The 57,671-nt window shown below is 64.0% G+C and carries 47 protein-coding genes, 1 other RNA gene and 1 pseudogene (2 of these 49 only partly in view); 26 read left to right on the forward strand and 23 right to left on the reverse strand.

Annotated elements, in window-relative coordinates; translation table 11 throughout:
• The 7 genes from ccoO to ccoS form a co-directional block, all read left to right on the forward strand.
• Positions 1-531: the 3' portion of a cytochrome-c oxidase, cbb3-type subunit II gene (gene ccoO, locus F3Y30_RS16195; RefSeq protein ID WP_203423742.1), read on the forward strand. 201 nt of this gene lie to the left of the window's left edge; only the last 531 of its 732 coding nucleotides appear in the window; the start codon falls outside the window, past its left edge; it ends in the stop codon at positions 529-531.
• A gap of 4 nt (positions 532-535) precedes the next feature.
• Positions 536-709, forward strand: coding sequence for a cbb3-type cytochrome c oxidase subunit 3 (locus F3Y30_RS16200; protein WP_203423743.1), 174 nt, complete (start codon positions 536-538; stop codon positions 707-709).
• Positions 700-1,599 (forward strand): cytochrome-c oxidase, cbb3-type subunit III, encoded by a 900-nt coding sequence (ccoP, locus tag F3Y30_RS16205; RefSeq protein ID WP_203423744.1) that lies wholly within the window; start codon positions 700-702, stop codon positions 1,597-1,599. Before F3Y30_RS16200 ends, ccoP begins: the two co-directional genes overlap by 10 nt.
• The gene (locus F3Y30_RS16210; protein ID WP_203423745.1) at positions 1,596-1,784 is read left to right on the forward strand and encodes a hypothetical protein; all 189 of its coding nucleotides are present in this window, start codon (positions 1,596-1,598) and stop codon (positions 1,782-1,784) included. The genes ccoP and F3Y30_RS16210 overlap by 4 nt, the downstream gene beginning before the upstream one ends.
• Positions 1,785-1,824: 40 nt before the next feature.
• Positions 1,825-2,613 (forward strand): DUF2189 domain-containing protein, encoded by a 789-nt coding sequence (locus F3Y30_RS16215; protein WP_203423746.1) that lies wholly within the window; start codon positions 1,825-1,827, stop codon positions 2,611-2,613.
• A gap of 111 nt (positions 2,614-2,724) precedes the next feature.
• Positions 2,725-4,890, forward strand: a complete 2,166-nt coding sequence (locus F3Y30_RS16220) for a heavy metal translocating P-type ATPase (RefSeq protein ID WP_203423747.1) — start codon at positions 2,725-2,727, stop codon at positions 4,888-4,890.
• A 1-nt stretch (position 4,891) separates the two neighbouring features.
• Complete coding sequence (gene ccoS / locus F3Y30_RS16225; RefSeq protein WP_203423748.1) at positions 4,892-5,125, forward strand: cbb3-type cytochrome oxidase assembly protein CcoS; 234 nt, start codon at positions 4,892-4,894, stop codon at positions 5,123-5,125.
• Positions 5,126-5,276: 151 nt separating this feature from the next.
• Here the strand turns inward: ccoS and ilvN are convergent, their stop codons facing one another.
• Positions 5,277-5,849, reverse strand: a complete 573-nt coding sequence (ilvN, locus tag F3Y30_RS16230; protein ID WP_203423749.1) for an acetolactate synthase small subunit — start codon at positions 5,847-5,849, stop codon at positions 5,277-5,279.
• 20 nt (positions 5,850-5,869) lie between these two features.
• Entirely contained in the window at positions 5,870-7,648 is a 1,779-nt protein-coding gene (locus tag F3Y30_RS16235; protein WP_203423750.1) for an acetolactate synthase 3 large subunit, read from the reverse strand.
• A 415-nt stretch (positions 7,649-8,063) separates the two neighbouring features.
• Here F3Y30_RS16235 and F3Y30_RS16240 point away from each other — a divergent pair, with 415 nt between their 5' ends.
• Positions 8,064-10,136, forward strand: a complete 2,073-nt coding sequence (locus tag F3Y30_RS16240) for an ATP-binding protein (protein WP_203423751.1) — start codon at positions 8,064-8,066, stop codon at positions 10,134-10,136.
• A 62-nt stretch (positions 10,137-10,198) separates the two neighbouring features.
• On the opposite strand, the gene miaA is transcribed toward F3Y30_RS16240, so the two are convergent.
• Positions 10,199-11,110 (reverse strand): tRNA (adenosine(37)-N6)-dimethylallyltransferase MiaA, encoded by a 912-nt coding sequence (miaA, locus tag F3Y30_RS16245; RefSeq protein WP_203426646.1) that lies wholly within the window; start codon positions 11,108-11,110, stop codon positions 10,199-10,201.
• On the opposite strand from miaA, the gene serB reads away from it, so the two are divergent.
• Both serB and F3Y30_RS16255 read left to right on the forward strand, forming a co-directional pair.
• The gene (serB, locus tag F3Y30_RS16250; protein ID WP_203423752.1) at positions 11,109-11,999 is read left to right on the forward strand and encodes a phosphoserine phosphatase SerB; all 891 of its coding nucleotides are present in this window, start codon (positions 11,109-11,111) and stop codon (positions 11,997-11,999) included. The two genes, miaA and serB, sit on opposite strands and share 2 nt — an antisense overlap.
• A complete protein-coding gene (locus tag F3Y30_RS16255) occupies positions 11,996-12,562 on the forward strand; it encodes a GNAT family N-acetyltransferase (protein WP_203423753.1) in 567 nt (188 codons plus the stop codon). The genes serB and F3Y30_RS16255 overlap by 4 nt, the downstream gene beginning before the upstream one ends.
• 115 nt (positions 12,563-12,677) lie before the next feature.
• Here F3Y30_RS16255 and F3Y30_RS16260 read toward each other — a convergent pair whose 3' ends face one another.
• The 7 genes from F3Y30_RS16260 to F3Y30_RS16290 form a co-directional block, all read right to left on the reverse strand.
• Positions 12,678-14,207: a DegQ family serine endoprotease gene (locus tag F3Y30_RS16260; protein ID WP_203423754.1), complete on the reverse strand. Its 1,530-nt coding sequence runs from the start codon at positions 14,205-14,207 to the stop codon at positions 12,678-12,680.
• Between the two features lie 327 nt (positions 14,208-14,534).
• Complete coding sequence (locus tag F3Y30_RS16265; protein WP_203423755.1) at positions 14,535-15,449, reverse strand: protease modulator HflC; 915 nt, start codon at positions 15,447-15,449, stop codon at positions 14,535-14,537.
• The gene (gene hflK, locus F3Y30_RS16270) at positions 15,449-16,552 is read right to left on the reverse strand and encodes an FtsH protease activity modulator HflK (protein ID WP_203423756.1); all 1,104 of its coding nucleotides are present in this window, start codon (positions 16,550-16,552) and stop codon (positions 15,449-15,451) included. The genes F3Y30_RS16265 and hflK overlap by 1 nt, the downstream gene beginning before the upstream one ends.
• A gap of 155 nt (positions 16,553-16,707) precedes the next feature.
• Complete coding sequence (locus F3Y30_RS16275; protein ID WP_203423757.1) at positions 16,708-17,220, reverse strand: dihydrofolate reductase; 513 nt, start codon at positions 17,218-17,220, stop codon at positions 16,708-16,710.
• Complete coding sequence (locus F3Y30_RS16280) at positions 17,221-17,835, reverse strand: glutathione S-transferase (protein WP_203423758.1); 615 nt, start codon at positions 17,833-17,835, stop codon at positions 17,221-17,223. It lies immediately after the preceding gene.
• Positions 17,836-17,880: 45 nt separating this feature from the next.
• Entirely contained in the window at positions 17,881-18,675 is a 795-nt protein-coding gene (locus F3Y30_RS16285) for a thymidylate synthase (protein ID WP_203423759.1), read from the reverse strand.
• A gap of 200 nt (positions 18,676-18,875) precedes the next feature.
• Positions 18,876-19,187, reverse strand: coding sequence for a DUF2853 family protein (locus F3Y30_RS16290; protein ID WP_203423760.1), 312 nt, complete (start codon positions 19,185-19,187; stop codon positions 18,876-18,878).
• Positions 19,188-19,339: 152 nt separating this feature from the next.
• Between F3Y30_RS16290 and ssrA the strand changes: the two genes are divergently transcribed.
• The 4 genes from ssrA (at position 19,340) to F3Y30_RS16310 (ending at position 20,953) form a co-directional block, all read left to right on the forward strand.
• Positions 19,340-19,698: a transfer-messenger RNA gene (gene ssrA / locus F3Y30_RS16295) on the forward strand.
• Between the two features lie 192 nt (positions 19,699-19,890).
• Entirely contained in the window at positions 19,891-20,412 is a 522-nt protein-coding gene (locus F3Y30_RS16300; protein ID WP_203426647.1) for an SspB family protein, read from the forward strand.
• Positions 20,413-20,427: 15 nt separating this feature from the next.
• The gene (locus F3Y30_RS16305; protein ID WP_203423761.1) at positions 20,428-20,625 is read left to right on the forward strand and encodes a DUF4169 family protein; all 198 of its coding nucleotides are present in this window, start codon (positions 20,428-20,430) and stop codon (positions 20,623-20,625) included.
• A 103-nt stretch (positions 20,626-20,728) separates the two neighbouring features.
• A complete protein-coding gene (locus tag F3Y30_RS16310) occupies positions 20,729-20,953 on the forward strand; it encodes a ribbon-helix-helix domain-containing protein (protein ID WP_203423762.1) in 225 nt (74 codons plus the stop codon).
• A gap of 41 nt (positions 20,954-20,994) precedes the next feature.
• Here the strand turns inward: F3Y30_RS16310 and F3Y30_RS16315 are convergent, their stop codons facing one another.
• Positions 20,995-24,765 carry an AsmA family protein gene (locus F3Y30_RS16315; protein WP_203423763.1) on the reverse strand — a complete coding sequence of 1,257 codons (3,771 nt, stop codon included), beginning with the start codon at positions 24,763-24,765 and terminating at the stop codon, positions 20,995-20,997.
• 57 nt (positions 24,766-24,822) lie between these two features.
• A complete protein-coding gene (locus F3Y30_RS16320) occupies positions 24,823-26,235 on the reverse strand; it encodes an FAD-linked oxidase C-terminal domain-containing protein (RefSeq protein WP_203423764.1) in 1,413 nt (470 codons plus the stop codon).
• A 182-nt stretch (positions 26,236-26,417) separates the two neighbouring features.
• Between F3Y30_RS16320 and F3Y30_RS16325 the strand changes: the two genes are divergently transcribed.
• Positions 26,418-26,777 (forward strand): hypothetical protein, encoded by a 360-nt coding sequence (locus tag F3Y30_RS16325; protein WP_203423765.1) that lies wholly within the window; start codon positions 26,418-26,420, stop codon positions 26,775-26,777.
• A gap of 139 nt (positions 26,778-26,916) precedes the next feature.
• Here the strand turns inward: F3Y30_RS16325 and F3Y30_RS16330 are convergent, their stop codons facing one another.
• Together F3Y30_RS16330 and F3Y30_RS16335 are read right to left on the reverse strand one after the other, a co-directional pair.
• Positions 26,917-30,051, reverse strand: a complete 3,135-nt coding sequence (locus F3Y30_RS16330; protein WP_203423766.1) for an efflux RND transporter permease subunit — start codon at positions 30,049-30,051, stop codon at positions 26,917-26,919.
• On the reverse strand, positions 30,051-31,220 hold the full coding sequence (locus F3Y30_RS16335; RefSeq protein ID WP_203423767.1) for an efflux RND transporter periplasmic adaptor subunit: 1,170 nt from the start codon (positions 31,218-31,220) through the stop codon (positions 30,051-30,053). The genes F3Y30_RS16330 and F3Y30_RS16335 overlap by 1 nt, the downstream gene beginning before the upstream one ends.
• Before the next feature lie 251 nt (positions 31,221-31,471).
• Here F3Y30_RS16335 and F3Y30_RS16340 point away from each other — a divergent pair, with 251 nt between their 5' ends.
• The 3 genes from F3Y30_RS16340 (at position 31,472) to F3Y30_RS16350 (ending at position 35,332) form a co-directional block, all read left to right on the forward strand.
• On the forward strand, positions 31,472-32,290 hold the full coding sequence (locus tag F3Y30_RS16340) for a cyclase family protein (RefSeq protein ID WP_203423768.1): 819 nt from the start codon (positions 31,472-31,474) through the stop codon (positions 32,288-32,290).
• Positions 32,291-32,350: 60 nt separating this feature from the next.
• Entirely contained in the window at positions 32,351-32,758 is a 408-nt protein-coding gene (locus F3Y30_RS16345) for a carboxymuconolactone decarboxylase family protein (protein ID WP_203423769.1), read from the forward strand.
• 117 nt (positions 32,759-32,875) lie between these two features.
• Complete coding sequence (locus F3Y30_RS16350; protein WP_203426648.1) at positions 32,876-35,332, forward strand: UvrD-helicase domain-containing protein; 2,457 nt, start codon at positions 32,876-32,878, stop codon at positions 35,330-35,332.
• A 105-nt stretch (positions 35,333-35,437) separates the two neighbouring features.
• On the opposite strand, the gene F3Y30_RS16355 is transcribed toward F3Y30_RS16350, so the two are convergent.
• Both F3Y30_RS16355 and F3Y30_RS16360 read right to left on the reverse strand, forming a co-directional pair.
• Complete coding sequence (locus F3Y30_RS16355) at positions 35,438-36,724, reverse strand: dicarboxylate/amino acid:cation symporter (protein WP_203423770.1); 1,287 nt, start codon at positions 36,722-36,724, stop codon at positions 35,438-35,440.
• A complete protein-coding gene (locus F3Y30_RS16360) occupies positions 36,717-37,604 on the reverse strand; it encodes an ABC transporter substrate-binding protein (RefSeq protein ID WP_203423771.1) in 888 nt (295 codons plus the stop codon). Before F3Y30_RS16360 ends, F3Y30_RS16355 begins: the two co-directional genes overlap by 8 nt.
• Positions 37,605-38,113: 509 nt before the next feature.
• On the opposite strand from F3Y30_RS16360, the gene F3Y30_RS16365 reads away from it, so the two are divergent.
• The 4 genes and pseudogenes from F3Y30_RS16365 to F3Y30_RS16380 all read left to right on the forward strand — a co-directional run bounded on the left by F3Y30_RS16365 (position 38,114) and on the right by F3Y30_RS16380 (position 45,526).
• Positions 38,114-40,441, forward strand: a complete 2,328-nt coding sequence (locus F3Y30_RS16365; protein ID WP_203423772.1) for a rhodanese-like domain-containing protein — start codon at positions 38,114-38,116, stop codon at positions 40,439-40,441.
• Positions 40,442-40,582: 141 nt separating this feature from the next.
• Positions 40,583-41,739: pseudogene (locus F3Y30_RS16370) on the forward strand (extracellular solute-binding protein).
• Positions 41,740-41,989: 250 nt separating this feature from the next.
• Entirely contained in the window at positions 41,990-44,506 is a 2,517-nt protein-coding gene (locus F3Y30_RS16375) for an arylsulfatase (RefSeq protein WP_203423773.1), read from the forward strand.
• A 225-nt stretch (positions 44,507-44,731) separates the two neighbouring features.
• Complete coding sequence (locus F3Y30_RS16380) at positions 44,732-45,526, forward strand: GNAT family N-acetyltransferase (protein WP_203423774.1); 795 nt, start codon at positions 44,732-44,734, stop codon at positions 45,524-45,526.
• 79 nt (positions 45,527-45,605) lie between these two features.
• On the opposite strand, the gene F3Y30_RS16385 is transcribed toward F3Y30_RS16380, so the two are convergent.
• Both F3Y30_RS16385 and F3Y30_RS16390 read right to left on the reverse strand, forming a co-directional pair.
• Positions 45,606-46,814: a DUF2778 domain-containing protein gene (locus tag F3Y30_RS16385; RefSeq protein ID WP_203423775.1), complete on the reverse strand. Its 1,209-nt coding sequence runs from the start codon at positions 46,812-46,814 to the stop codon at positions 45,606-45,608.
• 381 nt (positions 46,815-47,195) lie between these two features.
• The gene (locus F3Y30_RS16390; RefSeq protein WP_203423776.1) at positions 47,196-48,536 is read right to left on the reverse strand and encodes an FAD-binding oxidoreductase; all 1,341 of its coding nucleotides are present in this window, start codon (positions 48,534-48,536) and stop codon (positions 47,196-47,198) included.
• A 270-nt stretch (positions 48,537-48,806) separates the two neighbouring features.
• On the opposite strand from F3Y30_RS16390, the gene F3Y30_RS16395 reads away from it, so the two are divergent.
• From F3Y30_RS16395 to F3Y30_RS16405, 3 genes are all read left to right on the forward strand, one after another.
• Positions 48,807-49,841: a GH25 family lysozyme gene (locus F3Y30_RS16395; protein ID WP_203423777.1), complete on the forward strand. Its 1,035-nt coding sequence runs from the start codon at positions 48,807-48,809 to the stop codon at positions 49,839-49,841.
• A gap of 217 nt (positions 49,842-50,058) precedes the next feature.
• Positions 50,059-50,883: a Hint domain-containing protein gene (locus F3Y30_RS16400; protein WP_203423778.1), complete on the forward strand. Its 825-nt coding sequence runs from the start codon at positions 50,059-50,061 to the stop codon at positions 50,881-50,883.
• A gap of 183 nt (positions 50,884-51,066) precedes the next feature.
• A complete protein-coding gene (locus F3Y30_RS16405; RefSeq protein ID WP_203423779.1) occupies positions 51,067-51,936 on the forward strand; it encodes a PhzF family phenazine biosynthesis protein in 870 nt (289 codons plus the stop codon).
• Positions 51,937-52,398: 462 nt separating this feature from the next.
• Here F3Y30_RS16405 and F3Y30_RS16410 read toward each other — a convergent pair whose 3' ends face one another.
• From F3Y30_RS16410 to F3Y30_RS16425, 5 genes are all read right to left on the reverse strand, one after another.
• The gene (locus tag F3Y30_RS16410; RefSeq protein WP_203423780.1) at positions 52,399-52,830 is read right to left on the reverse strand and encodes a hypothetical protein; all 432 of its coding nucleotides are present in this window, start codon (positions 52,828-52,830) and stop codon (positions 52,399-52,401) included.
• A gap of 323 nt (positions 52,831-53,153) precedes the next feature.
• Positions 53,154-53,867: a dihydrofolate reductase family protein gene (locus F3Y30_RS16415; RefSeq protein ID WP_246752765.1), complete on the reverse strand. Its 714-nt coding sequence runs from the start codon at positions 53,865-53,867 to the stop codon at positions 53,154-53,156.
• Positions 53,868-54,819: 952 nt separating this feature from the next.
• The gene (locus F3Y30_RS26735; RefSeq protein WP_348649847.1) at positions 54,820-55,224 is read right to left on the reverse strand and encodes an amidase family protein; all 405 of its coding nucleotides are present in this window, start codon (positions 55,222-55,224) and stop codon (positions 54,820-54,822) included.
• A gap of 40 nt (positions 55,225-55,264) precedes the next feature.
• Positions 55,265-56,239 (reverse strand): amidase family protein, encoded by a 975-nt coding sequence (locus F3Y30_RS16420; RefSeq protein ID WP_348649848.1) that lies wholly within the window; start codon positions 56,237-56,239, stop codon positions 55,265-55,267.
• A gap of 61 nt (positions 56,240-56,300) precedes the next feature.
• Positions 56,301-56,792 (reverse strand): anthrone oxygenase family protein, encoded by a 492-nt coding sequence (locus F3Y30_RS16425; RefSeq protein WP_203423781.1) that lies wholly within the window; start codon positions 56,790-56,792, stop codon positions 56,301-56,303.
• Positions 56,793-57,071: 279 nt separating this feature from the next.
• Here F3Y30_RS16425 and F3Y30_RS16430 point away from each other — a divergent pair, with 279 nt between their 5' ends.
• A protein-coding gene (locus F3Y30_RS16430; protein WP_203423782.1) for a DUF1194 domain-containing protein crosses the window boundary here: on the forward strand, positions 57,072-57,671 show its 5' portion. The gene runs 198 nt beyond the window's last position; 600 of the gene's 798 nt are visible here — the first part of the coding sequence; it begins with the start codon at positions 57,072-57,074; its stop codon lies off the right edge, out of view.

Consider the following 57,671-nt stretch of genomic DNA (forward strand, 5'->3'; position numbering starts at 1 on the left):
GCCTGTCATTCGCAGATGATCCGCACCCTGCGTGATGAAGTGGAGCGCTATGGCCCCTATTCGCTCGCGGTCGAGTCGAAATACGATCATCCGATGCTTTGGGGGTCGAAACGGACGGGGCCGGACCTCGCCCGCGTCGGCGGCAAGTATTCCAACGAGTGGCATGCCGCCCATCTCACCAACCCGCGCGACGTGGTCCCGGAATCGAACATGCCCGCCTATCGCTGGCTTCGGGATAATACGCTGAAGATCAACGACCTCGGGAAGCACCTTACCGCGCTCAGGGCGGTCGGGGTCCCCTATACCGACGAGATGATCGAGAACGCCACAGCGGACGCATTCGGACAGGCCAATCCGGACAGCCCCGCCGCGGCTGGCGTCACCGAGCGCTACGGCGAGAAGACGAATATGGGCCTCTTCGACGGAAACAGCACGGGGTTGACGGAAATGGACGCCGTCGTCGCCTATCTGCAGATCCTCGGACACCTCACGGATGCCGCCGGGCAGTCCACCCAGGCCAATGTGGAGTAGGACGATGCCGTTCGATCACGACACAGTCACGGGCTTCTCCAAATCCTTCGGGCTCTTCTACCTCATCGCCCTGTCGGTTGGGGTGCTCATCTATGCCTACTGGCCGTCGAACCGCAAAAGGTTCGAAAAGGCGGCCTCTTCCATCGTGTCTGACGACGAGGACCGGCCATGGCAGTAGGAGAGCGCGATCCCTTCACCGGTCACATGACCACCGGCCATGAATGGAATGGCATCAAGGAACTGAACACGCCGGTTCCCAAGGTGGTTTATTTCTTCCTGATCGCCTTCACCCTGTTCGGTATCGTCTGGTCCGTGCTCATGCCTAGCTTTCCCTATGGCAGTGGCTACTTCAAGGGCTGGCTCGGCGTCGACCAGAAGAACACGGTCAACAAGCGCCTCGAAGAAGGCGTCAGCGACCGTGCCGCCTGGACGGCGCGGATCGAGAAGGAGGATTTCGCCGCGATAAAGGCCGATCCTGATCTCATGGCGGTCGTGCGCGAGACCGGCCACACCCTGTTCGGCGACAATTGCGCCGCCTGCCATGGTATCGGCGGCGCCGGCAACACGGGTTTCCCCAACATCGCAGCCGCACCGATGCTCTGGGGCGACGAGCCCGAGACCATCGCTGAAACCATCCGCGTCGGCATCAACGGCGCCTCGCCCGATACCCGGGTCTCGGAGATGCTGGCCTTTGGACGCGACGGCGTCATCGAGCGGCCCGCGATCCTTCAGCTGGTCACCTATGTCCGTTCGCTCTCGGGGCTCGAGGAGCGGACCGAGGCGAACGCCGCCGCGATCGATGCCGGGGCTGAGCTCTTCAAGGCGAACTGCGTCAGCTGCCATGGCGACGACGCCAAGGGCAAGAAGGACATGGGCGCACCGGATCTGACGGACCATTTCTGGATCTACGGCTCCGGCCCCGATACCATTTATCATACGGTCTTCAACGGCAGGAAAGGGCAGATGCCCAGCTGGGGCCTGCGTCTGTCACCCGTATCGATCAAGATCCTCGCACTCTATGTGGACGACCTGAGAGCGCAGCATGCTGCGGCCGGAGGCGGTTCATGACCGGGGTGTCGATGCGACCGCGCAATGTCGCTTTCTTGCTGGTGGCGGCGGGGGTGGCGCTCCTGGCCTTCGCCAATGCCCATCTGGTCTATGTGGCGGTCAAATCGCAGCCTGAGTGCGTGGCGCACACGAAACAGGGAACCGGCACGCCGGGGACCTATAGCGCCGCCAGGTCCGCGTGCTGACGATGGCCGTCGAACCAACGGGTTACAGGGGGAATTTGAGATGAAAGTTCCGGAAACCGTCCCCCCGCTGCCAAGGGCAGTCGATCGCAACAGGCGCCTGCCGGCAAGCGAGGCCTTCGTTTGGCTCGCCAAGGGATGGCGGGATCTTTGGAACGTCCCCCTGCCAAGCCTCCTCTACGGTGCTGGCGTGGCGCTGGTATCCATCCTCATCGTCGCGGGGCTCTACTATCTGCGGATGGATTACGCCCTTTTCCCCGCACTTGCGGGCTTTCTCGTCGTCGGGCCTGCACTGGCCACGGGCCTCTACGAAAAGAGCCGCCGCCTCGAGGCTGGACTGCCGGTGACGCTCGCCTCCATGATCCGGCCGGAACCCGGCACGGGCCAGCATGTGCTTTTCGTGGGCGCGATCCTGTGCACGCTGATGCTCGCCTGGATGCGCGCGGCCGTTCTGCTCTACGCGCTCTTTGCCGGCTGGCAGCCCTTCCGGGGCCTCGACCAGATCGTCCCGATGCTTTTCGGCACGCCGATGGGCTGGGCCCTTCTGAGCGTCGGGACAGTGGTCGGCGCTCTCTTTTCCGCCTTCGCTTTTGCCATCAGCGTCTTCGCCATTCCCATGGTCGTCGCCACCAAGAGCGATGCCTTCACGGCGATGGGCACCAGCATTTCGCTGGCCTGGAACAACCTTCCGGTGATGCTCACCTGGGGAGCGATCGTTCTTGTGCTGACGATCGCGAGCCTGGTTACGGGGATGGTCGGATTCGTCATCTCGTTCCCGCTCCTCGGGCACGCGACATGGCACGCCTACCAGACGATCCGGGACCGGGACTGAGGCGATGAGCTGCTGTGCCCCGGGGCCGGAACCTCCGCGATCGGCACCGGCCCGCCGTCCCCGTCGCAGGACGAGACTAGGCTCTCGAGCCGGGATATCGGCAATGGGCTCATGCAGACCGATCTTTCCGTCCCCGGCATTCACTGCGGCGGCTGCATTCACGCGATCGAGGAGGCTCTCTGCGCCGTTCCGGGCGTCGTCCACGCGAGGGCGAACCTGTCCAGCCGTTCCGTCGCAGTGCAGTGGCGGGCCGACGGTGCGGTGCCGGATGCCTTCCCCGCCCTCGCGGCACTCGGATACGACGCCCACATAGCGGAGGCAGACCGGACAGAGAGTGACGGAAGCCTTTCGTCCGTTCTGAAGGCACTGGCGGTCGCCGCCTTTGCCTCGATGAACATCATGACGCTTTCCATCTCCGTCTGGTCCGGCGCGGATGGCTCTTCCCGCGTCCTGCTCCACTGGGTCTCGGCTGCGATCGCGTTGCCCGCCCTGCTCTATTCGGGCCGCATCTTCTATCTTTCGGCCTGGCACAGCCTGCGGCACGGTCGCACGAACATGGACGTCCCGATCACGGTGGGCATCGTCGCGGCCTTCCTTCTCAGCCTCTACGACACCGTCAGGGGCAACGACCATGCCTATTTCGATGCGGCGACGTCGCTCATCTTCTTCCTGCTCATCGGCCGGGCGCTCGATCATGTGATGCGCGAAAGGACGCGCACCGCGGTGCGGGGGCTCGCAAGGCTTTCGCCCCGCGGCGCACTCGCCGTCGCGCCCGATGGGACGCGGCAATACGTGGCCCTCGCAGCCATCGAGCCCGGCCGCCGCCTTCTCATCGCAGCCGGAGAGCGCGTACCTGTCGACTGCACGGTGGAGGCAGGAACCTCGGACCTCGACTTCTCGCTGGTGACAGGGGAAAGCCTGCCCCGGCCTGCGAGACCCGGCATGCGGCTGCAGGCGGGAATGCTCAATGTGTCCGGCCCCTTGACCGTTGTTTCTGATGCAAAGGCGGAAGACTCGTTTCTTGCCGAAATGACCCGCATGATGGAAGCGGCCGAATCCGGGCGGTCCGCCTATCGCCGCCTCGCCGACCGCGTCTCCCGACACTATGCGCCTGTCGTTCACCTCGCCGCGCTGTCGACCTTCCTCGCCTGGATCGTGATCGGCGGCGACCTCCATCAGGCGGCGACCTACGCGATTGCCGTCCTGATCATCACCTGCCCCTGCGCACTCGGCCTTGCCGTGCCGATGGTCCAGGTCATCGCCGCCCGAAGACTTTTCGAGAACGGTATCATGGTCAAGGACGGATCCGCCCTGGAGCGCATGATCGAGATAGACCACGTCGTCTTCGACAAGACGGGCACGCTGACGTCGGGTCGCCTTCACCTGGCGAACACCGACGAGATAGATCCGAAGTGGCTGGCGCTGGCAGGCATGATCGCCGCCCATTCGCGTCATCCGAATGCACAGGCGCTGTCGATCGCCTCCGGCCCACTTCCGGCGGCATCGTTCCGCTTCGACACGGTTCGCGAGGAACCGGGCCACGGCATCGAGGCGCGCGCGGGTCACGATATCTTCCGGCTTGGGAGAGCCTCGTGGGCTAGCCCGATGCCAGCAGGGACGAGAGGCGCCCCCGAGGGAACCGCGCTTGCCGTCAACGGCGAGCTCGTCGCATCCTTCGCATTCCGGGGAAGCCTTCGTTCGGGCGCCGCAAAAGCCGTGGCTGCCCTCGCCGACCGCGGTCTGCCGCTGGAAATTCTTTCCGGCGACGATCCTCCCGAGGTCGGCAAGGTCGCCCGCCAGACCTCTATCCCTTGCTTCCAGGGTGGCATGCTGCCGGGCGACAAACTGGCACGCATAAGCGCGCTCGCGCGCGATGGCCGAAAGGTCCTCATGGTGGGCGACGGTCTCAACGACGGGCCGGCACTCATGGGCGCGCATGTCTCCATGGCGCCTTCGACTGCGGCCGATATCGGCAGGAACGCAGCCGACTTCGTGTTCCTGAAGGACGATCTCTCGGCAGTCCCCCTCGCCCATGCCGTGGCGCGTGCCGCCCATCGGCTGATACGCCAGAACATCTGGATCGCCATCGGGTACAACGCGATCGCATTGCCGATCGCCATTGCCGGCTATGCGACCCCGCTGATTGCCGCCGTGGCGATGTCGGTATCGTCAATCATCGTCGTTGCCAATGCCACGCGGCTGCGGGACGGCGGTCGAAGCGAGGATGAGCGTCAAAGGACCCTGCCGAGCGTCCACACCCTGCTGAGGGGGACGTGACATGCGCGACTTCTTTTTCCTCATTCCCGTTTCGATCGCACTCGGCGTCGCGGGCCTGATGGCATTTCTCTGGTCGCTGAGGCGCGGGCAATACGACGATCTCGACGGTGCTGCCGAGCGCATTCTCTATGGGGAGGACGTGCCCCTGCAGCCGCCGTTGAGCACGGCCGGCAAGGACGAAGACCGCTACGGACGCGATCCCGCCGGGCAGCCCCGGTCGAAGCATTCCCGTTGAAGGCGGGTGCGCCGACGTACGAGAGCGTCGGCCATCCAGATGCGCGGACCGGCCCCGTGCCCCTGCGGCCTGCGCGTAAATGACAATGCCGCGGCAAGCCGCGGCATCAAGTTGCTTCAGGTCTGTCGTTATCGTGCGGGCAAAAACCCCGTCACATCCCCTGGGGGCCGCGGTTCATCGCGGCAATCCCGGTTCGGCAGACCTCGATGAGGCCGAGCGGCTTCATGATCGCGATGAACTGGTCGATCTTGGAAACCTTGCCGGTAATCTCGAAGACGAAGTGCTCCGTATTGGCGTCGATGACAGAAGCGCGGAAGGCATCGGCCAGGCGAAGCGCCTCGACGCGATGATCCCCCGTGCCGCTCACCTTGACGAGCGCCAGTTCGCGCTCCAGCGGACGTTCGTGGCCGAGGTCCTTGGCGCGGACCGTCAGGTCGACGACGCGGTGGACCGGCACGATCCGCTCGAGCTGTGCCTTGATCTGCTCCAGCACGTGCGGCGTACCGCGCGTCACGATCGTGATGCGGGAAAGGTGCGCCTGGTGCTCCGTCTCGGAGACCGTAAGGCTTTCGATGTTGTAGCCACGGCCGGAAAATAGGCCGATGACGCGGGCGAGCACGCCCGGCTCGTTGTCGACGAGAACCGAAAGCGTGTGGCTTTCGGCAAGCGCCGTTTCCTTCGAGATGAAATAGGCCGAACCCGTCGGCTGAAGATGCGCGTTCATGTCGTGTTTCTACCTTTTCATCAAACCAGCTGGCGGCCCTTGGCGTCGATCGCGTTCGCGACTGCCTCGTCGGTCGCCTCGTCCGGCAGGAGCATCTCGTTGTGCGCCTTGCCCGACGGGATCATCGGGAAGCAGTTGGCGAGGTTCGCGACGCGGCAATCGAAGATCACCGGCCGCTTGACGTCGACCATCTCCTTGATTGCGGCATCGAGGTCGCCCGGCTTATCGCAGGACATGCCGACGCCGCCATAGGCTTCGGCGAGCTTGACGAAGTCCGGCATCGCCTCGGTGTAGGAGTTGGACAGCCGGTTGCCGTGCAACAGCTGCTGCCACTGGCGCACCATCCCCATGTACTGGTTGTTCAGGATGAAGATCTTGACCGGCAGGTTGTACTGAACGGCGCAGGCCATTTCCTGGATGCACATCTGGATGGAGGCATCGCCAGCGATGTCGATGACGAGGCTCTCGGGGTGCGCAACCTGGACACCGATCGCCGCCGGGAAGCCGTAGCCCATGGTGCCGAGCCCGCCCGAGGTCATCCAGCGGTTCGGCTTCTCGAAGCCATAGAACTGTGCCGCCCACATCTGGTGCTGGCCGACTTCCGTCGTGATGAAGGTGTCGCGATCCTTCGTCAGCTCATAGAGCCGCTGGATCGCATACTGCGGCATGATGACGTCCTCGTTCGGCTTGTAGGCGAGCGAGTTGCGCGCCCTCCACCGTGTGATCTCGGTCCACCAGTCCTCGAGCAGCGCCTTGTCGCCGGTTTTCGCCGATGCCCGCCACAGGCGGACGATGTCTTCCAGCGCCGTCCCGACGTCGCCGAGGATCGGCACGTCGACATGGACGTTCTTGTTGATCGACGAAGGATCGATGTCGATGTGGATCTTCTTGGAATTCGGCGAGAATGCATTGAGCCGGCCGGTAATGCGGTCGTCGAAGCGCGCACCGACACAGAGCATGACGTCGCAGTCGTGCATCGCCATGTTCGCTTCGTAGGTGCCGTGCATGCCGAGCATGCCGAGCCAGTTCTTTCCGGATGCCGGATAGGCGCCGAGCCCCATCAGGGTGGACGTGATCGGGAAGCCGGAGATCTCGACCAGCTCGCGCAGCAGCCGCGAGGCTTCCGGTCCGGAATTGATGACGCCGCCGCCGCTGTAGATGATCGGACGGCGCGCGCCCTTCAGCAGGCGAACGGCTTCCTCGATCCGGCGCGGATCGGCCTGGGTCTGCGGGTGATAGCTTTTCTGGGCGGGCGACGTCGCTGGCGGGGTATAGGTGCCGGTGGCGAACTGGACGTCCTTCGGAATATCGACGACGACGGGACCCGGACGGCCGGACTGCGCGACCCGGAACGCCTCGTGGATGACGCGCGCCAGCTCGTTGACGTCCTTGACCAGCCAGTTGTGCTTGGTGCAGGGCCGGGTGATGCCGACCGTGTCGCATTCCTGGAAGGCATCCGACCCGATGAGCGTCGTCGGAACCTGGCCGGAAATGCACACGAGCGGGATCGAGTCCATCAGTGCGTCCTGCAGCGGGGTAACCGCGTTCGTGGCGCCCGGGCCTGACGTGACCAGCATGACGCCGACCTTGCCGGTCGAGCGGGCATAGCCTTCCGCCATGTGGCCGGCGCCCTGTTCATGGCGCACCAGGATGTGCTGGATATCGTCCTGCTGGAAGATCTCGTCGTAGATCGGCAGGACAGCCCCGCCCGGATAGCCGAATATATGTTCGACTCCGTTGTCCCTCAGTGCCTGCAGAACGATTTCCGCGCCGGTCATCTGGTTGTCTTGATCGCTCATCGGAGTGTTTCCGTCCGTTTTTCGTTTAGAAGTGTGCTTATCGAATTCGAGGGCATAAAAAAAGGCCCCGAGAGGAGCCTGCTTACCGCGCATGGGTGCTTTCGCCGGGTGGTTACACCACCCTGCCCATGCGCCGTCCCACCACAAGAATGATCGCGATATTTTTCATGGGGCGAATTGATAGCCACAATAATGACGTGCGTCAACGCAGGCGGCGGCAAAAAACGCGTGAGCCTGCGGACCTCGATTTCGCCTGTATCCAATGGGATCGAGCCTCTCGCCTACGGGTATCGTCCCGTTTCGGCACATCCGGCGGTTTGCGGAACTCGGTACAGCGCTCGAGCCGTCCCGACGCGAAACGGGTTGTTAAGCGGTCCCTTGTATACTGCCCGTTGAATGGCGAGGAGTATCCGCGTTGCTGAACAATGACCTCCAGACTTCGATCGCCGCTGGCGAACAGGATCGCAGAGATGACATGGCAGCAGGAAACCGGCTTCTTGGCCGGGTCGTGGCTTGCAGCGGTTCCCGCGCCACGATCAGCGCGGTGGCCGAAAGCGGCTCCACGTCGCTGACCGAACTCTGGTCCGTCGGACGCCTCATCTCCATCTCCGTCGCCGGCAACCGTGTCGTTGCGCTCGTCTATGCGATGCAGACTGATCATGAGAGCTGGTCCGAGAACGGTGATACCGTGTTTCGCGTCGAGGTCGAGCTCCTCGGTGAAGTCCATGTCGGACGGGACGGTCGCGAGGAGTTCTCCGCCGGCATCACGCAATATCCCTATCTCGGCTCGATCGCCCACCGCATCCGTGCTTCCGACCTCGCCAAGGTCTATGACACCGGTCTCAGCGATGTGTGCTCGATCGGCAAGCTGACGCAGGACGAGAGCCTGGACGCGACGATCCACGTCCCCTCGATGCTCGAGAAGCATTTCGCGATCGTCGGCACCACCGGCGTCGGCAAGTCGACCGCCGTGACGCTTCTGCTCCATAAGGCCATCAAGTCCGACCCGAAGCTCAGGGTGCTGATTCTCGATCCGCACAACGAGTTCGCCGCGGCCTTCGGCGACCTTGCCGTCACCATCGACACGGATACGCTGGATCTTCCGTTCTGGCTGTTCCGGCTCGAGGAATTCGCGGAAGTCATCTTTCGCGGGCGTCCGCCGGTCGCGGAGGAGATGGACATCCTGCGCGACCTCATACCGGAAGCCAAGAAGGCGTTCCGCGGCTCGAACGATTCGGGCCTGATGCGCCGCGCGACGGAAAAGAGCTCCATCACCGCGGATACGCCCGTTCCCTTCCGCGTTGCCGATCTTCTCGCCCTGGTCGACGAGCGCATCGGTCGCCTTGAGGGGCGGACCGAAAAGCCGCATCTCAGATCGCTGAAGGTCAAGATCATGTCGGCGATCAACGATCCGCGCTATCACTTCATGTTCTCGTCGAACACGATCACCGACACGATCCTCGACACGATCGCGCGCATCTTCCGCATTCCCGGCGAAGGAAAGCCGGTCACGACCTTCCAGCTCGCAGGCATCCCCTCGGAAGTCGTCAACTCCGTCGCTTCGGTTCTCTGCCGCATGGCCTTCGAAATCGGCCTGTGGAGCAACGGCGGCGTTCATATGCTCGTCGTCTGCGAAGAAGCGCACCGCTACGTTCCCGCCGACCCCAAGCTCGGCTTCCTGCCGACGCGCCAGGCAATCGCACGCATCGCCAAGGAAGGTCGAAAGTACGGTGTGTCGCTGGGCATCATCACGCAGCGCCCCGGCGAACTCGACCCGACGATTCTCTCCCAGTGCTCGACCGTCTTCGCCATGCGGCTTGCCAACGATCACGACCAGGAGATCATCCGTTCGGCGATCCCCAACTCCTCCTCGTCGACCACGAGCTTCATCTCCTCCATCGGCAACGGTGAGGCGATAGCCTTCGGCGAGGCCGTGGCCGTGCCCATGCGAATGCGCTTCTCACGCGTGGAAGCGACGCGCATACCCAAGGCGAACGGCACCGGCGTTGTCGTTTCCGACGATACGCCGAACACCGTCGATCTCCGGTCCATCATCACGCGGATGCGCTCCGTTACCGGACCGGACATTTCAGGCTTCCAGAACTCCTATCTTGCAGCCCAGGCGACGCTCGGCGCGGGCCTGCCCGACAATACCGGCCACGAGGATGCCCCCTACGAGGACGAGGAAGACTATGTCGAGCGGCCCTCGACGCGGGTGGAGGTGGAGCCCTACAGGCCCGACATGCTGCCCGGCTCAGCCCCCGCGGCCTCGAGCGGTTATCCGTCGGCGCAGGATCGGTTCGAGGCGATGCGACGCGAGCTCGCCTCCGATCCGCACCAGGTCCGCGCCGCGAGCCCCGATCCCTACCGCCAGCCGACCCGCACGGCGCCGGCATTCGGTGAGGCCTCGGCCGGCGAGCACCGGCGCGAACCCTCGATCCGCGAGCAACTCCTGAAGAAGCCGCTGAGCAGCCTGATCCGCAAGTAACCCCGGAAGTCCCAGTCCCCCGGTGCACGCAACACGCGCGAAGCGGCCCCGGTGCTGCGAGGCTATGACACCTCGTCGATCGACGAGATGCGCGACCAGCTTTCATTCATCTGGTTGCGGAACCACGTCATCTGCCGCTTGGCATATTGCCGGGTGGCTGCCGAACTTCTTTCGATCACCTCGGCCTCGCTCATCTCGCCACGCAGCATGGCCGCAATCTGCGGAACCCCGATCGCCTTCATCGCGGGCATTTCGGCCGGCAGGTCCAGTGCGAGGAGCGCCTTCACCTCGTCCACTGCGCCCGAGGCCATCATGCTTGCGAAGCGACGGTCGATGCGCTGGTGCAGCTGCACGCGTTCGGGCAGGACCACCACCTTGCGTGCCCGTTCCGGATCAATCACCGCCTCCCCCGCTGAAGCCTGGAACGCCGTGATCGATCGCCCCGTGGTCTCCAGGATCTCGAGCGCCCTGACGATCCGCTGCCCATCGGCTGAGCGGATGACAGCCGCTGCAGCCCGGTCGCGGATCGCAAGCTCCTCGTGGAGGGCTTGCGCCCCCTCCCTCGCCAGCCGGGCACGCAGTTCGTCGCGAATCTCCGCGGGAACCGGCGGCATGTCGGAAAGACCGCCCTTCAGCGCCTTGAAATAGAGCCCGGTCCCGCCGACGAAGACCGGAAGCTTGTCGCGACCGCGGAGTTCGGAAACTACCTCAGCCGCCTGTCTGAGCCAGGCCCCGGAGGAGTATGCCGCGCCTGCCGGCACATGCCCATAGAGCCGATGCTCGATGCCGCCCATGTCTGCGGGCTGGGGACGCGCGGTCAGCATGTTCAGCGTGTCGTAGACCTGCATGCTGTCGGCGTTCACCACCACGCCGCCATGAGCCTCGGCCATGCGAACCGCCAACGCGGACTTGCCGCTTGCGGTCGGCCCGGTTATCAGGATCGCGTCAATATCGTTTCCAGGGTCTCTCATCATGGCTTTCGTTGCCACGCTTCTCGCCAATCCGTCAAATCCTGTCTTGACGCCCGTGATCGCCGAAAAGGCGGCAGATGCTATCAAGGCTTCCGGCCTCTATTGGCTGGCCGACGGTGTCGCGTGCGACATTGTCCTGAGGGACGACACCGACGTTGAGGCGGCACGTGACCGGATTCTCGCCCTCATCGCCGGCAGCCCGATCGACCTTGTCGTTCAGGAACAGGAGACCCGCCGGAAGAAGCTGCTGATCGCCGACATGGACTCGACCATGATTGGCCAGGAATGCATCGACGAACTGGCAGCCGAAGTGGGCCTGAAGGAACGCGTCTCGGAAATCACCGCCCGCGCCATGAACGGCGAAATCGCCTTCGAACCGGCGCTGCGCGAACGCGTGGCCCTGTTGAAGGGCCTTCCCATCTCCGTCGTCGACGAGGTCGTGCGCAAGCGCATCACGCTGACGCCCGGCGGCCCGGCGCTGATCGCAACCATGAAGGCCAAGGGATACTACACGGCGCTCGTCTCCGGCGGCTTCACCGTCTTCACCAGCCGTATCGCGGATCAACTCGGCTTCCAGGAAAACCGCGCGAACATCCTGCTTGAGGAAAACGGCTATCTCACCGGCGAGGTCGCCGAACCCATCCTCGGCAAGCAGGCCAAGGTCGATGCGCTCAACGAGATTTCGGTAAGGCTCGGCATTTCACCTGAGGAAGCGATCGCCGTCGGTGACGGCGCAAATGACCTCGGAATGCTGCATCTTTCGGGCTCCGGCGTCGCGCTTCACGCCAAGCCGGCGGTCGCAGCCGAGGCGAAGCTCCGCATCGACCACGGCGACCTCTCCGCCCTTCTCTACATCCAGGGCTATCGCCAGTCGGATTTCGTGCACCCGTGACCATCGCGTCCACCGAGCGGCTGATCATACGCAACTGGGTGGAGGCTGATCGCGACCTCTTCTTCCGGATCAATTCCGATCCGCAGGTCATGGCGTTCTTTCCGTTCCGCCGAAATCGCGCGGAGAGCGATACCCTCTTCGACAGGCTCATCAGCGCGATCGCGAATTCGGGCCTCGGTTTCTTCGCCCTGGCGCTGAGGGGATCGAACGAGGCCATCGGTTTCTGTGGGCTGAACAGGGCAAGCCTGGAACCGTGCCTCCCGGAGGGCACGGTCGAAATCGGCTGGCGGCTGGCACCGGAGCATTGGGGGCACGGCTACGTCACCGAGGCGGCATTGGCGTTGCTTGCCTACGGCTTCAAGGACCTCGCCCTTCCGGAGATCGTCTCCTTCGCCGTCGCGGCCAACCGCCGTTCGACCGCGGTGATGAAACGCATAGGCATGAAGCGTGACCCGGCCCGGGATTTCGATCATCCGCGTGTGGGCGAAGATCGTCCGGACCTCAGGAGACACGTGTTCTATGCCATGTCGCGCGCCGATTGGCAGGAACGCCAGGCCCGCTAGGCCCCGAAGTCATCACCGAAGTAACGAAGCGTCTGAAATCATCCCACGGACGGGATGATTCCGTTTCTTCACGTTTTCCGGCAACCGCCTGACAGGATTCGGGAAAACGCGCGCGCTACTCCATGCGCACGGTCACGAAGCGCAGCGCGCCGGACTTATTGGCAATCATCAGAAGTGCGTTACGGCGGTCTTCGGACTTGAGCTTTGCGATGCGCGACTTCACCTCATCCGGCGATGTCACGGCTTCCTGTCCTATCTCCACGATCACGTCGCCGACCTCGATCCCGCGCTCCGAAGCGGCGGAATTGGGCTCGACCGCGGTAATCAGCACGCCCTGCACGCCTTCGGAAATGCCGCCGTTCTTGCGCGCGACTTCATCGAGCGGTGCGAGCGTCATGCCGAGTACCGGCGTCGCGGCAGGCCGGTTCGCCTCCTGCTTGTTGTCGGTCGTCCCCTGCTTGTCCGCCTCGGTACTGGCTTCGGCCAGCTTCTCGCCATCCTCGAGACGGCCGAGCGTCACCTTGACAGTCTGCTCCTTGCCGTCGCGCACGACAACCACGTCCACGGCCTTGCCGACCGGGCTCTCGGCGACCACACGCGGCAGGTCGCGCATCTCTTCCACATCCTTGCCGTCGAAGCGGACGATGACGTCGCCCGTCCTGATGACGCCGTTGTCGACAGGTCCGCCCTCGATGATCCCTGCAACGAGCGCGCCCTTCGCCTCGGGCATGCCGATGCTCTCGGCGATGTCGTCCGTCACCGGCTGGATTCGAACGCCCAGCCAGCCACGGCGCGTCTCGCCGAATTCCTTGAGCTGGGTGAAGACGTTCTCCGCAAGCTCGGTCGGTACCGAGAAGCCGATGCCGATGGAACCGCCGGAAGGAGAGATGATCGCCGTGTTGATCCCGATGACCTCACCCTTCATGTTGAACAGCGGACCGCCGGAATTGCCGCGGTTGATGGCGGCATCGGTCTGGATGAAATTGTCGTAGGGGCCGGCATTGATGTTGCGTCCGCGCGCGGAAATGATGCCGACCGTCACGCTGCCGCCGAGGCCGAACGGATTGCCGATGGCCATGACCCAGTCGCCGATGCGCATGCCCCTCGAATCGCCGAAGGGCACGGCCTTGAGCGGCGTCTTCGGCTCGACCTTCAGCAATGCGAGGTCGGTCTTTGTATCGGTCCCGACCAGCTTCGCCTTCAGCTTCGTACCATTGGCAAAATTGACCTCGATATCGTCGGCCCCTTCGATGACGTGATTGTTCGTCGCGATGAAGCCCGAGGGATCGATGACGAAACCGGACCCCAGCGAGTTGACCGTGCGCGGTCCGCCCTCGCCGCCTTCGCCGTTGAAGAATTCGTCGAAGAAGTCCTGGAACGGAGATCCTTCGGGCACCTGCGGTGTCGGCCCCTTGTCCTCCTCCTTGACGTTCTGCGACGTCGAGATGTTGACGACCGCGTCAAGCAGCCCCTCCGCCAGGTCGGCAACAGAAGCCGGACCGGCAATCGAGGAGGGTCCGGCGGCCAGCGCCGGGCTCTGGGCGAATGCAGAGGTCGGCAAACCGCCCGCGCCGACGGTCAGCACCGAAAGACCGGCTGCGACCGTGACCGCATGGAAAGATTTGGACCTGTTGCTCAAGGCCATGTCTGGCGTCCTTTTCGTTCAGTCGTGGAAGCTTCCACTCTTGGCCATGGATACGGCAGAAATGGGATGTCCATATCCGTGGCCGGGCATCTGCGCGCTCCTTGCAACTTTTGCCCGGCGCGTGCCGTGCCCGCAAGGGGCACCGTCGTGCGGCCGGCGGCAAAGAACGGACAGTTCCGCTATTATCCACCGCTTCACGCATCAGCGCCAAGGCAATTTGCCGTGTACGCTCCGTTATTTATTCCTCCGCAGAATCGAAAGGGCCGGTACGAGACCGGCCCTTCTGAAAGTCTGGGGATTCTACCCGGCGTTGCCGCCGGATGAATGTCAGTCGGCGGGCACCGGTGCGGTTGCCGGCGGCTTCGTTCCGTTGGCGTCTTCGAAATAACGGAAGAATTCCGAGTTCGGAGACAGGACGAGCGTCGTGTCGGAGCTTCCCATTGCCTCGCGGTAGGCGCTCATCGACCGGTAGAAGTCGAAGAAGCCCGGATCCTTCGAGAAGGCCTCGCCGAAGACGCGGTTGCGTTCGGCATCGCCCTGGCCTCGCAGGATTTCGGAATCGCGCTGGGCTTCCGCGACGATCTCGACGACCTGACGGTCGGCGATGGCGCGGCGGCGCTGCCCTTCTTCGTTGCCTCGTGCGCGGATCAGTTCGGCCTCGGCAAGACGCTCGGCCTTCATCCGGTCGAAGGTCTGCTGCGAGACTTCCTGCGTCAGGTCGGTGCGGCGGATCCGTACGTCCTCGATCGTCAGTCCGAGCGTCTCGGCGTCGCGGGAAAGCTCGTTGCGCACTTCGCGCATCATCGAGGACCGCTCTTCGGACAGTGCGGACTCGAAACCGCGCAGACCGTAGACCCGGCGCAGAGCCGCATCGAGACGGGTTCTGAGCCGCGATTCGGCCGCTTCCCGGTCACCCGAGACGGTCTGGCGGAACGTGCGCGCATCGGTGATCTTGTAGACCACGAAGGCATCGACCTCGTAGAACTTGCCGCCCGATACCTGGACGCGGATGTTGTCCAGATCGAAGCGAAGCGCCTGGTCCTGCACGTACTGGACGCTGTCGGCATCCATGAAGCCGAAGGGCAGCTTGAAGTAGATGCCCGGCTCCGACTTGACGTCCTGGATCTGGCCGAAGCGCACGACGATGGCCTGCTGGCGTTCGTTCACGACGAAGACGGACGAATAGGCGATGAAGAGAATGACGGCGATGCCGATCAGGATGGCGGGAAAACGGTTACCCATTACTGGCTCCCTCCCGCCTGCGTCTGCGCAGCCTTGCCGAGTTCGTTCAGCGGAAGGAAGGGCACCACGCCCTGCCGGCTCTCGCCCTCGTTGATGATAACCTTCTTGGAATTCTTCAAGACGCTTTCCATGGTTTCGAGGAACAGACGCTTGCGTGTGACTTCGGGCGCCGTCGCATACTGCTCGTAGATCGAGACGAAGCGCTGCGCTTCACCTTCCGCTTCCTTCACGACGCGGTCCTTGTAGGCTGCCGCCTCTTCGCGGACCTGAGCGGCCTGGCCTCGTGCGAGACCTAGCTTCTGGTTGGCGTACTGGTTGGCTTCCTCGACGAAGCGGTCTTCGTCCTGCTCGGCGCGCTGCACTTCGTCGAAGGCGTCGGCCACTTCACGCGGCGGCGATGCGTCCTCGATCGCGACCGTGTTGACCGAGATGCCGGAACCGTAGGAGTCCATCGTCGCCTGGATCGTCGCTTTCACGCTTTCGGCGATCGCCTGGCGGTTGTCGCGGAAGATGTCCTGGGCAGGACGGCGGCCGACGACTTCGCGCATGGCGCTCTCGGAAACCTGCTGCAGGGTTTCGGCCGGATATTCGAGGTTGAAGAGGTAAGCCTTGGGATCGGTGACGGAGTACAGTACCGAGAACTGCACGTTCACGATGTTCTGGTCGCCCGAAAGCATCAGTCCGGAATTCTCGGAATTGACCGATGCGCCCTTGCGGCCGATGTTCTGCTGCTGCTCGGTGATCTTCACCAGCTCGACGGTTTCAAGCGGCCAGAAGTGGAAGTGCAGGCCCGGCATGGACACTTCTTCCTTCGGCTTGCCGAAACGCAATTCGACGCCGCGCTCGTCCGGCTGGACCGTGTAGATCGAGTTCATCAGCCAAAACACGCCGATCAGAAGCAGCGCGATGATGACGACGCCGCCGTTGAAGCCCCCCGGCATGACATTCTTCAGCTGGTCCTGGCCACGGCGGATGATCTCCTCGAGGTCCGGCGGGCCGCCGCCGCCGCCACGCGGACGGTTCGGGCCTTGCCCCCACGGTCCCTGATTGTTGCCGCCGCCGCCCCACGGGCCGCCGCCGCCGTTTTGATTGCTCCAGGGCATCAATACCTCTTTCTCTGGAAACTCCCTATCTCACATGCGCGAAATGTTTTTCGGCGTCATATGAAGTGATCCCGTTATAGGTATCAGCCGACGGCCTTTCAACGGAGACGAACCAACTTACGGAGAAATGCGTCAAAATAGTCCAGCAAAATGCTCTAAATACGCTTCCAAGTTACGAAATGCATCGCGTGGCTGTCTTTTTCGCCGCGCTCCATCGGTTCCTCGAACACCCTCGAAAAGCGCGTCGTGTCGATGTCCGGGAAACGGGTGTCGCCTTCCACCTCCGCATCGACCTCGGTGACGTGGATGACGTCGGCCTTCGCGAAGACCTGCCGGTAGATCTCGCCGCCTCCGACAATGCAGATTTCGTCCACCCCGAGCTCTGCGGCGGACCGACCGGCTTGCTCCAGCGCCTCATCGAGGCTGCGCGCGACCGACACCCCGTCGGCCGCAAACGAAGGATCGCGGGTGATGACGATGTTGGGCCGTCCGGGAAGCGGCCTGCCGATCGAGGTGAACGTCTTGCGCCCCATGACGATAGGCTTGCCCATCGTCACCCGCTTGAAGCGCTTCAGGTCCGAAGGCAGTCTCCAAGGCAGATCCCCGTCGCGGCCAATGATGCCATTGCGCGCAACCGCCACGACGAGAACGATCTTCGGGTTTGCCATTCAGTTTCCTTCCGCCTGTTCGGGTCCTTCCGCCTGCTCCCGCGCCTGCGCGCGTTGCAGGGCCGGACGCTCGGCCATTCTTTGTATGTAGCGATCGATGGCCTCGCTTTCGGGCAGCAGATCGCGCATCCACATCAGCGAGGACGATACGATGATGTCGACCGATGAGGGCCGGTCCCCGAGCACATAGGGTCTGGTCGAGAGCGTCTCGATCATGCGCTCGCACATCGCCTGGTGAAGCCGGGCAAGCTCGGCATTGACCACCGTGGCGCCGCACATGTGGGCGACCTGCATCGGTTCCACCACGCCGGCATAGTAGGCGAGCCAGGAAAGATAGCGTCCGCGGTCGGGATCGCCGGGCGGACGACCCATTTCGGAGTCCGGGAAAAGATCCGTCAGGTACTGGGCGATCGCCACGGATTCGGTGACCAGCGTTTCGTCGTGGATGAGCGCCGGCACCTGTGCGTGCGGATGCGGATTGCGCAGATCCGGCCCGCCCGAGCCGTCCCGGCGTCGTATGGTGACGACCCTGACTTCGTATTCGGCTCCCAGTTCCTCCAGCAGCCAGAGCATGCGGAACGAGCGCGACATCGGCGCGTGAACAAGCGTCAGCATGGTTTCCTCCCGAAATCCCGTGTTCCGCCGGCAGCGATCGCCCCGTTACACCGCGATCGGCGCCTTGATGCTTGAATCGGCCTCATAGCCGACGAGCTCGAAGTCCTCGAACTTGAAGGCGAAGAGATCCTTCACATCCGGATTGAGCTTCATGAAGGGAAGCGGCTTGGGACGCCGCCCGAGCTGGAGTTCTGCCTGCTCGAAGTGGTTGTGGTAGATGTGCGCGTCGCCGAGCGTGTGGACGAAGTCGCCAGGCCTCAGTCCCGTGGCCTGCGCGACCATCATCGTCAGCAGGGCATAGGATGCGATGTTGAAGGGAACGCCGAGGAAGATGTCGGCCGAACGCTGGTAGAGCTGGCACGACAGCTTGCCGTCAGAGACGTAGAACTGGAAGAGGCAGTGGCAGGGCGGCAGCGCCATTTCGTCGACCAGTGCCGGGTTCCAGGCCGACACGATATGCCGGCGCGAGTGCGGGTTCTTCCGGATGCTTTCGACAACCGCCTCGATCTGGTCGAGGTGGCGACCGTCATGGGTCGGCCAGGAGCGCCACTGGTAGCCGTAGACCGGACCGAGCTCTCCATTCTCGTCCGCCCATTCGTCCCAGATGCTGACGCCGTTCTCGTGCAGATAGCCGATGTTGGTGTCGCCTTTCAGGAACCACAGGAGTTCGTGGATGATCGATCGGAGGTGGAGCTTCTTCGTCGTCAGCACCGGAAACCCTTCGGCAAGGTCGAAGCGCATCTGGTAGCCGAAGACGGAACGCGTCCCCGTTCCGGTCCGGTCGGAACGGTCGCTGCCCTTTTCCATGACGTGAGCGAGAAGGTCGAGATATTGCTGCATGGTCGCCGCCGATTCGTGTTTCAGCCCTAATCTAGAGCGTTAGAGGCGGCAGTCCAAACGCCGGATCGAATTTTCCGCGATTTCCCCAGGGCCGCGCTTCGATTCGGTGACCGATGGGGTATCGCGGGCTTGCCGGGTCGCGTCCGGGGTGCAACCGGAACCTTGCATGCGCGGGTTCCGGTCGCCGTGTCCGTTGGAGATCAGGCGAGTTCGCCGAGTTTGCCGAGTTCCTTCGCCGTCAGATAGTAGAACGTCACGCGGGACTTCGAGTTGTCGTCGGCCATGGCCTTGCATACGGCTTCGACGGCCTTGTCGGCCGCCCCGCCCGTCACGCCGAATTTCTTGGCGCACCACTTTTCCTTGACGCGGTCCAGTTCCTCGGGATCCGAGCATGAAACCAGTGAGGAGTCGCGATTGCGCAAGGCAATGCCGAGATGGCTGACGATCTTCTTGACGATGGCTTCGTCGGCACCGCTGTCATACTTGCGAACATCTGCGAGATAGTCAGTCATGATGTCTCCTCTTCCTGTTCCAAGGCCGCCCGCTTCTTGTGGCGCACCACGCGATGCAGTTTTTCACGCGGAAATAGCAAGTCAAGGGCAAATGAACGTGACCCGGGGCGCTGGAGCCGGCAGGAACGAAAGGGTGCAAGAAATGTCACAAAACCCTTTTCTTGGCACGCCGAAGCTCCTATATAAGCCCTGCTGTCTTCGGGCAGCTATGGCAATAAACGGGCGGTGTAATAAACCCATTGGACCCGGGGGCGGTACCCGGCGCCTCCACCAAAAACCGGTCAGTTCGGACCGGCTTTTGATGGGGGCGAAATAGGATCGACAAGGGCGTAAAGATCGACTTTTTGCTCGGCATTGTACCACCGTTATCGGGCTAAACTTATAGTTGCAAACGACAACTATGCTGAAGCACGTCTCGCTGCCTAACGGCGGTGCGACACTTCAAATCAAGTCCTTGCGGGTAGCACTGTAAGGCGGGGTCCGGAGGCACCTGGCAACAGAAGCCTTCACCTTCTCGCCTTCCTTGAAATGGTTTATAGCTGTCACACATGACTCGTGCGGGCCAGTTCCGCGCACGACTGCGGTCGGGAATCCTAAAGATGCATGCCCCGGTTTGACGGCGGGCGGCACTTTGGGGCAAAAAGCCGCGATGCAGAGACGACATGGCGTGCAAGCGCTTGGCAAGAAAGAAAGACAGAACCTGATGGCGCAAGACCACATCCGCTACGACATACTGGCTCAGGACGCTCTCAGGGGCGTTATCCGCAAGGTGCTTTCCGAAGTGGCCGCCACGGGACATCTGCCCGGCGAGCATCATTTCTTCATCACTTTCCTGACCGGAGCGCCGGGCGTTCGCATCTCGCAGCACCTCAAGGCCAAGTATGCCGAGCAGATGACCATCGTCATCCAGCACCAGTTCTGGGACCTGAAGGTGACCGAGAGCCTGTTCGAGATCGGCCTCTCCTTCTCCGACACTCCCGAGAAGCTCGTCATCCCGTTCAACGCCATTCGCGGGTTCTATGACCCCTCGGTAAGCTTCGAGCTCGAATTCGACGTCCCTGCGGCGGAGGAGGAAGAAGAGCATTCGGCCGAGATCACTGCCTATCCCGCAGCGGCGGAAAAGGAAGAGACCGCAGCCGAGCCCGCCAAGACCGGCGAAGACGATGACGGCAAGAAGCCGGGCGGATCCGTTGTCTCGCTCGACTCGTTCCGCAAGAAGAACTGATCGGGAGCGGCGGCGATGAGCGGCGACGTCGTCAACCTCCGCCAGTTCCGCAAGTCGAAGCAGCGCGCGGAGAAGGAGAAGCAGGCGGAGCAGAACCGCATCTCCTTCGGTCGCACCAAGGTCGAGAAAAACCTCACGCGCGCACTGAACGAGAAGGCCGAACAAGCCCATACCCAGGGCAGGCTCGAAAAATCGGAAGACAAGCCGAAGTGAGCCGCTTCGCGCCGCAACTCCTGAAAATCCTCGACAGATCGGCAGCGTGGTTCCCCACCCGCAATCCGTTGCCGATGAGGTCCTGCCCAGGAGCGAGGCTGGGGTGATCCGTAAGCATTCTGCAACGCTCCATGGACACCGCACGAGCTTTTCGCTGGAAGAGCCCTTCTGGGAGGAGCTCAAGGCGATCGCCGCCCATCGTGCGCTTCCCCTCGCCGTCCTGATCTCGGAAATCGACGATGCCCGGCCGGCAGACAGCAACCTCTCCTCTGCCCTCAGGGTCCATGTGCTCGCCTGGCTGAAGGCGCAGGCAGAGACCGGCGGCTGAACGCTCGAAAAGTCCTATCTCCGTTCCGCGGCAACCGCGGCTCAGTTGAAGCCCGGGAGCACGTCAAAATTCAACGACTGGCCACGATTGGCCGGCGCGAGCTCCTCGCCGCCACCCGCGTTCGACCGCTGCCGTCGCTGCTGGCGGGCAGCCTCTTCGGCCGCAAGCCTCTCGGCGACTGCCTTTGCCTGCGCCTCCGCCTCCTGCAGCTTGCGGACCTCTTCTTCCCTTGCGGCAAACTCGGCCGCGGCCGCCGCAGCTGCCTTCTGCTCCGCGGAGTGACGCGCGGCGCGGATCTTGGCGTCAGCCCGGCGTCGATTTTCCTCGATCTCCTGAAGCCGGACGTTCTCGGCAATCCATTCACGCTGGCGCGCGCGGTACCGGTAGAGCGCGACCTCGCGGCGCAGGCGCTGCTTCTCGAGCACGTTCGCCTGCAGCGTCTCGACCCGCCGGCGCTCGATCTCGAACTTGCGGAGCGACAGGAAGTTTGCGAGCGGCTGTACATCAAGGGAGCGGCCGGGCGCATCGAGCAGTCCGGCCCAGGAAAGCACCACCTCCGGCTCCGCGCCCGCCAGCGCCTCGTCCCCGGCCCGGAAGCGCAATCCTACCTTCGATCCGATGCGCTGCTCGGAAAGCCCGATCTCGACGTCACCGGCAAATTCCGCATAGCCGTCGCCCGCCGAGATATTCTGTGCCCGCAACGTGCCCGAAGCGATCGAGAACGGAATGCGCGCAGCACCCAGCAGCGCCCGCCCCTGCATGATCTCGCGTTCGGCGATCGCCCCCGTTCTCTCCTTGGTAATGTCGCCCTTGACGCCGTCGGCAGCAGCCAGGATCGCCGGGAACGCCGCGGTATTGATACCCTGCACTTCCAGGCCGTTGAGCCGCGCCTCGCCGGAGCCGGTCGCGCTCTTCGCCATGGCCGCGATGCTCTTGCCGGAAGCATCGACGGCGAGCGTCAGCTCCGCGCGTCCCGTGCCCAAGGGCCCCTCGGACGAGGCCCAGACGATCTTCGAGAGATCGGCGCCCGCAAGATCCAGCCGTGCCTCCAATATGCCGTTCGCCTCCGCATTGACCAGTTTCAGCCGCCCCCCGAGCTTGCCGCCGAACCAATCGCCCTCGATGTCGTCGAGTGCGATGTCGCTCCCGTGCCAGCTGAGCGCGGTCTTGAAATTGTCGACGGCTCCATAGATGCCGGGCCAGAACTGGCGGGCGGTGAGCGCCAGGAAAACATCGGCCGAATTCCATCCGGGATTGCCGAGCTCGCCGGTGTTCAGCCCACCCTGTGCAATGTCTTCGACAGGCCCCAGCACCGTTTCGGCTAGCCATGCGAGATCGATCGTGTCGAAGGCGAGCGTTCCCCGCCCCTTGGCGGACGCGGTGCGGTCGAGCGTGAAGTCCCCGGAAAAGCCGTTGCGGTCGGCCTTGCCGTCGATCCCGGTCAGGCGAAGCTCTTTCGGATCGATCGTGACCTCCGCCGAAAGCTTCAGCGGCAGGCCGGCACCCGATTGCGGCAATGCCACGCCGTTCATCATCAGGTAGGGCTCGACGTCGTCGCTATCGAGCGCCACCGCGAGTGTCCCTGCCAGGAAATGGTCGGTGCCGAGCTGAACCTCGCCGTTGGCCGTCATCGAGGTTCGTTCCGTCGTGAAGGCGACCGACACGTCGGCGGGACCTGCCTTGTCCTGCGTGATCTTCAGCGCCAGCAGGCCATTCGGCTCGGCGTCGAAGGGCAGCGGATCCATTCCGGCCTGCCCGACAAGAACCGTCGTCACCGGGTTCTCGAGCGTGCCGTTAAGCCGGAAGCTTCGGCCGAGGATCAGATCCGCGAGCGTGCTCGCCTGGACATGAAGCTCGACGCGGCCGCCATTCGCCGTCCCCGTCAGGTTCGCCGCGAGCGGTTCCTTGCCGCCTTCCGGCACCGAGGCCGTCATCTCGACGTCGGCATCGTCATAGTAGCCCGCGCTGCTCACGAAGCGGGAAACCACCGGATGCTGCGGCAGGTGCCGCGCCAGGAGCTCGGCCACCGGCTGCATCGCCCCCGCCTTGAGAGCCATGCGGAAGCTCCCCGTGGGCGAAAGCAGCGAGCCGCCCATGCGCCCGCCGATTTCGATCTGCGCGCCGGCGAGGGAATCGACGTCCAGCCGCTGGATCTGTAGGATCCCCTCCTTGAGCGACAACGCGGCGGAAACGCCGTCCGCCTCCTCGCCGAGACCGGAGAAATGGTCCGCCTTCAGGTCGAGCGCAATCGCATGCTCGAGCACCGTCGACATTGAAGCATCACCTGCAATAAGCCCGGCAAGCGCCTGAAGCGATTCGAGTTCCACCCGATCGCCTTTCAGCTCCATCGAAAGCGTCGGCGTGCTGCCTGAGACGGACTGGCGTTCGATGCGCCCGGTCATCGAGGCGGGTCCGACCGCGAGCTCGAGGTTCTCGAAGCGTTGCAGTTCCTCGGTCAGGTCGACCTTCGCCGAGAAGCCGGCGGTCTTCAGCTTGCGGATGCGCGGATCGATCGAGCCCGCAAGCCAGGCCGCAAACCCGGAAGGCTGGTTCGATGCGAGCAGGAGATCGCCCGCGAAGCTGCGGGCCCCGCTGAGCGTGAGCCGCCCGCTCGCCTCAATCGTCGTGCGCCCGGGCAGCAGGGCCGCCCCTTTCTCGATTGTCCACCCGTCTCCGTCGGGCTTCACGTCCAGGCGCACGTCGCGCACGGTCGTGTCGCCGATGACGATTGCCGGCAGCGCAAGGCTGGCCCGTCCCGGGACCTGGGGTATGGGAATGTCGGCGACGATCGCAAGCAGCGCCTGCATCCGCTGGCGCGCCGAAAGCTGCGGGTTGCGGCCCGTCTTTCCGGCCTCCCCCTTGTTGCCGATGCGATTGACGTCGATCTGCTGCCCGTCGGCGATCAGCAGGAACTCCGGCTGCTTGCCGGTGTCGAGCGTCGCCTCGCCCGTCACCACATAGGGGTCCTCGGGATTGCCTGCCTCGAGCCGATAGTCCGGCACGCGCAGGCGCTCGTTCGAAAGCTCGAACTTGCCCCCGACCTTGATCGGCGCTCCGCCCGTCTTCGGATCGGGCGCAATCTTCTCGGCCAGCGTGAAGGTACCGTCGTACCGCGGCTTGAAATCGACGATCTTGAGTTCACCTTCGAGATCGGCGAGCAGCGGCAGCCGTTCGGGCACGATGCGCGCCCGCATGGAGAGCGTCCCATGCTCGTCGACCTGCCCGCTCGTCAGCTGGAAATCGCCCGCCTCGCCGTCGAGCGCGGCCCGCCCCTCCGCTTTCCAGGGGCCGGCAAGGGAACGCGCCGTCGCCTTGGCGTCGATGTCGGTCAGGCGTCGGGTCCGCCCGGTCTGCTCGTCGATGAACTCGAGCTCGCCGTCGGTGATGATGACGTTCTCGAGCACGACGGATTTCGCAGGGATCGCCCCGGCGCGGCCCCGCGCCCAGTCCAGCGTCCCGTCGGCAAGAAGCTTCAGCCGCGCCCTCGGCTGCTCCACGCGCATGTCGAAGATCAATGCCTCGCCGCTCAGGAACGGGGCGAGTTCGGCATCCATCGAGAACCGCGCGACCTCCACGATCGGCTTTCCGTCCTCCTCGCCGACGCGCACGTCGTTCAGTGTCACGGACGGAAACGGCAGTATGCGGGCGTCGACGCGGCCGTGCACCACGACCTTCCGGCCCATAATGCGGCTCGCCTCCTGCTCGAAGTTCTGCCGGAAATTGGTCCAGTCCACAAACAGCGGTGCCAGCAACGCCGCGAACAGCGCCAACACCACCAGACCGCCGAAGAAAATCACGAAGCGAGAAAGCAAAACGCGGGCCCCGATAAACCGTGTACCTGAATATAATCAGGATAATGCGCGATTGTCTCAACCCATCGTAAAAATCTTCCCCGGATTGAGAATGTTGTCCGGGTCGAGCGCGCGCTTGATCTCACGCATGAGGTCCACCGCCCCGCCCAGCTCGAGCGGAAGGAAGGCCTGCTTGCCCTGCCCGATGCCGTGTTCGCCCGTGCAGGTGCCGTCCATGTCGAGCGCCCGGGCGTTCAGCCGCGATACGAAGGCTTCCGCCTGCTCCACATCGGCGGGGTTCTTGTCATCGAGCACCAAGCTCACATGGAAGTTGCCGTCCCCCGCATGGCCGACGATGGGCGCGAGCAATCCGTGCTCCTCAATGTCGGCTTCGGTTGCGGCGACGCATTCCGCCAGCCGCGATATGGGCACGCAGACGTCGGTGGCAATGACCGCATGGCCGGGCCTCAGGGCCTTGGCGGCCCAATAGGCGTCGTGCCGGGCCTTCCAGAGCTTGGCGCGCTCGGCGGCGTCTGCGGTCCACTTGAACTCGCCGCCCCCGCACTCGGCGGTGATGTGCGCGAATTCCTCGGATTGCAGGCGCACGCTATCCTCGCTGCCGTGGAACTCGACGAACAGCGTCGGCAGCTCCGGAAGCGTCAGTCCCGAATAGGCGTTGCAGGCCCTGATCTGGAGGGCATTGACGAGCTCGATGCGCGCAACCGGAATACCGAGTTGCACCGTCATGATCACAGCGTTGCAGGCGTCCGCCAGCGTCGGGAAGCTGCAGACCCCGCCCGAGATCATCGCCGGAATGCCCTGCAGCCTGAGCGTGACCGAGGTCAGCACGCCGAGTGTTCCTTCCGCACCCACGAAGAGCCGCGTCAGGTCGTACCCGGCAGACGACTTGCGGGCGCGCCGCGCCGTGCGGATCTCCTCGCCCTTCGCCGTCACCGCGGTGACCGAAAGCACGTTGTCCTTCATGGTTCCGTAGCGCACGGCATTGGTGCCGGAGGCACGTGTCGAGGTCATGCCGCCGATCGAGGCGTTGGCGCCCGGGTCGATGGGGAAGAACAGGCCGGTGTCGCGGAGGTACGTGTTGAGTTCCTCGCGGGTGATGCCCGGCTCGACGGTGCAGTCCAGATCCTCCGCATTCACCTCCAGCACGCGGTTCATGCGGCTGAAATCGATGGATATGCCTCCGGCGGGAGCGTTTATCTGTCCCTCGAGCGACGAACCGGTGCCGAAGGGAATGACGGGAACCCGGTGTACGGCGCAGATCTTCACGGTCTCCGCCACGTCGCCTGCCGCCTCTGCGAACACGACGCCGTCGGGCAGCTGCGCCGGAATGTAGGTGGTGGTATGGGCGTGCTGCGCGCGAATCGCCTCTCCGGTCTGGAAGCGGTCGCCGAAGCGTTCGCGCAGCACCGCTACCGCCGCCGCAATCGCTTGCTCGTTTCGTGCCGCACCCTTGATGTCAGACAGCGCCATCGCCCGCCCTCCCTGTTATTTTCGGACCGTAGTCAGCAAATTGCCGAGCGGCTGTCCAGATGCAAGTTTGTCTTCGAGGTTAACCATGAACAAGCAACCGCCGCCTCTGATAATATTATAAATTTGCAATATACTTAGCCATCGCGGATAATTGCGGGAGATGGATGGGAGGAGAACATACCATGACATCGCGCAGCACCATGACCATTGCCGCCATTGTTGTCATCATCCTCGCCGGACTGTTCCTGTACAACAGGGGCGGCGATGGCGAGGCGACTAGCACGAGCACGTCGACCGGAACGACTACGACGCCGGCAACGCCTGAAACCGGCACGACGACCACCACCCCGGCAACACCGGAGACCGGCACGACAACCGCTACGCCGGCAACACCGGAGACCGGCAGCACCGGAACGACGACGACGGCGCCAGCCGAAGGCACTGCCAACCAGCCTGCAGCCGGCACGACGACGACCCAGCCGGCGGAAGGTACGACAACCCAGCCTTCGGGCGGTTCCACGACCACCGGAACGAGCAACTGACGCAGGTTACGCCAACGTGTGATCGCTCTCGCAGTGACGGCACGTGTTGGCACCAAACGGCCGAAGCGCGGACGGAAGGCCGTATCGCGCTTCGCGCACCCGTCGCTCCATTACGCGAACCAGCGCGAGCGAAGCTGCTTCACTCAGCCGGGTGACCCGAAAGCTGTGCAGCCGCTTCCATTTCCCTGCGCAGGCGCGCTTCCTCATCGGCATGCGGCTTAGTGTACCGCGCGATCACCAGATAGGCGACAGGCGTCAGGTAGAGCGTCACGACGGCGGCAAGCCCGAGACCGCCGACGAGCACCCATCCGAGGGAGACGCGGGCCTCGGCGCCCGCTCCGCTTGCAAGCACCAGCGGCACCGCGCCGACCACGGTCGCGATCATCGTCATCATCACCGGCCGCAGGCGAATGTTCGAGGCGTTTTCGATGGCGCTGCGCACGTCCTGCCCGCGATCACGCAGCTGGTTCGCGAACTCGACGATCAGAATGCCGTTCTTCGCCATGATGCCGACGAGTAGAACGAGGCCGATCTGGCTGTAGATGTTCAGCGTCGTGCCGGTGAGGATCATTGCAAACACCGCGCAGGCAAGTCCGAGGGGTACCGTCGTCATGATGATCAGCGCGCTCACCACGCTCTCGAACTGCGCGGCGAGAACGAGGAAGATGATGACGAGGGCAAAGCCGAAGGTGACGAACAGGCCGTTGGAGTTCTCGTCGAGCGTCGCGGCTTCGGCCAGCGGTATGAGGCGCGATCCCTCGGGCAACAGCGGCTCGGCCATGTCCTCCACGATCTTCAATGCCTCGCCGAGCGCCAGGCCGCTCTTCAGTCCCGCCGACAGCGAAACGGATCTCAGCTGCTGGTCACGTGAAAGCTGCGGCGCGACCGCCTTCTCCTCGAGCGAGGCGATGGTGGACATGGGCACGATCTTCCCGTCCGCGGTCTTCAGGAAGATGTTCTCTAGGTCCATGGGATCGTTGATCGTGTTGGTCGTCGAGGACAGGATCACGGGATAGGCCTGCCCGTCGACGTAGATGTCGACGATGCTGTTGCCTTCCAGCATGGCCTGCAGCGCGGTCGAGAGCCCGGAAATGTCGACGCCGAGGTCCGATGCCTTCTCCCGGTCGATCGTGACCGAAAGCTGCGCCTGGTTGGCCTCGTAGTTGAGACGGACATTCTCGAAGCGGCCGCTATCCTCGATCTTTCGCACCAGTTCGGCGGCCGCGTTGCCGAGCTTCTCGTAGTCGTTTCCGACGAGCGCGACCTGGAGGCCGTTACCCGCGCCGCGAATGCCGAGGCTGTTCGGCTGGGTGGCGAAGGCCCTGACAGAAGGCACTTCGGCCGCCGCCTTGTTGATGTCGGCGACGATCTGCTGCTGTGTCCGCTCCCGTTCGCCCCAGGGTGCCAGCGTCAGCACCATGAAGCCGCTGTTGGTCGACCCGCCCTGCCCGGATATCGAGTAGATATTCACGATCTCGCCCTTGTCGAACAGCGGCCGGAGCTTGTCCTCGATCCGCTTCATCTGGTCCTGGGCATATTCGAGCGACACGCCCTGCGAGGCGTTGACCCGCATCATGACGATCGCACGGTCCTCGCTCGGCGTCAGTTCGGATTTGAGGGTCATGAAGGACCCCGCCCCGAGCGCCGTGAAAAGGCCGGCGACCACGAAGACGACGAGCGGCGCATTCAGGCACGCCTTGAGCGATCTGCGGTAGAAGCCGGCGCAAAAGGCGCCGAACCGGCCCAGCATGCCGCGGCTGTGGTCATGGGATCGTTCGGCCGCCAGCATGCGCGAGGCCAGCATCGGGCAGAGCGTGAGCGCCACGAAGGCCGAAAGCAGGATCGCGAAGGCAAGCACGAAGCCGAACTCGCGGAACAGCCGCCCGGTCTGGCCGGGCAGGAAGGACAGCGGCACGAATACGGCGATGAGTGTCGCGGTCGTGGCAATGACGGCGAAGAACACCTCGAGCGTGCCGTGCACCGCCGCCGCCCGCGGCCCGAGGCCTTCGGCCCGCCGCCGCACGATATTTTCGAGAACCACGATGGCGTCGTCCACGACGAGGCCGGTGGCGAGCACGATCGCAAGCAGCGTCAGGATGTTGACGGAGAACCCGGCGAGATAGATCGCAGCCACGGTTCCGATCAGCGCGATCGGCATGCTGATCGTCGGAATGAGCGTCGCCCGCCAGTCGAGCAGGAAGAGGTAGATCACGAACGTCACGATCACGATCGCGACGACGAGGGCGATCTCCACCTCATGGAGCGCGCCCTCGATGAACACGGCATCGTCGCTGGTGATCGCAAGCCGCGTGCCCTCGGGCAGGATGCCGCCGAGAGTGTTGACCGTCCTGTGGACGCCCTCGGAGATATCGAGGGTGTTCGACTGCGCCTGCCGGATGATGCCGAGCCCGATGCCCTGCCGCCCGTTCGACCGCAGCGCCGTCGTTCCGTCGTCCGGGCCGAGCGTCACCGTCGCGACGTCGCCGAGCCTGACCCGGTTGTTGATCATCAGCTTCTCGAAATCTTCGGGCGTACGGATGTCGGCGGTCGCACGCACGGAAATATCCTGGTTGAGGCTCGTCAGCGTGCCGGCAGGAACATCGAAGTTGGCGGTCTCGAGCGCCTTCCCGAGTTCGACGATCGTCATCCCCCGGCTGGCGAGCTTGGCCTGGTCTATGTCGACACGGAAGACCTTCTCCTGCTCGCCGTAGACCGTCACGTCCGCGACGCCTTCGACCGCGGCGAGCCTGTCACTGATCTCGTTTTCGACGAGCAGCGTAAGGTCTTCCATCGACATGCGGTCGGAGGTGAGTGCAAGCCGCATGATCGGCTGGCTGTCCGCATCCGCCTTGACGACGCGCGGTTCGTCCGCACCGTCCGGAAGCTGGTTCGTCACGCGGCCGAGCGCGTCGCGCACGTCGTTGGCCGCCTGGTTGACGTCGGTGGTGTCGGTGAACTCCAGCGTCACCCGGCTTCGGGCGAAGGCCGATTGCGACGAGATGTCCTTGATCCCCTGCACCCGCGAGACCGCACCCTCGATCACCTCGGTCAGTTCACGGTCCACGGTTTCGGGAGAGGCGCCGTCGAAGGTGGTCGTGACGGTGACGACCGGCTGGTCCACCGATGGAAGCTCGCGGATGTCGACGCCGTTGAGGGCCGCCAGTCCGGCGACGATCACGAGCGTGTTGACGACGAGGGCGAAGACCGGCCTCCGGATGAAAAGCGCCGTGAAGCCCGCCTGCCCTCCCTTGCCGTCTGAGCCGCCCCCGGACATCACGTGCCCTCCGCCACCGGCTGCCCCGGCTTGCGCTCCTCGTTGACGACCTTGACGGCACCGCCGGTGCGAAGGCGCTGCAGCCCCTCGGTCACCACGAGATCGTCAGGCGCGAGCCTCGCACTGACCAGCACCTTGTCGGGATTGCGCTGGATGATGCGAATGGGAACCTTCTCCGCCTTGTCGTCATGCACGCGCCAGACATAGGATCCATCCGCGCTCCACTGCACTGCCAGCGGATCGACGCTCGGATACTGGTCGCCCGCAAAGCGCATCGAAACCTGGAAGGACATTCCGGCGCGAAGCACGTCGTTCGGATTGGCGATCCGAGCCCTCACCCTCAACGTCCGGCTGTCCTGGTCGATGCGGTTGTCGACTGCCTGCACCACGCCGGAGAAGCTCTCGCCGGGCCGCGCGATCGCGGTTGCCGAGAGTTCGGCCCCGACGTCTATCCGCGTCGTGAATCGTTCCGGCACCCAGAAATCGACCAGGATTTCGGAGCGATCGTCGATGCGTGCGATCTGGGTCGACTGGGTCACGTAGTCGCCGGGATTGACCAGGATGATCCCGACCACCCCTCCATAGGGTGCGGGGATATCCCGCCGGCGAAGGTTGAGTTCGGCCGATTGCAGGGCCAGTTCGGCCGCCTGGAGATCGGAGTTCACGTCCTGCACCTCGACGGGACTGACCGCCGATTTCGCCCTCAGGTCCTGGTAGCGCTTCAGCTTGTCGCGGGCCCTGTCGCGCGTCAGCCGTGCCTGGTCGGCCGCGATGCGCTGCTCGTCGCTGTCGAGGCGGGCGATGACCTGCCCCCGTTCGACCCGGTCACCCGAGGATACGAGGACCTCCGTGAGATTGCCCGTCGCATAGGGCGTGACCGTCACCGAGCGGATCGCCTCGCCGTCGCCGATCGCATTCAGCCGGTCGTTGACGAGCGCCATGACGACGGGCTTGGTGACGACGAGGGACGGTCCGCCGAACCCGTCCGCCCGGCCGGCCCGGCCACCGTTCTTTCCGCCGGCCGAGGGCGGCGCGATCAACGCTGCCAGCCGGTCGGGGATACCGGCCGACGTCAGCATGCCGTTCGCGCCCGGGGCGAGACGTCCCCACAGCAAGGCACCCGCCGAAATGATGGCGGCGCTGACCAGAAGCTGCTTCCAAAGGCGCATCGGGGACTCCAGGGATTGCAATCGTTTCTTGCGAAGCCGTTACGTCAAATATCCCTGCTAAGACGTGAACCGGCAATGAAAGAATGCATTCATTACGGAAATGTAAGCTTGCCGCGAAAATTCGTTCCCGCCTGCGTTGTTCCACGAAATCCGCAAGGCTGGACCGGCACTTGGGCCGTTGCTAGGCTCCGATCGCGGTTTTCCGCGCATTTTCGAGATTTCCCATAGTCAAATCGATAGAGGAGCCTCCAATGTGTGATGCCTGCGTCATCGATTCAGTGAAGAAAAACATGCTCTCGCGACGCGGCCTCTTTCGCGCCGCAGCCGCGGGTGCGGCAACCGTCGCTGCAGCGAGCACCGGCGCCCTGAGCCCCGGTCTTGCCGCAAGCCCTGCGACGGCCACGGATCTCACCCATGAACTCTACGAGGACTTCCCGACCTATTTCGGGCCCCAGCAGTTCTTCCGCGAACAGAAGTTCAACTTCAAGGAGCATACATTCAATCTGTTCGAACTGCGCTACAGCGAGCATACCGGCACGCACATGGATGCGCCGCTGCACTTCTCCGCCGACGGCCTTTCCGTCGCGGAAATTCCCGTTGGCAATCTCGTCGTTCCGCTGGCAGTCATAGACATCAGGGAGAAGGCCGCGTCCAACCCGGATGCGCAGGTTACCCCTGACGACCTGAAGGCCTGGATCGCGGCCAATGGCGAGATCCCGGAAAACGCTTGCGTGGCGATGAATTCGGGCTGGTCGGCCCATCTGGGAACCGACAAGTTCCGCAATGCCGACGGTGAGAAGAAGATCCACTTCCCCGGCTTCCATGTCGAGACTGTCCAGGCGCTCCTGGAGACGACGACCTCCGGCATCGCCGTCGACACGCTTTCGCTCGACTACGGCATCTCCCCCGACTTCGCCACCCACAACACCTGGCTTCCTGCGGGTCGCTGGGGGCTTGAGGCCGTCGCCAACCTCGACAAGGTGCCGGTAAAGGGCGCAACGATCATCGTCGGCGCACCGAAGGTTCGCGGCGGCACCGGCGGCCCGGCCCGCGTCTTCGCGCTCGCCTGATCCCGTCCGGGACCGGCGACATTCGCCGCCGGTCTCCTTTCGCGTTGCAAGGAATTCGCCATGAGCACCGTCAAGCCTCCCGCCGACCTCGAAGCCGATTCCCGCGTCAAGGCGGTGTTCGACGACATCCGGGCCACGCGCAGGTCCGACTTCATCAACAACATGTGGCTCTACCTCGCCTTCGACCCCGCCCTGCTGGAAAGCACGTGGCGCGAGGTCAAGGCCGTCATGGCAGCGCCCTCCGAACTCGATCCGCTGGTCAAGGAGATGCTCTACATCGCCGTCTCCGTCACCAATGGCTGCGGCTACTGCGTCCATTCGCACACGGCTGCCGCCAAAGCGAAGGGCATGACGGCCGGGCAGCACGCCGAACTCCTTTCCATCATCGCGCTCGCCGGCAAGACGAACCAGCTTGCGACCGCCCTCCAGGTACCCGTCGACTCGGCATTCGACGCCGATCGCGGCTGAGCGGACGCACCCTCAACCCGTCTGCCCCGCCGCACCCGTGCCGTCGGAGACGGGAGCGTGGAATAAAAGAAGAACGGAAAACTGGCCTTTCGCCCCCGAATCACTACATTGGGCCGCATGATGAGCGGTTACGACGATATTCCCTTCTTCGATGAAGACCCGGCGCTTGCGAAGAAGACACCGGTTCCCGAACGCAGCACAGGCGGCATTGCGGCACGCGCCATGGCCGCGCGCGATGCCTCGCGTGCCCCGGACTACCTCTCCGGCCTCAATCCGGAGCAGCGCGAAGCGGTCGAGACGCTCGACGGTCCCGTCCTCGTGCTTGCGGGCGCCGGCACCGGCAAGACCCGCGTGCTGACGACCCGCATCGCCCATATCCTTGCGAGCGGCCGCGCCTTTCCCTCGCAGATCCTCGCCGTGACCTTCACCAACAAGGCCGCGCGCGAGATGAAGGAACGCATCGGCTTGCTCGTCGGCGGCGCCGTCGAAGGCATGCCCTGGCTCGGAACCTTCCACTCGATCGGCGTCAAGCTTCTGCGGCGCCACGCCGAGCTCGTCGGCCTGCGCTCCGACTTCACCATTCTTGACACCGATGATGTCGTGCGGCTGATCAAGCAGATCATCCAGGCCGAGGGCCTCGACGACAAGCGCTGGCCGGCCAAGCAGTTCGCCGGCATGATCGACGGATGGAAGAACAAGGGTCTCGACCCGGCCCAGATTCCGGAAGGCGACGCCCGCGCCTTCGCCAACGGCAAGGGCCGCGAACTCTACGCCGCCTACCAGAACCGCCTCAGGACCCTGAACGCCTGCGATTTCGGCGATCTTCTGCTGCACCCGATCCGCATGTTCCGCGCCAATCCGGATATCCTGCGCGAGTACCACGACAGGTTCCGCTATATCCTCGTGGACGAGTACCAGGACACGAACACCGCCCAGTACATGTGGCTGAGGCTGCTGGCGCAGCGTGCGAAGGGCGTGCCGCAGAACGTCTGCTGCGTGGGTGACGACGACCAGTCGATCTATGGCTGGCGCGGCGCGGAGGTGGACAACATCCTGCGCTTCGAGAAGGACTTTCCGGGCGCCAAGGTCATCAAGCTCGAACGCAACTACCGTTCGACCGCCCACATACTCGGTGCCGCCGGGCATCTGATCGCCCACAACGAGGGCCGCCTCGGCAAGACGCTCTTCACCGACCGGCACGATCCAGACGACGACAAGGTCGTCGTCCATGCCGCATGGGATTCGGAAGAGGAAGCCCGCGCGGTCGGCGAGGAGATCGAGCAGCTCCAGCGCCAGAAGCACAAGCTCAACGACATGGCGATACTGGTGCGCGCCTCCTTCCAGATGCGCGAGTTCGAAGACCGCTTCGTCACGCTGGGCCTCAACTACCGCGTCATCGGCGGCCCGCGCTTCTACGAGCGGCTCGAAATCCGCGATGCCATGGCCTATTTCCGCCTCGTCTGCCAGCCGGCGGACGACCTCGCCTTCGAGCGCATCGTCAACACGCCGAAGCGCGGCCTCGGCGACACGACCATACGCAACCTGCACGACTACGCCCGCGCCCGTGACATCCCGATGCTCGCCGCCGCCAGCGACATCATCGAGACGGACGAGTTGAAGCCCAAGGCGCGCAAGGCCCTGTTCGATGTTGTTGCCGATTTCCGCCGCTGGCAGACGCTGCTCGAAACGACGCCGCATACCGAGCTCGCCGAGCAGATCCTCGACGAGAGCGGCTACACGGCCATGTGGCAGGCGGACAAGTCCGTCGAAGCGCCCGGGCGCCTGGAGAACCTCAAGGAGCTCATTCGCTCCATGGAGGCCTTCGAATCTCTTCGCGGCTTCCTCGAGCACGTCTCGCTGGTGATGGATGCCGAGCAGAACGAGGATCTCGACGCCGTCTCGATCATGACGCTCCACTCCGCCAAGGGTCTCGAGTTTGAAACCGTGTTCCTGCCCGGATGGGAAGAAGGCCTGTTTCCGCATCAGCGCGCCCTCGACGAAGGCGGTCGCGCCGGGCTCGAGGAGGAGCGACGCCTCGCCTATGTCGGCCTCACCCGCGCCAAGCGCCGTTGCCATATCTGGTTCGTTTCGAACCGCCGTATCCACGGCCTGTGGCAGTCGACCCTGCCGTCGCGCTTCCTCGACGAACTGCCGGAAGCCCACGTCGAGGTCGCCGAGGTCGAGCAGTCCTATGGCGGCTACGGTCGTGGCGGCTACGGTCAGTCCCGCTTTGACAAGCAGGAGCCGTTCCAGAACTCCTACTCCACGCCGGGCTGGCGCCGCGCCCAGCAGAACAAGACCGACGCCACCCGCGACAACTGGGGTTCGCGCTCCGGCCATGCGGTCGAGCGCATCGGCTATGGCGAGAGCGGCCCGCGCGCCCGCACGATCGAAGGCGAGCTGGTCGCCAAGTCCACCGCCACCGAGCCGTCGCGCTTTGCCGTCGGCGACCGCGTGTTCCATCTCAAGTTCGGGAACGGAAACGTGGCCGCGATCGAGGGCAACAAGCTGACCATCGATTTCGACCGCGCAGGTCAGAAACGCGTGCTGGACGGTTTCGTCGAAAAGACATGACGCGATGCCGGTAGCTTTCGATGGCGGAGGATCACCTCCGCCATGGAACGCCCGACACCAGTACCCACGCAATCGTGGGAAGCATTCGCCAGGAAGGCGCGCGGATCAGGCGGCCACCTCGTCCGCAATGAACGCATTTTCTTCCTTGCCGCCGATCAGGGCCGTCGTCGCGGAGTTGGCCTGAAGGTTGACGACCGTCAGTATGGGGTCGACGATCGGGTCGATGGCCGCCAACAGGATGATCGCGACTTCCACAGGCAACCCGAGCGGAACCAGGATGAGCGAGATCATCGAAAGCCCGGCAATGCCCGGCGCGCCTGCCGCGGCAACGCCGGCCAGCATCGAAGCGACGATCACGAACGCCGTCCAGCCGAGATCCAGGTCGACGCCGTAGAGGTTGGCGAGAAACATGGTCGCGAGCGCGAAGTGAAAAACGGAGCCCGGCGGATTGAGGGTGATCCCCAGCGGCATGACCATGTCGACGCTGTTGCGGTCCAGGCCCAGCCCGTCCTTCAATCCGCGCATGGCGGCCGGCACCGCGGCAAAGCTGCTGGACGTCCCGAAGGCGATGAACATGGATTCCTTCAGCGCCGCCACCGACCGCCAGTAGCCGCCACCTGCCTTGACCCATGTGATAATCGAATAAAAGGCGATCAGCAGGCCGCATCCCAGGTAGATCAGCAACACCAGCCTTGTCATCGCCATGAGCACGTCCATGCCGACGGACGACACCTGCGTGTATGCCAGGCAGAACAGGCCGAATGGCAGCACATACATCAGCCAGCCGATGATCTTGATGAAGGTCTCGTAGAGGCTCTCGAACAGCGTGATCGCCTGCGCCGATCTCCGCTTGTCGATCGAACCCAGCGCAACGCCGAACAGAACCGCAAAAAACAGGATGGCGAGCATGTTGCCGCTGCTGAGTGCAACGAAGATGTTGCTTGGGACGATACCCAGGGCGATATCGGCAATGCCGGCCGTCTGGTTTGCGAGCGCATCCGGCGCTGCGGCCTCGGCACGGAAGATGACCTCGCCGATGATCTGCTTGGCCTGATGCTGCAACTCGCTGCCGGGGCGCCCGATCTCGCCCATGAACATCCCCAGCCCACCCGCGACCGTCAGCCCGAGGCCGATGAACAGCACCAGCCGCGTGACGTAGCGACGCGCGGCACCGTCAGAAAACAGCTTCGCCAGACTGGTGACGACGGCCGTGAACAGCAGGGGGATCACGCACATCTGCAGCAATCTGAGGAAGATATCGCCCAAGAGTTCGATGGCGGGCGTGCCTCCCTTGTCGATCCAGCCGTAAAGCCCGCCTAACCCCATGCCCAGGAGGATGCCGACCGGATGCAGCAATATGCCGGAAATCGTCTTTCTGATCGCCTCAGTCATTGGTGAGCAACCTGTCCGTCGTGTAGAGATATTTCTTTAGAATGGCGTCCAGGGACCCGTTGTCCCGGATCTTGGCGAGGTAGAGATTGATCCAGTCCCTGAGCTCCGGATCCTCCGGCCCGACCGCGATGGCAATCGTGTCCGGGTGGCCGCTCAGGTGAAACGGGCGAAGCTCCACGGAGCCGGCCGGATCGGCAAGCCGCCAGTTGCCGATTTCTATCTCGTCATACATCAGTGCCACGATCTCGCCCGACTTGACGGCGGCAAGCATGTCGCTCCATCCGCCGAACTCCACCTTCTGGGCCTTGGGGAAATCCTCCTGAAGAAAGCCGACATAGGAGGTGCCGCCGATAACCCCGATGCGCGAATTCGCATTGTTGAGCAGTTCCGGGATCTTCGCATTCTGATTGGCGCTGGAGATCACGAGCTTTCCCAGTTCCAGCCGGTTGAGAAGCAAGAACTGGCGAACGCTGACATAGCTGGTGGTGAAGTTCGCCCGCATGGCCCGTTCGAGCGTGTCGCTGAGGAGCGAAATGGCTATGTCCGCACGGCCCGAAACGACTTCGTCGATGACCCCGTCGAACGTCTCGGCGTTTCGGTTATAGGTGACGGTCACGCCCAACTTCCGGGCGATATCCTCGGCGAGGCTCGGGTCGATTCCTGCCAGCGCACCCGATGCGTCCTTGTAGAAGAACGGCGGGACGTCCTCGAAGAAGACCGCGACCGTCAGCGTGCCTTTCTGCTTGATCCGGTCGAGCGCCGTGGCGGCCCCGGCCGGAGAATGAAGAAGCGTCACCAAAAACAGATGACACAGGGCCAGCATGACGATCCGCCGCAATTGCCCAGCAGCAGAAGCCGGCACCCCACTGAATATGCGCATTCCCCCCGACCCTTCTCGGTTCCCCGACCGCTCTCTATGGCGGCTTGAATTGCGAGGACCCTCAAATCACGCCCGCGGTCATACGCACGCGGATGCGCACTTCCCGGTATCGGAGCGAATTGCCAAGCGATACTTGCCAGCGACCTGCAAGGCGCGGCACGTAAAAATCGGGTCTTCTATTATGTCTTCCAGTATTCGCGTGACGAATGAACGCGTTCACCCGCCAGTACTCTCAAAACGGCCGGAGGATGCCCCGAACGCGGGAGCAACGCAAGGTTGTTGCAGCATAATTTGCGCGATGTCCGTTTATAAATCCTTCCCGCGTCGCCCGCTTCCCGGCGAGGGCATTTTCTTGGCCATCAGGCGCCCTCGCCGTACGCTCGATCCAGATTTTCTCTCGCTGCAACGGGCAAACGGGAGTAGGATAAGCGACAGCTAAAAGATAGAGGATTCCCGTCGACCAAAGGGCCCAGAAGCACGCGGTTACCGCGCTGCCCGGGAGGGGTACCATGGCGAACGATCATGCGGAACGGCGGCTCGTTGCCGTTCTCGCAGCCGATATCGTGGGCTATTCACGACTGATTGAAGCAGACGAGGCCGGGACGCTAGCCGCGATACGGGCGTTGCGTTGCGACGTCGTCGATCCGCTTCTCGACGAATATCACGGACGCATCGTCAAGCTGATGGGGGACGGCGCGATCGTCGAGTTCGGGTCGGTGGTCGATGCGGTCGCCTGCGCCGTTGCGGTCCAGAAGGAAGTCATTGCCCGCCAGGCCGATGTACCGCCCGACCGCCGCATCCACTTCCGCATGGGCATCAATCTCGGTGACGTCGTTGTCGATGGCGACGACCTCCTGGGCGACGGCATCAACATCGCCTCGCGTCTGGAGCAGCTGTGTGAGCCGGGCGGCCTCTACGTCTCCGGGACCGCCTATGATCAGTTGCAGGGCAAGCTCGGCCTGCCTCTGGAGTTCATCGGCGAGCAACATGTGAAAAACATCACACGGCCGGTACGCACCTATCGCGTCCAGTTCGAGGGCGGAGCCCGAAAATCGACCGCCCGCGCGCCGGCCCGACGCCGGTGGGGGCTCGCGGCCGCAGGCCTGGCGGTCCTCGTGGCTGGCACTGCCCTCTTCTACCGTCCGTGGGAAACGTTCGAGGATGGTGCGGCGGCAGGACAGCAGGTGCTGGCCCTGCCCGACAAGCCCTCGATCGCCGTGATGCCCTTCGACAACCTCAGCTCAGATCCCGAGCAGGCCTATTTCGCCGACGGCATGACCGAGGACCTGATCACGGATCTATCGAAGCTCTCGGGCATCTTCGTCACCTCGCGCAACTCCACCTTCGCCTACAAGGAAAAGCGCGCGAACGTTGCGCAAGTAGCGAAGCAACTGGGTGTGCAATATGTGCTGGAGGGCAGCGTCCGGCGCCAGGGCGATCAGGTCCGCATCAACGCCCAGCTCATCGACGCGCGCGGCGACCACCATCTCTGGGCCGATCGCTACGACGGCTCCATGGACAACATCTTCGCGCTTCAGGACAAGGTGATCGCCCAGATCGTCTCGGCCCTGACCGTCGAGCTTACCGCCGCGGAGAAGGCGCAGGCCGCCAAGATCGAGACCGACAACCCCGAGGCCTATGATCTCGTACTGAAGGGGTTGGAGCACCTGCATCGCGACAGCGAGAAGGAAACCTTGCTCGCAATCCCGCTTCTGGAAAAGGCGATCGCGATCGACCCCGACTATGGCCGGGCCTATGCGGCCCTTGCGGCAGCGAACTGGCGGATCGCCTCCTCCAACTGGGAATCCGCCAATCTCAGCTTTGAGAGAATGATGGAGCGGGCGAACCAGAACCTTGCCCTTGCGCTTCGTAATCCGACTCCCCTCGCCTATGCGGTTTCGGCGGAAATCCTTGCGAAACGGGGACACTACGACGAAGCCTTCGCCGATATCAGCAAGGCGATCGCCCTTGCGCCGAATGATCCGGACATTCATGTCAGCAAGGCACGCATCCTGAACGCAAAGGGCCGCGCCACGGAGGCCGAGCAGGAAGCGCACGTCGCGATGCGGCTCGATCCGCAGTTTCCGCCGAGCTATCTCAGGGTTCTCGCGCTATCCCTGTTCCACCAGGAAAAATACCAGGAGGCCCTGGAGGACCTCGAGGTTGTCGTGAGCAGGCAGTCGGATGTTCCGGAAGACTACGCCACCATCGTCTCCTGCCTCGGCCATCTCGACCGCACAGGGGAAGTCCAGGAGAACATCGGCAAGTTCGATGCCCTCAGCGTCCCCGCGGGATATGCCCCGCTGACGGTGCAGGAGATGGGCTGGTGGTGGTACGGCGACGTCTTCGACTATGACAGGGCCTACCGCGACCGGGTTCAGGAGGGCCTGCGCATGGCCGGGGTCCAGGAGGGAGCGGGGACCGATATCCCCTATGACTCCTACGCGCGGCTGATCAGCAAGACCAATGGCGAATACAACGTCAGGGGCACGACGAGGGTCGATGCCCCCATGGCCAAGCGGCTGCTCGACCAGGGCGCCACGATGATCGATGTCCGCAGCCCCCTGAGCTACGACCGGGCCCATGCCGCCGGCGCCATCAGCATTTCCGTCATAACGGAGCTGTCCAAGGAGGCTCTCGCGAAGGTCGCGCGCAAGGACGACCCGATCATCTTCTCCTGCCACGGCAAGTATTGCGGCGATTCCGCCTATTCGGCTGCCAAGGCCTTGGTCTGGGGCTACCGCAATGTCTATCACTTTGCCGGCGGCTTCCCGGCCTGGGAGGACGCTCATTACCCGATCGAAAGTACCCCGGCGGTGGCGGACAAGTCGGGATGAAACGGCCGCATGACCGGCGGCCGATCGCCCGGCCAGCCTTGCGGCAACCCCTTGGAAGAGTGCCCGCTCGGGCGCTCACGACTGTCCTTGAATGCGGAGGGAGTGACGATGAACCAGGGTCCGACGCCGAGAAGCCTTCCCATGCACGCGCTTGCGATGGCGATGCTGGCATTCGTGGGCACCGCCTCGGCTGACCCGATGGACGACCTCGTCGCTGCCGCCCGCAAGGAGGGACAGCTCACCGTGATCGCGCTCCCCGTGACTGGTGCGGCTACGGCCGCATCATCGACGGTTTCAAGGAAAAGTACGGCCTGACCGTCAACGAACTGCGCCCCGAGGCCCCGTCGGCCGACGAAATCGACGCGATCGTGGCCACCCGGCACGATCCCGGCACCTCGACGCCGGATGTGATCGACGTCGGACTGTCCTATGGCAAGTCGGCAATGGAAGCCGGGCTGCTGCAGCCCTACAAGGTCTCCACCTGGAACACGATCCCCGCCTCCGCCAAGGACCCCGATGGGTATTGGTACGGCGACTACTACGGCGTCCTCGCCTTCGAGATCAACGCGGACGTCGTCCGGAAGATCCCGAAGGACTGGGCAGACCTCGCCTCACCCGACTATCGCGGCTCCATCGGCCTTGCCGGTGATCTCGCATCGAACGGCGCGATCCAGGGCGTGTTCGCAGCCGGACTTTCGGTTTCGGGAGGACGCGTCGGCGATGCGGCGGCCCGCGGGCTGGAATTCTTTGCCGACCTCCACAGGAAGGGCAACATCGTTCCCTTTGTCGGAGACGACGCGTCGCTCGTCGACGGACGCACGCCGATGCTCATCCGCTGGGACTATCTCGCGTTGGCGGACCGCGACCGCTACCGCGGCAAGACGAGGATAGAGGTGGTCAGGCCGAAGACCGGCATTGTTGCGGGCGTCTATGTCCAGGCGATCAGCGCCTTTGCGCCGCACCCGAAGGCGGCCCGTCTCTGGATGGAGCATCTCTACTCGGATGAGATCCAGCTCGTCATGCTCGCCAACCGGTGCACTCCCATTCGCCTGGCGGATCTCGCGCGCAACGGCAAGATTCCGGTCAATCTGCGCCAGGAACTGCCCCAGTTCGACGACAACGCCTTTGCCGATCCGCTTTTCCCGACCATCGAGGAGCAGGAACGGGCACGCAAGATCATCATAGACGGCTGGGACGGCATCGTCGGCGTGAAGATACAGTGCTTCCCGCCGGAAAACCCTCCGAACGGCCCGACCTCCCTGAGGGTCAAGGCATCCCGCGTGGCCTCCATTCCCTGAGCGGCTTCACCGCGGCGCTGGCGACAGAGCGGCCGCGTAAGGCCGTTTTCAAGCTTGCCTGGAACAAGACAAAGACGGTGAGAAATATTTCATAATTCCCCGCAAACAAAAGACAATAACGGCCAATTGCAAAAGGACCGAACTCCGACATGCGACAGATAGTACTGTATTCTACACGCCGGCAGACGGAAAACTGCCGGGCGGATGATGTATAAGATGACGCCTGACCAGCTTGCGCGCCCAGGAGGGCATGACCATGGCTCGCATAGGACATCTCATCGCGACATTTACCTTCGCGCTCCTTGCCAATACCCATTCCGGGCTTGCACAAGACATCCAGCGAACTGGCGAGGCGGGATCGGCGAGCGCCACGACAACCATCGACGGCAGACAGATTCCGGCGCCGCCTTCGGAGTTCGGCGGCAAGATCGAACGCAGCGCCGAAGGCTCCATGCCCTATTGGCCGCCCCGCATCGTGCCGCGCAAGGGAGCACCGAACATACTGCTCATCATCACCGACGATTCCGGTTTCGGCGTGCCGAGCACGTTCGGGGGCGTGATCCCGACCCCGACCCTTGACCGAATTGCCGCCGATGGTCTGCGCTACACCAATTTCCACTCGACGGCGCTTTGCTCGCCCACGCGCGCCGCGCTGATCACCGGCCGGAACCACCACTCGGTCGGTTTCGGCGTGATCGCCGAGCAGGCGACCGGCTACCCCGGCTATGACAGCATCATCACCAGGGACAAGGCGACGATCGGAAAGATCCTGAAGGAAAACGGCTACCGCACGTCGTGGTTCGGCAAGAACCACAACACGCCCTCCTTCCAGGCGACAGAGATCGGCCCGTTCGACCAATGGCCGGTCGGACTGGGGTTCGAGTATTTCTACGGCTTCATGGGAGGGGACACGAACCAGTGGCAGCCCGCGAACCTCGCGCGCAACACCACCTACATCTACCCGTTCCTCGACAACCCAACATACAACCTCACCACAGCCATGGCCGACGAAGCCATCGAATACATGAACAAGGTCAACACGCTGACGCCGGACCAGCCCTTCTTCGTCTACTACGCTCCGGGCGGCACCCATGCGCCGCATCACCCGACTCCCGAATGGATCAAGAAGATCAGCGACATGCACCTTTTCGACGATGGGTGGAACAAGTTGCGTGACACGATCTTCGCCAATCAGAAGAAACTCGGCGTGATCCCCGAAGACGCCAGGCTGACTGCCTGGCCTACCGATCTCCTGAAGGAATGGGATCAGCTATCGGCGGACGAGAAGAAGATGTTCATCCGTCAGGCGGACGTGTTCGCCGCCTACGTCGCCTATACCGATCACGAGATCGGCAGGGTCGTCCAGGCCGTCGAAGACATGGGCAGGCTGGACAATACGCTGATCATCTACATCAACGGCGACAACGGCACGAGCTCCGAAGGCACGCTTGTCGGCACCCCGAACGAGGTGGCGATGTTCAACGGCGTGAACGTTCCCGTGGAGCTCCAGTTGAAGAACTTCTACGACGTCTGGGGTTCCGACAGGACCTACAACCACATGGCCGTCGGCTGGGCCTGGGCTTTCGACACGCCGTTCTCCTGGACCAAGCAGATCGTGTCCCACCTCGGCGGAGTGCGTCAGGGCATGGCGATATCCTGGCCGGGCCGGATCAAGGACAAGGGCGGCATTCGCAAGCAGTTCCACCACGTCATAGACATCGTCCCGACGCTCATCGAGGCGACGGGGGTCCAGGCCCCCGAGACTGTTGACGGCATCAAGCAGAGCCCCATCGAAGGCGTGAGCATGGCCTACACTTTCGACGCCGCCAACGCCGAGGCCCCGTCGACGCATACCACCCAGTATTTCGAGATGTTCGGGGATAGGGCTCTCTACCACGACGGATGGCTCGCAAGCACCAAGGTCATGCGCCCGCCATGGGTTCAGAGCCCGCCTGCGGTTGGCGTCCTCGACTATCCCTGGGAACTCTACGACCTGACGAAGGACTGGACCCAGTCGGAAGACATCGCGGCACAGAACCCTGAGAAGCTCGAGGAACTCAAGAAGCTCTTCTGGGTCGAGGCCGAGAAGTACCAGGTCGAGCCGCTCGATGCCACGCTGATCACCCGCCTGATCACCCCGCGCCCGAGCACGACGGCCGGTCGGGACGAGTTCGTCTGGACAAGGCCAATGATCGGTACGCCGAACGGCGACGCCCCGAGCGTGCTCAACACCTCCTATACCTTCACGGCCGAAATCGACGTGCCGGAAGGCGGCGGCGATGGCGTTCTCATCACGCAGGGCGGCCGCTTTGCCGGCTATGGCTTCTACATCCTCAAGGGAAAGCCGGTTTTCACCTGGAACCTGGTCGACCTGAAGCGTGTGCGCTGGGAAGGAAACGAGGCCCTCACGCCCGGAAAACACACCCTGGAGTTCGATTTCCGATATGACGGGCTCGGCATGGGCACCCTCGCCTTCGGCGATACGAGCGGCATCGGGCGCGGCGGAACAGGAACCCTGAAGGTCGACGGAACGGTCGTTGCCGAACAGAAAATGGAGCACTCTCTGCCGTTCATCATGCAGTGGGACGAGAATCTCGACATCGGTTCAGACACGGGCACGCCCGTCGACGACGCCGACTACCAGGTCCCCTTCGCCTTCAACGGTACGTTCGACCGGATAACCCTGACCATCGACCGGCCGCAGCTTTCCGAGGCAGACAAGGCGAAGCTGCTTCAGGCCCAGAAGTCGAAGCAAACGGCGGAATAAATCGGGTATATCGCCCCCTCGATATCCGTTTGTTGCCGCACCTCTCCCGGAAGCGGCCCGCCGCTTTCGGGATGAGAATATGCATGAAGGAACAGCTCTAAGCGCCGCAAGTGAATCCCTTTTACGCCCACCCTTTGGCGGCACGGTCCGTGTGTGGATGCGTGTTGGGCGATCGCCGCCTGCTTGCTACAATCTGGGCTGCTCCTTTTCGCGGAAAGGTTTTCGATGTCAGGCTACTTCGGCACGGACATGCAGCAGCGCCTGCAAGCGCAGGCGGAAGCTAGCGTCGAATTCGTCTGGACGACACCTGGCGCCTGCCAGACCGGACGGACGATGGGTTGCGACGATCCCGACAGGCTCGGATGGCCAGTCATCGATCGCTTTCTCGACCGGGACGGGATCTTCGGATTCCGCATGCTGCCAAACGACAAGGTGGCGGACCTGAAGGCGCGCCTCGCAGAGAGGCATTTCCGCTTCGACAGCTGGAACGTATTCGTCGCAGACCGGGCAAGCGCAATCGTGGCGTCGAAGGAGATTGTCGACCGCGGTTTGCCGGCCGGGCTTGTCGACCTCGCGAGCCCCACGGCGCCGGACGACGAATACACGGTACGCATCCAGACGCTCATGGCGGCGTCCGGCGTCGTGCCGTTTTCCGGATCGATGCTCGTGGGAGCCCTGGGACCGGCCACGACAGGGGTAGTGGGCACGCCTGCGGGCGATCCCGTCGCCACCGCACATGGCTATCTGGCCCACAACAGTTTCAGCCCCTACCATGGGCATGCATGGGGTGGAATGGTCGCGGTCGCCGAACCCTTGAGAGGCCAGGGCCTCGGCAACTACATCAATGCCCGCATGATCCTCAGCGTCTTCCACGATCTGGACGCGACGCACGTCTATGAGCTCGTCTCGGACACGAACATTCCATCGCGGCGGATGGTGGAGGCCTGCGGACTGACGCTGGACCCGGCCTTGGTGTGCGGCATAGCAATGCCCGACGAAAGCGCCCGCTACACGAGATAATGTGCCGAGGACTGGGCAACTGGCTGTGTGGAGTGGGGCCGCGGCGTCTGCGAACAGGCCGGAGTCCCTGCCCCTCGAACTATCCCTTCGATCCGAAGAGCGAAGCAAACGTCGCCTTGCCGGCCGACATGCGCGGCACGACCACCAGCGTGTCGATCTCGCCGCGCTTGTAGGCTGCCAGGAAGCGCGGATAGTTCTTGAAGGCGACACATCCGTGGGAGTTGCCGTCCCGTCCGAGCAGGTACGAGTGGGTCAAAAGACCCGTCCGCCCATGCGGGTGCACGCCGTCGACGGGCGTCATGCGCAAGGCCTGCACTCCGTGGAAGAGCGATTCACGCATCGAAAGGCGGAACGTTCCCGGCGGCGTGGAACCCTTCATCTTCATGTGAACGTATTTCGGATTGTCGCGCATCGGACCGATGCCGGAATGGGCTTCGAGCCGTTCTCCGCTCGGAAGATGCACGACGCCTGCCGAGATGTCGTAATAGGCGGTGCGGCCGCCGCGACGTTTGCCCAACAGGCTCGGCTTGCTCTCGCGCACCTCGTCGTCGGTATCCGCCTGTTCGGGGCTTGCATAGGCGAGCTCGCGCGCCTTGGGCTTGGTCTCGCGGTCGTCCTCTTTCTCGACCACGGCCTTTACCGCGAGGCGCGGACGCGCCTCCGGCAGCGGGATCGTATCGGGAAGATCGTCGAGAACAGGGTGAGCGGGATCCGCCATCACGAGGCTGAAGGGCTTTGGCAGGATATCGTCGCGCGCGGCGTCGGTCTCGACGAGCGCGGTCACGAGAACCGGCTTGACCTCGGTGCGCGCCGTGGCTGCAAGGCCGGTGCCCGCCTCGTAGGTCACATCGGCGAGTGCAAATGCCCTCGTCTTGCGCGCCTTTTCCTCGAGCGCCTTTGCCGAAGCGAGCAACGTCATCTTCTGGTGCGAGGCGCGTATCGCCTCGGACGTCAGTCCGGCCGGCCAAAGCTGGTCAGGCGGCGTCTTCGAGAGCCGCGAGAACTTCTTGACCCGGATGTTGCGTTCCTGCGGAACCGAACGGAAGATCGGCTTGAGGCCGAGTGAGGCCTCCAGCCGGGGCGAGGCCTCCAGTCGGGGGCCCTTCTGGCTCGCGGAGGAAGACGCCATGGTCTCCACGGTCGCGACCGCCGCGGTCATCCACGACGCCGCAGCGAGCCCGATACAGGCGATGATCGCGCCGCAGAGAAGCCTGCGCGGCTTTGCGATTTTGACGAAGGATTTCGGTTGCAGGTTGAATTCACTGCACGTTTCGACGGCAAGCGCCATGATACTCGTTACCCAGAAACTCGTTACGCAGACACATTGCCATGGCGCGGTTCGATGGCGCACGAGCGCCGGTGGATGCGCTCCGTTGCCATGCGGACTGGTCAAAACAATGACCGAAATGGTGACAAAGTATGGTAAGCAAATCCTTTACGCGGCCACGCGTCTTTGCGTATTTCGATCGGAATCGGGAAATCGGCCCGCGTCTCCAGCCTTCGCTCGCTGGCAAAGCCGCGCGCTTGTTGCGGGGAATTCGCGTGCCGGGCGCGTCTCCCGCGCGGCGGTCAGCTAGGGCATCTATCCGGCCAGCGCAGGGGCAAAGGCATGCGCGAAAACAACGCGCTAGGGCGTCGATGGGCCTATCGCTTGGTGTCGCAACACGTTCTAGACCGCAGGCTCGATGTTCTGGTTCAGGCGAAACAGATTGGAGGGGTCGAGCCGCGCCTTGAGGCGTGCGAGACGCTGGTACTTTGCCACGCCGTAGGCCCCGAGCGCCACGCCCGATCCCGCATCGCCCTGTTCGTTGACATAATTTGCCTTGATTGAACGGTCGGCGAGATCGTCGGCAACGCTCCGCCCCCAGCCGATGCACCGTTCGTCATCGGCGGCCTCGTCCCACACAGGCTCCGCCAGCCAGTAGTAGCCGGCGCTCCGCCCCGAATAGGCTGTTGCCGCCTCATCCACGTCGCTGACCGCTCCCCCGAGTTGCAGCGCATAGACCTCGCAGTCCGGGGTCGGTGCGCTGGCGACCGCCTCTATCAATCGATCGACCGCCTCGTCGCCGATATCGGACCAGAAGCCTCCCTTTGCATAGTACCGCCGCGACCAGCGATAGTGGGCGTCATTGCGGCTCTGCAGCCGAAGATAGGACATGCTCTGGACGCCGCCCACGCCGGTCGTCGCAAGCCCGCCGAAGGGCGAGAGCCACGTCTCGGCCTCGCCTTCCCCGCCGAACCACACCGCGGCGACGTCGACGCCCGCCCCCGAAAGGGTGAAGGTTGTCGTCAGGTCGCGCGGCTGGCCGCGATTACGCTCCCTGAGCGCCAGAAGCACCTGCCTGGCATCGGCAAGAGGATAGCGCCACTGGCCGACGAACACGGGACCGAGCGGATGCAGCCTGAAGGTGAACCGGGTAACGACCCCGAAATTTCCACCTCCGCCGCGAAGGCCCCAGAAGAGTTCCTGGTCGGAGACGGCGTCCACCCGGACCACCTCGCCTCCCGCTGTGACGATCTCGGCACCGGTCAGGCTGTCGATGGTCAGCCCGTATTTCCGGCTCGCCCAGCCCATGCCCCCGCCAAGCGTCAGGCCCGCGACCCCCGTGTGCGAAATGACCCCCGCCGGCGTCACGAAGCCCTTCGGAACCGTCGCAATGTCGAGGTCGCCGAGCAGCGCTCCGCCGCCGACCTCCGCCGACCGCGCGTCCAGATCCAAGCGGATGGCGTTGAGCTGCGAGAGGTCGAGGACGAGCCCGTCGTCGCAGGTCGATAGCCCCGGGAGACTGTGGCCGCCCCCGCGAACCGCGAGCAGGGCGTTGGAAGCAGCGGCCGCGGACACGGCCCTCAGCACATCGTCGACGTTGTCCGGCCGGACGATCGCCGCCGGCCGCCGATCGGCGATCCCGTTCCACACCTTCCGATAACGGTCGTAGTCCGGATGACCGGGTGTCATGACGGGACACCGGCATCCGGCGGCGGAAAGTTCCCTCAGCAATAGACCGGACATGATGCCCCTCCGAAGGTCACTGCCTTTCTAGCACATCTTCTCCGTGTCGCGCAGTGTGCCCGGCAATCGCCTTGCGCGAGACGGCAGCCCGATGGTGCAAACGATGCCCCGTCCGCCGCCCCGCCGGAAATCCGCTTCACCTGCAACGAGGGTGGCGGTTGTAAACATTGCATTCAACCTTTCTTGGTAATTTCCCGTTAGCAATCCGTGCGTGGGGTCTGAAGCGTGCGGTTCCGCGCCCCCCGAAAGTTGTTTTGCGTCAGGGTTCTCATGCGTTTATCGGCTCTCCCAGCAATTCTTCTCGCCTGCCTTGCGGTCTCGGGCTGCGCGTCCAGTTCCGGTCCGGAAAGCCTCGTAGCAGGGCTGCCGTCGCGGGAGACGACCAATTCCGTTGCGGGCATGGCCGCTCCGGTGCCTGCCGAGACGGTCGGAGAGGCTCCCCTGCAGACCACAGGGGAAGAAGAGGTGCTGGCCTGGGCAGGCGCCGTGCCACAGCCGCAGGCCTTCGAGGCCGGAGCAGGCGGAATGGCGGTGCCGGCCGAGAGACCGGTCGTCATGGCGACGCCCGACGAGCCCGCAGCGAAGCCGCGGACACGGGCAGTCGGACGGGGCCAGATTTACGGCCATCGCTTCCGTGACGCCCACCCGATCAATTTCGGCTCCCGTTCGCCGCGCAAGCTTGCGGTCCACGGCGTCGACGTCTCGCGCTGGCAGGCCGAGATCGACTGGGCGAAGCTCAGGACGCAGGGCGCGAACTTCGCCTATATCAAGGCGACGGACGGCGGCGATCATCTCGATCCGATGTTCAGGACCAACTGGCGCCGGGCCAACGAGGCCGGACTGAAGCGCGGTGCCTATCACTTCTTCTACTGGTGCCGCACCGCGGGCGAGCAGGCCGACTGGTTCATCCGCAACGTGCCGAAGGACCCGAACGCCCTGCCCCCCGTCATCGACGTGGAGTACAACGCTGAATCGAGCTGCAAGCGTCGCCTCTCGCGCGCCAAGGTGCTGGAAAAGATGCAGGTCTTCATGGACAAGCTGGAGCGCCACTACGGCCAGCGTCCGGTCATCTACACCGCCCCCGATTTCTACCGTGACAACCTGAGCGGCGAGTTCCTCGACTACCCGTTCTGGCTGCGCTCCGTCGCCGCCCACCCGTCCAAGGTCTACCCCGGACGCAAATGGATCTTCTGGCAGTATTCCGGCTCCGGCCTCTCACACGGTGTCGACGGCAAGATCGACCTCAACGTGTTCCACGGAACCGAACAGCAATGGCACGACTGGGCCGATCCGCGGTCCAGCTGATCGGCTGGCCTGTAGATGCGGGCTGCCCCACTTGGGGGTAGGCTAAGCCCGCAATAAGCACAGGCCTCCCCCACCCCTTATGCGGTGGCTACGTCCATTTCAGCACTCGAAATGCACCGTCTCGAAGCGCATGCTGCAGTGCGAAAGCGTGTAGATTGTTCCCACGCGGAGATATGCCGCAAGGGGCCTGAAGACGCAGGGGCAAGGGAGACCAGGAATGACGCCGTCGCCGGATCCGCACTCGCCGCGCAATCGCGCACGACGTCACTTTCTCGGCCTGGCCGCCGCCGCCGGCGCCAGGGCGGCCGCAATCACCGCCGCCGCCATGGCCATGCTTCCGTCCCGGGCATCCCGGGCGGCGCCGAAGGTAACTCTTCCCGTCCCGCCGAACCGTCCCGTCAAGTGCTTCCTGCGCGGCACCCGCATCATGACGCCCGCGGGTGAGGTTGCGATCGAGGATCTCCGCGTCGGCGATCTCGTCGAAACCATCCGTGGCACCGCCGCCTCGGTCCGATGGATCGCCCGTGAAACCTACAGGAAGAGCGGCCCGTCCTTCCCGCCGGACGTGGTGCCGGTCCGCATTTCCCGGGGCGCCCTCGGGAATGGCACGCCGCACGCCGACCTCTATCTCTCTCCCGGGCACGCCCTCTTCCTTGACGGGGCCCTCGTCCGGGTGAAGGACCTCGTCAACGGGACGTCGATCGTGCACTGTCTTCCCTCCGGTCGCGAGACCATCGAGTACCTCCATATCGTGCTCCACGCCCACGAGGTGGTCCTCGCCGAGGGTGCGCCGGCCGAGACCTTTCTTGTCTGGGACAGGAACTACGAGAGCTTCCCCAACTTCCCCGAATATGAGCGCCTCTATCCGCGGGAACCGCACAGGAACATGGCGCCCTTCGCCCCGACCCTTCACTGCGACGGCGGCCGCGCCCACCTGAAGGCTCTCCTGCGCCTCGGCGCCTCGCTCTTCGTGGACGCCCCCGATCCCCTCCATGCGGCTTACGCGAAAATAGCCGACCGCGCGGCACGATTGCCGCTCTGACGGTTCGCCTTCGGCCGATTGCCGGCGCAAATGTCACCTGTCCACGGCGCCGGCCGCTCTCTCCCGAGACCGGTCATCGGTTGCGCGAGAGGCAAGTGATGGGATCGATCAGCAAAATGAATTTGCAAGGCGGAAACCTCTGATGTACCGCCGATCCAGTTCCACCTCGTCCCGGGCACGATCATGCGAACCTATAAAGTCGTCGACGCCTTTTCCAACAGGCCGTTCTTGGGCAATCCTGTCGCCGTCGTGCTCGATGCCGAAGGATTGTCCGATGCCGAGATGCAGGCGATTGCCCGCTGGACCAACCTGTCCGAGACGACGTTTCTCCTCCCGGCGACGGCACCCGGGGCCGACTACAGGCTACGCATCTTTACGCCCCGGTCCGAGCTTCCGTTTGCAGGACATCCCACCCTTGGCAGTGCCCATGCGATCATCGAGGCCGGACGCTTCACGCCGCGCGACGGCCTCCTCGTGCAGGAATGCGGCGCCGGACTTGTGAAGATCGCCGTCGAAGGCCAGGGCGCCGACCGGACGCTGACCTTGTCCCTGCCGCCGGCAAGAAGCAGAACGCTGTCTGGCGACGAGGTCGCAGAACTCGAGGCGATCCTCGGTCAACCCGTGCTGAAGGACGATGCCCCTGCCCTCATCAATGTCGGGCCTGCATGGGTCGTTGCCGAGCTTGAGAACGCCGAAACGGTTCTTGGGCTGAAGCCCGACTTCGCCCGATCGGCCGTCTTCGAGAAGAAGCTGGGGGCGACGGGCCTGACGGTGTTCGGCAAGCACCGGGGTGGAGAGGCCGAGATCGAGGTCCGCTCGTTCGCGCCGTCCTGTGGCGTCGAGGAGGACCCTGTGTGCGGCAGCGGCAACGGGAGCGTCGCGGTCTTCCGGTCAAGTCACCGGATGCCGTCGGCCGAAGGTTTCAGCTATGTCGCATCGCAAGGCCAGCAAGTGGGCCGTGACGGTCGCATCTTCATCGCTGTCGACGATCGCGGCGGCGTCACCGTCGGCGGCAAGTGCGTGACCTGTGTGGAAGGGCAGTTGGTCTACTAGAGGTCCCTCCCATAAAGGGCCGATGTCGCAAGTTCCGTGATCCCCGGTCTCCAGGGCAGATCGCAGCTCTATTGGAAGTGGTTCAGCCTCGCTGAGAAACAGTTTTTGCGACTGCGGGTGCTGCTGCATCCGACACGCGCGGCAAGCCAAGGCCCGATGACCGCCGGGCGGAGAGCGGCATCGTCCATACCAGAAATACGGCGCCGCCCTCACGTCCAAGAGCCAAGAACGACGCTCTTCGATCCGCTGGTCCGCGTCACGCCCTCCCTCGACCGCGATAGCAACGCCGTCGAGGGCATATTCGGACAGCGCGAGGACCTCCGCCCATAGCCACCCGGTGCGATCGATCAGCGACAGACGTCCTTGCAAACGTCTTCCCCGCCGCCACCGTCACCGACCGGCTATGAGTCAGGGCACGAATTCACGTCAGGCAGCCAGACGAGAGCACACTCTCTCTTGCTCTCACTTGGCGGAGCCAAGCAAATAGCCGCCGTCCCAGTGCCAGATCTGCTTGTCGTCGACCGTGACCTTGACGATCGCCTGGAACCCGGCAAGCTTCCCGCTGCCGGCATGGAACGCACAGGTTCCGAACGGCGGGCTGGCCGTGTCGTAGGTGACGCAGTACCCGACCGCCGAGTCGCCGTTTCCAACGGCAATGATCGCCGAGCTGCTGCCGAAATAGGGACTGCCGGTCACCGGCCCGTAGTAGAGGATCTTGGTGCCCGCCGGGATTGCCGCGAGGCTCGATTCCGTAATCGTGCAGAAGCTCGGCGTTTCGCCGGTGTACTGGCTGCATTCCTTGGAGATCTTGAGTGGTTGCATTTCCGGCGCAGCGAACGTCACGGACGTTAGTGCCAGGATGGCGCCCGCTGACATGATCAACAGTCTGCTCATTGCCTACTCCCTCCGGTCGAATTGAAGCGCGGGATTCTACTCGCTTCCCTCCCTCCGAGCAACTCGCCGTTGAGTGTCTTTCTGCTAATGGATTGCCGTCCGCCTCGCAGCCACCGGACTACATCTGTACTGCCCCTGTGGAGCCCTGTGGACCGTAAACGCCAGGCGATCTTCCCTGACGGGGATCGTGGTCCGTGACCACTTTAATGAGGCAGTCTCGGGCGCGGTGGACCGCTAGGCATTGAACGATGATCAACGGAAGCACATGGCGCCGTTGATCGTCGGCCAGCCGGAAAAACCGTCTCGACCGCCCGAAACATCGTCTACCAGCGGCTCAGGAACTGGAGGTCCCGGAGCACGAAATCCGGGTCCGTGCCTGCCCAACGCAGGCATACTGAGGTGCGATCACGCGGGCCGATAGATCTGCGCCACCGATCCCCCGGAAAGGCTTTTGAGCTCACCAGTTCGAGGCGTCTTGGCAAGACGACGTCGGAGAAGATCGGCAAGCCCCTGCCTAGGACAACCGGGTGCACCAGCAGGGCAAATTGATCGACCAGTTCCTCGGCGATGAGACTGCGCGCAAAGGCGGCGCCGCCGTGGGCGATGATCGGCTTGCCGTCCCGGATCTTCAGCCTGGCGATTTCGTCGGCCAGATCACCGCTGGCCACATAGGCATCCCCCCAGCTTTCCGCCCCGGGCTGCAGCCGTCCCGATTGGCCGCTTGCCCCACTGACGTTGGCGTCTTCGATCCCCGTGGCCGCTCCCGCCACCTTCAGCACCGCCGGCCCCTGACTTGAGAAGACCGCTTTGGGAATCTGGTTCATCGGGGGCGCGAACACGCCGGTGGAGGTTGGCCAGAAGGCGGCCATATCCTGGAAGGTGCGGCTGCCCATGATGTGGAGGCTCGCGTTCCGCACGGTCTGAAGCTTCCAGGCAAAAGCCTCCTGGTCGCCATCGAATATCCATTCGACCTCGCCCTCGGGACCGCTGACAAAGCCGTCGAGCGACATGTGCATCGTCAGGATCAACTCTCTCATCGCTTCCTCCTCGCACTGGCCCCGACCCAAGGACGGCTCAGGTCAATCGGTTCCGACAAAGCGCATCCGCAAATCCCGGAAAATCAGGAAGAATCGACTCCCAGCCACGGGATCGGCCTGTACGGGACGACCGGAATTGCCGGTTGAGCGCGCCGCGCCCGGACACACACTTGGACATATCTTGCCGGCCTTGCTCCGGCACCCTCAGCCAAAACGCGGAAGTGAGCCAGGTATGACACGCCCCGCTGGCGGCGGAAGGTGCAGAATGACGCCGCGATTTTCCCCGCCTCTGGCGGTCGTGCCATCATTCTGTGGTCCCGCCGCGGATACACCGCGAGGCGTCGCGGCGAGGCGGGACCGGCGCCGGATCTGGCAGGAGGACGCAAGCCTGCAAGGTCCGGGGTTCGTGACAATGGGTCTCCTCCGGCGACACGGGGTGCGGACAGGGGCGATGGCGTCGGACCGGCCTTGCTCCCCCGCCCCCACATGAGCGCCGGGCGTGCCGAACGAGGCACACAGGATGTACCGGACCGGTCGGTCTCGTCGGATTTCGTCCGCCGGGCTTCCGGATAAGCCGACGGCAAGGGTCGCCCGGCTCCGGTCATCGCAGATGGACCGCCGTCATGGGCAGAAACCGCCGAACGGGGTGCTGAAAGGTGCCATTTGATTTTTTTGTTCTGCGAGGCGGCTTCCAGCGCCCCGTCCGATCCCTGCGGCGAAAGGGTTGGAGACATGGCAGTCATGACACGGGCCGAGGGGCGTCGCGTGGATGCGGGCGTTCGAGCAGATTTTCGGCCGGGGACATCAGGCGCCCCCGCCGGAGAAAAGTGTCCCGCCCCTCCGAGGCCACCCCATCACCGGCGACGTGCCGCTTGGTCCCGCGGCACGCCGGAAATTTCAGGACCGTTCGATCGGTCACGCTCCGGCACCCTGCCGGAGGCAACAAGGGAGATCAGGGAAGTTGGGGGCTCCGGTCGAGGAAATCGGTATGCGCCTCGTAGGCCGCCGCCATTCTCAGTACCGTCAGGTCGTCCCTCGGACGGCCGATGATCTGGATGCCGGTAGGCAGTCCGCCGCTCCCGAACCCCGCCGGCATGGCGGCCGCGGGAAGCCCTGCCATGGTCGGGCCGATCACCACCTCCATCCAGCGGTGATAGGTGTCCATCGCCCGCCCCGCGACCTCCGTCGGCCAGTGGAGCGAGACGTCGAAGGGGAACACCTGGGCAGCGGGCAGGACGAGGAAATCGTAGCGGTCGAACAGCGCCGTCACATATCGATACCAGTCGCTGCGCACCAGAGAGGCGGCATGAACTTCAGCCGCCGAGAGCGCCTGTCCGTTCTCGATCTCCCAGATCATTTCCGGCTTCATCCTGTCGCGCTTCGAGGGGTCCGCGTAATCAGCCCCTGGCCGTTGGCGACGAGGAAATGCCGGAGTACCCTCCAGGCCTGCCAGAGCCGGTCCATGTCGAATCCCGGGGCACTTCTTCAATCACCAGTCCCATTCCTGCGAGGACGCCGAGCGCGCTCTCGCAGAGTTCAAGCACGCCCGGTTCGAAAGGGAGGTAGCCGTGGTAGTCCCCGAGCCAGCCGATCCGCGCGCCGGCGAAATCGGAAAGCGGGCCGAGCGTCAGATCCTCGTCGTCGAGCGACAGCGGATCGCGAAAATCGTATCCCGCCTGTGTCTGAAGGAGGGCCGCGACGTCCTCCACCCGCCGCCCCATCGGTCCCGTCACGGAAAACTGCCCGAGATAGAGCTCGTTGCCGAGCGCCGGCACACGCCCGAAGGTGGGCCGGAAGCCGATGACGTTGTTGAAGGCCGCGGGATTGCGCAGCGATCCCATCATGTCGCTGCCGTCGGCGAGCGGAACGAGGCCGGCGGCGATCGCCGCAGCCGCCCCGCCGCTCGATCCGCCGGCGCTCCTCGAGAGATCGTACGGGTTGCGCGTGGCGCCGAAGACGGAATTGTAGGTGTGGGAGCCGAGCCCCATCTCCGGCGCGTTGGACTTGCCGATGAAGATCGCGCCCGCCGCCCGGATGCGCTCGACATGGATGTCGTCGAAGTCGGGCACGAAGTCGGCATAGTTCATCGAACCGAAGGTACAGGGAAGGCCCTTCGCCTCGGAGAGGTCCTTGATGGCGAAGGGAAAACCATGCATCCACCCGCGGGACCGGCCCGCGGCGAGTTCCCGGTCCGCCTGATCCGCCTCGGTGAGGAGCGCCTTCGGCTCCCTGAGGCTGACCAGCGCATTGATTGCGGGATTGACGGTGTCGATCCGCGAGAGATAGGCCTCCATCGTCGCGCGGCAGGAGACGCTGCGGGCGTGGATGGCCGCCGAAAGCTGCAAGGCGGATAGGCTGGTGATATCCTTCATGGCCGGTTCCCTGATGTTGTTGACTGGACCTACCAGCCGCCCCTTGCAGGCGCCAGTCCCTTCAGCCTGTCGCCCCCTGGCGCGCATAGGAGAAAACGAAGAGAGCGAGTGCCGCAAGGGCCGAGAGCGTGCGGACATGGTTCCAGCCGGTCCACGCGGTCAGGTAGCGTTCCCAGAGCGCGACGCTTCCCCGCGACAGTGGGTCTGCCGCCGCCAGCGCATCGTTCAGCGGCACGTTGAAGACCATCGTCACGCCGATGGTGCCGGCAAGGTAGAAGATGCCGGCGGCGGCTGCGAACCAGAGCGCGGATCCGCCATGCATGGCCGCAAGGACGATGAGCGCCACGGAAAGCAGCGCTGTCCCCATAAAGACGGCAAGGAACCACGGATTGAGGATCACCACGTTGATCGCGTTCATCGCCGCGATCCCGTCAGCGGGCGCAAGCCGCGCGAAAGCGGCCATGATGCAGACGGAGAAGATGAAGAAGAGCCCCGCGTTGAGACCCGCGCCAAGTGCTGCAAGGAAGGTCACAGTCCCGATCATCGTCGCCACGCGGCATCCTCCCCGCTCGCTGCCCCGCGTATTTCGCGCGAGCGCCGGGAGTGTGGCAAGAGCCAATCGTGCAAGGGGCCCGACCGTACTGTGACAGCCATCACTGACAATTGACCATGGCCGGTATTGGGGCCACTTGCGACTATGCTACATTAGAGGACTGCGCGCCGAAGCGACGCGCAAGTCGCTGGAATGGCTTGGATCGGCCTGTCAAAAGGCACTCAAACCGATCGCGGACTGGCCGCCTCGTGCTGCCCGGGCCGGGAAAAGGAGGCATCGATGCTGACCGCGCTCGCGCTCTTAGTTGGCTTGACGGCATCAGGCCAGGGCACCACGGCAGCGGCCACGGATGGCCTGCCTGTCGACGTCGAACTGGTCCTTGCAGTCGATGTCTCGGGGTCGATGGATATCGAGGAAGCCGAAATCCAGCGCGCGGGCTACGTCGAGGCCCTGACCCATCCGGAATTCCTCGCCGCCGTCAAGGAGGGCGTGAACGGGCGCATCGCGATCAGCTATTTCGAGTGGGCCGGCACCGTCAACGACTCGTCCTTCATTCCCTGGCAAACGATCTCCTCGGCCGGCCAGGCCGCGTCGTTTGCGGCAAAGCTCGCCGCCCGCCCGATCGCGTCCCGCCGGGGCACCTCGCTCTCGGCGGCGATCGCCTACGGCTCCGGGCTCTTCGCCGGCAACGGCTACGAGGGCATGCGCCGGGTCATCGACGTGTCGGGCGACGGACCCAACAATTTCGGAGCGCCCGTTACCCCGGCCCGCGATGCCGCCACCGCGCTCGGCATCGTGATCAACGGTCTGGCGATCACCATCCGGCCATCGAGCGCCTACGGGCCGCTCGACGAATACTATGCCGCCTGCGTCATCGGC

The sequence above is a fragment of the Sinorhizobium sp. BG8 genome (assembly GCF_016864555.1).
GTDB lineage: Bacteria > Pseudomonadota > Alphaproteobacteria > Rhizobiales > Rhizobiaceae > BG8.

Bases quoted from the DNA above. Each gene is read 5' to 3' on its own strand.
- F3Y30_RS16405 (WP_203423779.1), top strand. From the start codon at position 51,067: ATGCGAACCTATAAAGTCGTCGACGCCTTTTCCAACAGGCCGTTCTTG.
- F3Y30_RS16415 (WP_246752765.1), bottom strand. From the start codon at position 53,867: ATGAGAGAGTTGATCCTGACGATGCACATGTCGCTCGACGGCTTTGTC.
- F3Y30_RS16345 (WP_203423769.1), top strand. From the start codon at position 32,351: ATGAGCACCGTCAAGCCTCCCGCCGACCTCGAAGCCGATTCCCGCGTC.
- F3Y30_RS16365 (WP_203423772.1), top strand. From the start codon at position 38,114: ATGGCGAACGATCATGCGGAACGGCGGCTCGTTGCCGTTCTCGCAGCC.
- F3Y30_RS16340 (WP_203423768.1), top strand. From the start codon at position 31,472: ATGTGTGATGCCTGCGTCATCGATTCAGTGAAGAAAAACATGCTCTCG.
- ccoS (WP_203423748.1), top strand. From the start codon at position 4,892: ATGCGCGACTTCTTTTTCCTCATTCCCGTTTCGATCGCACTCGGCGTC.
- F3Y30_RS16375 (WP_203423773.1), top strand. From the start codon at position 41,990: ATGACCATGGCTCGCATAGGACATCTCATCGCGACATTTACCTTCGCG.
- F3Y30_RS16335 (WP_203423767.1), bottom strand. From the start codon at position 31,220: ATGCGCCTTTGGAAGCAGCTTCTGGTCAGCGCCGCCATCATTTCGGCG.
- F3Y30_RS16235 (WP_203423750.1), bottom strand. From the start codon at position 7,648: ATGAGCGATCAAGACAACCAGATGACCGGCGCGGAAATCGTTCTGCAG.
- F3Y30_RS16385 (WP_203423775.1), bottom strand. From the start codon at position 46,814: ATGGCGCTTGCCGTCGAAACGTGCAGTGAATTCAACCTGCAACCGAAA.
- F3Y30_RS16325 (WP_203423765.1), top strand. From the start codon at position 26,418: ATGACATCGCGCAGCACCATGACCATTGCCGCCATTGTTGTCATCATC.
- F3Y30_RS16410 (WP_203423780.1), bottom strand. From the start codon at position 52,830: ATGAGCAGACTGTTGATCATGTCAGCGGGCGCCATCCTGGCACTAACG.
- F3Y30_RS16275 (WP_203423757.1), bottom strand. From the start codon at position 17,220: ATGGCAAACCCGAAGATCGTTCTCGTCGTGGCGGTTGCGCGCAATGGC.
- F3Y30_RS16260 (WP_203423754.1), bottom strand. From the start codon at position 14,207: ATGGCCTTGAGCAACAGGTCCAAATCTTTCCATGCGGTCACGGTCGCA.
- F3Y30_RS16380 (WP_203423774.1), top strand. From the start codon at position 44,732: ATGTCAGGCTACTTCGGCACGGACATGCAGCAGCGCCTGCAAGCGCAG.
- serB (WP_203423752.1), top strand. From the start codon at position 11,109: ATGGCTTTCGTTGCCACGCTTCTCGCCAATCCGTCAAATCCTGTCTTG.
- F3Y30_RS16355 (WP_203423770.1), bottom strand. From the start codon at position 36,724: ATGACTGAGGCGATCAGAAAGACGATTTCCGGCATATTGCTGCATCCG.
- F3Y30_RS16300 (WP_203426647.1), top strand. From the start codon at position 19,891: ATGGCGCAAGACCACATCCGCTACGACATACTGGCTCAGGACGCTCTC.
- F3Y30_RS16200 (WP_203423743.1), top strand. From the start codon at position 536: ATGCCGTTCGATCACGACACAGTCACGGGCTTCTCCAAATCCTTCGGG.
- F3Y30_RS16320 (WP_203423764.1), bottom strand. From the start codon at position 26,235: ATGGCGCTGTCTGACATCAAGGGTGCGGCACGAAACGAGCAAGCGATT.
- F3Y30_RS16285 (WP_203423759.1), bottom strand. From the start codon at position 18,675: ATGCAGCAATATCTCGACCTTCTCGCTCACGTCATGGAAAAGGGCAGC.
- F3Y30_RS16210 (WP_203423745.1), top strand. From the start codon at position 1,596: ATGACCGGGGTGTCGATGCGACCGCGCAATGTCGCTTTCTTGCTGGTG.
- hflK (WP_203423756.1), bottom strand. From the start codon at position 16,552: ATGCCCTGGAGCAATCAAAACGGCGGCGGCGGCCCGTGGGGCGGCGGC.
- F3Y30_RS16420 (WP_348649848.1), bottom strand. From the start codon at position 56,239: ATGAAGGATATCACCAGCCTATCCGCCTTGCAGCTTTCGGCGGCCATC.
- miaA (WP_203426646.1), bottom strand. From the start codon at position 11,110: ATGATGAGAGACCCTGGAAACGATATTGACGCGATCCTGATAACCGGG.
- F3Y30_RS26735 (WP_348649847.1), bottom strand. From the start codon at position 55,224: ATGATCTGGGAGATCGAGAACGGACAGGCGCTCTCGGCGGCTGAAGTT.
- F3Y30_RS16350 (WP_203426648.1), top strand. From the start codon at position 32,876: ATGATGAGCGGTTACGACGATATTCCCTTCTTCGATGAAGACCCGGCG.
- F3Y30_RS16400 (WP_203423778.1), top strand. From the start codon at position 50,059: ATGACGCCGTCGCCGGATCCGCACTCGCCGCGCAATCGCGCACGACGT.
- F3Y30_RS16290 (WP_203423760.1), bottom strand. From the start codon at position 19,187: ATGACTGACTATCTCGCAGATGTTCGCAAGTATGACAGCGGTGCCGAC.
- ccoP (WP_203423744.1), top strand. From the start codon at position 700: ATGGCAGTAGGAGAGCGCGATCCCTTCACCGGTCACATGACCACCGGC.
- F3Y30_RS16305 (WP_203423761.1), top strand. From the start codon at position 20,428: ATGAGCGGCGACGTCGTCAACCTCCGCCAGTTCCGCAAGTCGAAGCAG.
- F3Y30_RS16395 (WP_203423777.1), top strand. From the start codon at position 48,807: ATGCGTTTATCGGCTCTCCCAGCAATTCTTCTCGCCTGCCTTGCGGTC.
- F3Y30_RS16215 (WP_203423746.1), top strand. From the start codon at position 1,825: ATGAAAGTTCCGGAAACCGTCCCCCCGCTGCCAAGGGCAGTCGATCGC.
- F3Y30_RS16280 (WP_203423758.1), bottom strand. From the start codon at position 17,835: ATGCTGACGCTTGTTCACGCGCCGATGTCGCGCTCGTTCCGCATGCTC.
- ilvN (WP_203423749.1), bottom strand. From the start codon at position 5,849: ATGAACGCGCATCTTCAGCCGACGGGTTCGGCCTATTTCATCTCGAAG.
- F3Y30_RS16220 (WP_203423747.1), top strand. From the start codon at position 2,725: ATGCAGACCGATCTTTCCGTCCCCGGCATTCACTGCGGCGGCTGCATT.
- F3Y30_RS16265 (WP_203423755.1), bottom strand. From the start codon at position 15,449: ATGGGTAACCGTTTTCCCGCCATCCTGATCGGCATCGCCGTCATTCTC.
- F3Y30_RS16390 (WP_203423776.1), bottom strand. From the start codon at position 48,536: ATGTCCGGTCTATTGCTGAGGGAACTTTCCGCCGCCGGATGCCGGTGT.
- F3Y30_RS16330 (WP_203423766.1), bottom strand. From the start codon at position 30,051: ATGTCCGGGGGCGGCTCAGACGGCAAGGGAGGGCAGGCGGGCTTCACG.
- F3Y30_RS16360 (WP_203423771.1), bottom strand. From the start codon at position 37,604: ATGCGCATATTCAGTGGGGTGCCGGCTTCTGCTGCTGGGCAATTGCGG.